Genomic DNA, 55517 nt, shown 5'->3' with positions numbered 1-55517 from the left:
CCCCTCGGGCAGCCCGACGGGCGTGATCCCGCCGTACTCCATGCCGGACTCCGCCGTCGCGCGGTCGGTCGGCAGGAACGACGCCTTGCGCACGTCGAGCAGCTTGCGGATGCGCGTGTTGACGTCGGCGCGCGTGTGCGCGCGCACGACGGCGGCGGCGACGCGCTCGTCGCCCGCGCGCGTGCCGCCCACGACGACGCAGTTCGCCGACGCCTCGACGGGCAGGTCGAACGCGGCGTTGAGCGTCGCGGTGTCGGCGAGGTCGGGGTCGATCTCCGTCACGGCGACGAGCGTCGCGACGTCCGGCTCGGCGTCGGCCCACCGGCGCAGCGCGTCGGCGGTCACAGGGGCGACGAGGTCGAGGTGGTCGAGCGCCGGCTCCCAGGTGAGCGAGCCGAGCGTGGGCAGCGTCGTGCGGGCGTCCATGCCGCCAGCCTGCCACCCCGGCGGCCTCCCGCGCGGAAGAGGCCGGATGCCGAACATGCCCTCCGAGCCCGCCGAGCCCGCCGAGCATGCGGTCGCGGCCCGTGCCGCCCACCGGACGGGCGACAGCCGCATGGTCGGCGGGGGAGAAGGGTCAGGTAGAGGTCGAGGGTTTCGGGCAAGTCTCCAGCGGGGGTCGAGGGTTGGGGCGGGCATCTCGGACGAAGCAGGCGCCTCCGGCCTGCGGAGTTGACACCCCGCGGCGGCAGTCGTTCACTGGAATTGTTCGAACGTCTGTTCGAAAGTCAGCGGGTGCAGCACGCCGCCCGCAGCAGTCGACGCGCGGTGCGCGTCCCGTCCGAGCACCACCCCGGGAGGCGAGATGACCCTTCTCGCCGACCCCGCCGAGCGGGCGGGGGCGTCCGGCCAGACGACGGGAGCGGCCGTCGACAAGGCCGAGCGGGCCCGCGCCGTCCTGCGCCGCGCGGAGGAGCGTACGGGGGTCCGCCGACACCGCCCCGTCGTCGCCCCCGCGCCCCCCGAACCGCTCACCGCCCCGGCGGCACCGGCCGTCGTCCCGCGCGCCGACACCGTCCCGCGTGCCGACACCGTCTCGCGTGCCGATGCTCTCCCGCGTGGCGGCACCGCGCTCCTCGCCGAGGTCGCCCCGCTCGCGGACGCCGCCTCGTCGACGGCCGTCCGGCCCGCCCCTGCCGCGCCGCCCGAACCTCCGGCGCGCGCCCGCACGCGCCACGCCATCGCCTCGGGCGCGAGCCGGGACGTGGGCACGGACGAGCGGTGGTGGCCGGTGCACGACGCGCTCGCGCCGCTCCTCCCGCTCGGCGCCCTGCAGCGCGGCACCGTGCTGGCGGTGCGCGGCTCGACGAGCCTCCTGCTCGCGCTCGTCGCGCGGCCGTCGCGGGCCGGGGCGTGGACCGCCGCCGTCGGGTTCCCCGCCGTCGGGCTGCTCGCGGCCGCCGACGCCGGCGCCGACCTCGACCGCGTCGTGCTCGTCCCGCGGCCCGGCCCCGACGCGGCGCTCGCGATCTCGGCGCTCGTCGACGGCCTGGACGTCGTGGTCGTCGGGCCCGACGCCGCCCTCACCGACCCCGACCGACGGCGCCTGGCCGCACGGGCGCGCGAGCGCGGGGCGCTGCTCGTCGCCGCGGGGACGTGGCCGGGCGCGCACGTCGCGCTCACCGTGACGGGCGGCGGCTGGTCCGGGGCGGACCGCGGTGCGGGCTGGCTGCGCCGTCGCACCCTCGTCGTCGAGCGCGCGGGCCGCGGGGGAGCCGCGCGCCCCACGCGGGTCGAGGTCGAGCTCCCGCTCGCCCACGACGACTGGCCCGCGTTCCTCGCCGAGGACGACCGCGGCACCCGGCCCGCGGCCGGGACCGGCACCACCGCGGCCGAGACCACCGCGGCCGAGACCGCCGCGGCCGAGACCGCCGTGACCGCCCGCACGACCCGCACCGGCCCCGCGCCGGTCGAGGACCCCGACCGGCCCTCCCGGCTCCGGCTCGTCGGATGAGCACGAGCCCGACCCGCACGGCCGCCCTGTGGGTGCCGGACTGGCCGGTGCTCGCGGCGATGGCGGTGCGCGACGTCCCCGCGCACGTCCCCGCCGCGACGCACGACGGCCGCCGCGTCGTCGCCGTCTCCGCGACCGCGCGCGCCCAGGGTGTGCGCCGGGGCATGCGCCGCCGTCGGGCCCGCGAGTGCTGCCCCGAGCTCGAGCTGCTCGACGTCGACGACGCGCGCGACGCCCGCGAGTTCGAGCCCGTCGCGCTCGCGGCCGAGACCGTCGTCGCGGGGCTGGAGATCACCCGGCCCGGCCTGCTGCTCCTGCCCGCCGCCGGGGCGAGCCGGTACCACGGGTCCGACGCCGCGCTCGCGGAGGCGCTCGTCGCGCGCGTCGCCGAGCGCACCGGGCACGAGAGCCAGGTGGGCGTCGCCGACGGCATCCTCGCCGCCGTGCTCGCCGCACGGGACGCCGTCGTCGTCCCGCCCGGCCGCTCCGCCGCGTTCCTCGCGCCCCGGCCGGCGCGCGACCTCGTGCACGTCACCGCCCGGCCGGACGCCGCCGTCGCGGTCGACGAGCTCGTGGACCTCCTGGGCCGGCTCGGCGTGCGGACCCTCGGGGCGCTCGCGGCCCTGCCGCCCGCGACCGTCGAGGGACGCTTCGGCGACCTCGGCGCGTGGGCGCACCGGCTCGCGCGCGGCGAGGACCTGCGCCCGCCCGCGCGGCGCCGCGTCGAGCCCGACGTCGCGGTGAGCGCCGAGCTCGACCCGCCCGCCGAGCGCGTCGACGTCGCGACCTTCGCCGCGCGGCGGCTCTCCGAGGACCTGCACGACCAGCTCGTCGCGCGCTCGCTCGTCGCCGGGCGCCTGCGCATCACCGCGCGGACCGTCGAGGGCGACGACCTCGAGCGCACCTGGCGGCTCGACGGGCCGGGTGCGATGAGCCCGGCGCGCCTCACGGACAAGGTCCGGTGGCAGCTCGAGGGCTGGCTCACCACCACGTCCGTCCGCGCCGGGCGCGCGGCCCGGGCCGCGCGTCGTGGCGGCGAGCAGGGATCACCCGGCGGGGCCGACGTCGTCCCGGGCGTCGCGCCGCTGGCCCGCCTGTCCCTCACGGCCGAGGAGGTCGTCCCGGCGGGGGCGGAGCAGCCGCGCCTGTGGGGCGCGTCGAGCGGCGAGGACGCGCGCGCCCATCGCGCGCTCGGGCGCGTGCAGGGCATCCTCGGCGGCGACGCCGTCCTGCGCGTCCAGGTCCAGGGCGGCCGCGACGCGACGGACCGCGTGCACCTCGTGCCGTTCGGGGAGGACGTCGCGCGCCCGCGCGACCCGGCCCTGCCGTGGCCCGGCGCGCTGCCGAGCCCGGCCCCCGCGCTCGTGCCCGTCGAGCCGCAGGACGTCGTCGTGCTCGACGACGCCGGGCGGCCCGTCGTCGTCGACGCGCGCCTCGCGATGAGCGGCGAGCCCGCGACCGTGCGGTGGCCCGACCCCGCGCCGGAGGAGGGCCCGCGCCGCGCGGCGGCACGCCGGGACGAGACGGCGCTGCCCGGGCCCGGGTCGTCGCGCGCCGTCGTCGACTGGGCCGGGCCGTGGCCGCTCGCCGAGCGCTGGTGGACGCCCGCGCCGCGGCGTCGTGTGCACGTCCAGGTCCTGCTCGACGACGGCCGCGGCCTGCTCCTCGCGAGCGCGCGCGGGCGCTGGACCGTGGAGGGCCTGTATGACTGACCGCACCGCCGGCCCGCGCTACGCCGAGCTCCACGCGCACTCCGCGTTCAGCTTCCTCGACGGCGCGTCCCACCCCGAGGAGCTCGCCGCCGAGGGCGCGCGGCTCGGGCTGTCGGCGCTCGCCGTCACCGACCACGACGGCCTGTACGGCGTCGTGCGCTTCGCCGAGGCCGCGCGCAAGGTCGGGCTCCCCACGGTCTTCGGGTCCGAGCTGCACCTGCCCGCGCCGACCGGGACCGGCGCGCCCGTGCTCGACCCGCCCACCGGCGTCCCCGACCCGCGCTCGACCCACCTGCTCGTGCTCGCGCGCGGCACGCAGGGCTACCGCAACCTGTCGCGCGCGATCGCGACCGCGCACCTCGCGACGGGAACCAAGGGCGCCGCCGACTACCGCCTCGAACAGCTCGCGGCGGAGGCCGCCGGGCAGTGGCTCGTGCTCACCGGGTGCCGCAAGGGCGCGGTGCGGCGCGCGCTCGTCACGTCCGGGCGCGCCGCGGCCCGCCGCGAGCTCGACCGCCTCGTCGCCCTCTTCGGCGCCGACAACGTCGCCGTCGAGATCACCACGACCGACGACCCGCGCGACGCCGACCTGCACGCGGCGCTCGCCGACCTCGCCGCCGAGGCCCGGTTGCCGCTCGTGGCGACGACCGCCGCGCACTACGCGCACCCGCGCGACGCCGACCTCGCGGGGGCGCTCGCGGCCGTGCGTGCGCGCTCGTCGCTCGACGACCTCGACGGCTGGCTGCCCGGTGCCCCGACGACGCACCTGCGCTCCGCGGCGGAGATGCTCGCGCGCCACCCCCGGCACCCGCAGGCCGTCGCGACCGCGGCCGCCCTGGGGGACGAGTGCGCGTTCGACCTGCACCTCGTCGCGCCCGACCTGCCGCCGTACCCGGTGCCGGACGGGCACACGGAGGCCACGTGGCTGCGCGAGCTCGTGCGGCGCGGCGGCGAGGACCGGTACGGGCCGCGCGGCCAGGAGAAGATCAGGGGCGCGTGGGCGCAGATCGACCACGAGCTGCGCGTCATCGAGGACCTGCACTTCCCGGGGTACTTCCTCGTCGTCTACGACCTCGTCGAGTTCTGCCGCAGGAACGGGATCCTCGCCCAGGGCCGGGGGTCGGCCGCGAACTCCGCGGTCTGCTACGCGCTCGGCATCACGGCCGTCGACGCGGTGAAGCACGGCCTGCTGTTCGAGCGCTTCCTCGCGCCCGAGCGCGACGGCCCGCCGGACATCGACATCGACATCGAGTCGGCGCGACGCGAGGAGGTCATCCAGCACGTCTACGCGACGTTCGGGCGCACGCACGCCGCGCAGGTCGCGAACGTCATCTCCTACCGGCCGAAGTCGGCGGTGCGCGACGCGGCCCGGGCGCTCGGGTACGACGTCGGGCAGGCCGACGCGTGGAGCAAGTCGATCGAGCGGTGGGGGTCGCTGCGCGGTCCCGACCCGTCGTCGCCCGCGGCGGACCGGGCGGCGAAGGAGCGGGCGATCGCGGCGAAGACCCCGGGGTCAACCGGCCCGGCCGCCCCGCGGGTCACGACGCGCACCGCTCGGAAGGACGCCGCGACGTCGCGCCTGTGGGGGAGCCGGGACTGGTCGCCCGACCTCACGGGCCGGGGCGCGCGCGTCGTCGACCCGCTCGCCGTGGACGACGGCGAGGTCCTGCGCGCGGACGACACGCACGACGTCGTGCCCGCGCACCGGCCGCCGTCGGCCGCGCAGGAGGGCGAGATCCCGGACGCGGTGCTCGACCTCGCCGACCGGATGCTGCGCCTCCCGCGGCACCTGGGCATCCACTCGGGCGGCATGGTCATGTGCGACCGCCCGGTCATCGAGGTGTGCCCCGTGGAGTGGGCGCGCATGGAGGGCCGCACCGTCCTGCAGTGGGACAAGGAGGACTGCGCGGACGCGGGGCTCGTGAAGTTCGACCTCCTGGGCCTCGGGATGCTCACGGCGCTGCGCATCGGGTTCGACCTCGTGGAACGGCACGAGGGCGGCCCGCGCCTCGCGCTGCACACGCTGCCCGAGGACGACCCGGCGGTGTACGACCTGCTGTGCGCGGCCGACACCGTCGGCGTGTTCCAGGTCGAGTCGCGCGCGCAGATGGCGACGCTCCCGCGCCTGCGACCCCGAAGGTTCTACGACATCGTCATCGAGGTCGCGCTCATCCGCCCCGGGCCCATCCAGGGCGGGTCCGTGCACCCGTACATCAACCGGGCGCGGGGTCGGGAGGAGGTGACGTTCCTGCACCCGCTGCTGGAGAAGTCGCTCGGCAAGACGAAGGGCGTGCCGCTGTTCCAGGAGCAGCTCATGCAGATGGCGATCGACGTCGCGGGCTTCTCCCCGAAGGAGTCCGACCAGCTCCGGCGCGCGATGGGGTCCAAGCGGTCGGTCGAGCGCATGGAGGAGCTGCGGGGGCGGCTCATGGACGGGATGCGGGAGAAGGGCGTCACCGACCCGGCCGTGCGCGAGGAGATCTACGACAAGCTCAAGGCGTTCGCCGACTTCGGGTTCCCCGAGTCGCACGCGTACTCGTTCGCGTTCCTCGTCTACGCGAGCTCGTGGCTCAAGGTGCACCACCCCGCCGCGTTCTACGCGGGGCTGCTCGCGGCGCAGCCCATGGGGTTCTACTCGCCGCAGTCGCTCGTGGCGGACGCACGCCGCCACGGCGTCACCGTGCTGCGTCCCGAAGTCAACGCGTCCGACGTCGAGGCGACGGTCGAGCGGCTGCCCGCCGACCATGCGGGTGCCGACCCTCAGGACGTCCGGACGGGCAGCGACCGCATGCTCGGCGGGGAGGTGCGGGTCGACACCCGCTACGGGCCGGAGCCCGACCTCGGGCTCGCGGTGCGGCTCGGGCTCGCGAGCGTGCGCGGGCTGGGGAAGGACGCGGCCGAGCGCGTCGTCGCGGCGCGCGGGGCACCGGGGGAGGGACGGCCCTTCAGCGACCTGCGCGACCTCGTGCGGCGCGTCGACCTCACGACCGCCCAGCTCGAGGGGCTCGCGACCGCCGGCGCGACCGACGGCCTCGGCGTGACACGACGCGAGGCGCTGTGGGCGGCCGGCGCGCTCGCGCAGGAGGGTCCGGGGACGCTGCCGGGCGTGAGCGTCGGCGTCGAGGCGCCGGCGCTGCCCGGCATGACCGACGTCGAGACCGCCGTCGCCGACGTCTGGGCCACGGGCGTGTCCACCGGCTCCTACCCGACGCAGTACGTGCGTGACGGCCTCACCGCGGCCGGGGTGCTCACCGTCGTCGGCGCCGTCGCGGTGTCGCGCGAGATCGAGCAGGTCGACGAGGCGGAGCGCGCCGCGGGCGAGGTGCCGGGCACGCGCCCGCACCCGCCGTCGCGCGTCGCCGTGGGCGGCGTCGTCACGCACCGGCAACGGCCCGGGACCGCCGGAGGCGTGACGTTCCTGTCGCTCGAGGACGAGACGGGCATCCTCAACGTCGTGTGCTCGCCCGGGCTGTGGCAGCGGTTCCGGAAGGTCGCGCGCGGGTCCGCGGCGCTCGTCGTGCGCGGGCGGCTCGAGCGGGCCGACGGCGCCACGAACCTCGTCGCGGAGCACCTCGCGCCGCTCTCGCTCCAGGTCGGCACGACCTCGCGCGACTTCCGCTGACGCGCGAGGCGGGACCGCGGCGCCGCGGGCGGCGTGGTAGGAACGGACCGGGTACCGCTCGGGCGACGACGCCCCCGGGCCCGGACCGTCTCGCCGACGAGAGGAACCCGTGATGCCGCCCCGTCTCACCGCCCGCACGATGCTCTGGACCGGGGTCGGCCTGGCCGTCGGGAGCGCGCTCGTCCAGAACGTCGGCCTCATGCACCTCACCTACGCGTTCGCGGGCACCTGGTTCGTGGGCGTGCTGCTCACCGTGCTGCAGGTCGCGTTCACCGGGGGCGTCGTGCTCGCCGCGGGGTCGTTCGTCGTGCGGGCGCTCCAGCCCGACGACGGCGCCCCGTCCGGGCGGTCGGCTGCCGCGTCGCCGTGGGAGGACCGGGACAACCGGCTGTCCTGACCCGGGGCGCTCGCGGCCGGTGGACGGGCACCGTCGTGCGGGGGTCGGTCGTGCCGGGCTTGATCGTGCGGGCGTGGTCGGCGCGGCCTACGGGCCGACGGGCACCGCGACGCACACCTCGAACGTGTCCCGCGCGCGGCGCAGCAGGTACCGCACCTCCTGCGCCTCCTGCTCGTTCGCGTACTCGTCGCGGTAGCTCCAGCGCGCGTGCGCCCAGACGAGCGCGTCGCCGACCTCCTCGACCCCGACGAGGTGCGCGACCACGCCGACGAGCCCGCGCTCGCGGAACCCCCGGGCGAGCTCGGCCGTCGACGCGCGCACGTCCTCGGGGTCGCCGAGGAGCACCGCGTCGGTCGTGCCGACGACGAGCGCCGGGAAGGCGTAGCTCTCGCCGATCGTGTCGAGGTCGCCCGTCGAGAGCGCGACGCCGTAGGTCGTGAGGAACGTCCGGACGTCGTCGGCGTCGAAGGACTCGGTGGAGGGCTCCATGGTCCCGTTCTACCCCGTCCGCCGGGACCCGGCGCGGGCGGCGCGCGCCCGCGGCCTGGTGATCAGGGCCGCAGGGCCGCCCCGACCTGCTCGAGGAGTGCGAGGTCCGCAAGGATTGTCGCGTGCTCGGCGGCGACCCGGGCCGTGTCGTCGGGGTCCGCCGTCGTGCGCGCCGCGGCGGGGGTGGTCGTGGGGGTCCCCGGCGCGAGGACCGCGAGCCCGTGCTCGACCACCGGGGCGAGGTAGTCGGCGTCGAGCACGATCTCCGAGCGCTCGACGCCGCGGGACGTGCGCACCGCGACCGCGAACCCCGCGGTCGGGTGGGCGACCGGGTCCAGGAGGAGCAGCCGGACGTCGACGCCGCCCAGCCGCGTCGTGGCGACGATCCCGTCCGCCGAGCGCGTCACGACGGGTGGTGACCACGCCGCTCCGGGCGGCGCGCCGACGACGGCGCGCGCGGCCTCGACGACGTGGATGCCGAGGAAGAACAGCCCGTCGCGCTCGTCGTCCGGGTCCGCGGGGCCGGACACCTCGACGGCAGGCCCGGGCGGCGCCGTCGTGCGGTCGGTCGCAAGGGCGGCGTGCGCCGCCGCGACCTCGGGCGCGAACCGCAGCGCGGACGCCGTCGTCACGGCCGTGCCGTGCGCGCGCGCCACGTCGAGCGTCGCCCGCGCGTCGGCCACCGACGCGGCGAACGGCTTGTCCACGAGCACCGGGACGCCCGCCGCGAGGAGCGCACGCGCCGCGGCGCCGTGCCGCCGCCCCGCGCGGTGGGCGACGATCGCGGCGTCGACCTTCCCGACGACGTCGGGCACGGTGGTGTCACCCGCGCCCAGGGAATGCCCGCCGGCCGCGGCGAGCTCCGCCCGGCGGCCCGGCTCCCCGTCGACGAGCGCCACGAGCCGCACGCCGGGCCAGCGCCGCTCGGCGGCCACGAGCCGCACGTAGTGGTCGGCGTGGGACGAGTCGAGACCGACGAGGGCGAGGCGCAGCACGCGGTCGATCGTCGCACGCTGCGCGCGGATGGCCGGACGGCCGGACGGCGTCGGCGTGCCCCGGAGTCACCACGCCCGGGCGAGCAGCACCGCGAAGAGCTCGTCGGCGTCCGTCTCGAGCCCGCGCGAGGCGAACCACGCGGCCATGGTGCGGCAGTCGCGCAGGAGGAGCTCGGTGCCGAACGGGTTCGCCACGAGGTCCACGACCTGCGGCAGGTCGATGACGACGATCCGGTCGCCGTCCGCCAGGACGTTGTACGGCGACAGGTCGCCGTGCGCGTAGCCGAGCCGGGCGAGTACGGCCATGGCGTCACGGACCTGGTCCCACCACGACGCGAGGAGGTCGCGGTCGGGCCGCGTGCGCGCGAGCCGCGGCGCGGCCTCGTGCGACACGCCGTCGGACGTGCCGACGAACTCCATGAGGATCTCGTCGCCGTCGATCTGGACGGGGTACGGGACGGGCGCACCGGCCGACCACAGCTCGCACAGCGCGGCGAACTCCGCCGCGGCCCACTGCCCGGCCGCGACCTGGCGCCCGTAGCGCGACTTGCGGTCGAGGGCGCGACGGTCGCGCGTCCGGCGCACGCGGCGGTCCTCGGTGTAGACCGTGTCGCGCCGGAACGAGCGGTGGTCGAGGTCGCGGTAGCGCTTCGCGGCGAGCAGGCTGCGGCGCGCGGGGTCGCCGGGGACGGCCCGCTCCAGGAGGAAGACGTCCGCCTCCTTGCCGGTCTTGAGCAGGCCGAGCTCGGTGTCGAGGGCGGCGTCAGCCGTCACCACCCAGTCGGGGTGCGGCTCCGGCCCGCGCTGTCCCTTCTCGACGGCGGACCACGTGGACCAGCGCTGGTCGTCGCCGAGCGCCGCGTCGAGGACACCGGCCTCGGCCTCGGCGTCGGCCAGGTCGGCGAGGCGCCGCAGGCGGCGCGGCGGGGGAGTGCGGGGGTCGCGCGCCAGGGCGGGCGGGAGGGAGAGGTCGGGGTACGGCAGGTCGTGCTCGGGCACGGGGGCTCCTCGGGGGAGGGGAGCGCGCGTCGCCGCGGCCGCCGGGCCGGGCGGTCGGGGACGGTCGTCGCGAGCGGTCGTGGACCGGTCAGCGGCGGCGGGGGCTCCCGGGGGTGGTGGACACGCGAGCGGGGGTCGTCCAGCTCATGGCGTTCCTCCTCTCCTCCGGTGCCCGACGGCGCGGGCGACGTCCTGCGACCGTCCCATCACCGCGCGCCCCGGCGCAACGGAATTACGGCGGATACGCTCGCCCCCATGACGGCGCCGTCGACGAGGGCTGCGGGACTGACGTCGCAGGACGTCGCGGAACGCGTCGCCGACGGCCGGGTCAACCGGCTGCCGCCCCGTTCGGGGCGCACGACGTGGGACATCGTGCGCGCGAACACCATGACCCGGATCAACGCCGTGCTGGGGGTCCTCCTCGTCCTGGCGCTGAGCACGGGCTCGCTGGTCAACAGCCTCTTCGGACTCGCGATCCTCGCGAACGCCGGCATCGGGATCGTCCAGGAGCTGCGTGCCAAGCGCACGCTGGACGCGCTGGCGATCGTGGGGCGGGCACCCGTGCGCGTGCGCCGCGACGGGGCGGGGACGGAGGTCGACCAGGCGGACGTCGTCGTCGACGACGTGGTCGAGCTCGGCGCCGGCGACCAGGTCGTCGTCGACGGCCGGGTGGTCGAGTCCACCTCGCTCGAGGTCGACGAGTCCCTCCTCACCGGCGAGTCGGACCCGGTCGTCAAGCAGCCCGGGGACCGGCTGCTGTCCGGGAGCTTCGTGGCGGCCGGCTCGGGCGCCTACCGGGCGACGGAGGTCGGCGCGGACGCGTACGCCGCGCGGCTCGCGCACGAGGCGAGCGCGTTCACGCTCGTGCGCTCGGAGCTGCGTGCCGGCATCGACAGGATCCTGCGGGTCATCACCTGGCTGCTGGTCCCCGCGGGCGTCCTCACGGTGGTGAACCAGCTCGTCATCTCGCAGCAGGGGTTCCGGCAGTCCGTCCTCGGCATGGTCGCGGCGCTCGTGCCGATGGTCCCCGAGGGCCTGGTGCTCCTGACGTCCGTGGCCTTCGCGATCGGGGTGGTCCGGCTCGGCCGACGCCGGTGCCTCGTCCAGGAGCTGCCGGCCATCGAGGGGCTGGCGCGCGTCGACGTGGTGTGCGCGGACAAGACGGGCACGCTCACGGAGAACGGGATGCGCCTCGCGCGGGTGGACGTGCTCGACGGCGCCCGGAGCGACGTGGAGCGCGCCCTGGCGGCGCTCGCCGCCCTCGACCCGCGGCCCAACGCGTCCGTCGCCGCGGTCGCGGAGGCGTTCCCCGAGCCGCCGGCCTGGCAGGCGACCGCCGTCGTCCCGTTCTCGTCGGCCGCGAAGTGGTCCGGGATGTCGTTCGCGGACGTCGAGGGTCCCCGCGGGAACTGGGTCCTCGGTGCGGCGGACGTGCTGCTCGACCCCCGGTCCGACGTGGCGCAGCAGGCGACGGACCTCGGCGCCCATGGCCTGCGCGTGCTGCTCGTCGCGTCGACCGACACGCCGGTCGACGCCGCCGCCCCGGACGGAGGCGCCCCGGGGCGCCTCGTCCCGCGGGCGCTCGTCGCGCTCGAGCAACGGGTCCGCGCCGACGCCCGGCAGACCCTGGACTACTTCCACGCCCAGGGCGTCACGGTGAAGGTGATCTCGGGTGACAACCCGGTGTCCGTCGCCGCGGTCGCGCGGTCCCTCGGCCTGGGCGGTCCCGCGACGTCGGTCGACGCCCGGAGCCTGCCCTCCGACCGCGAGGAGCTCGCGACCGTCGTCGAGGGCGCCACGACGTTCGGCCGGGTGCGGCCGGACCAGAAGCGGGCCGTCGTCGGGGCGCTGCAGGCGCGCGGGCACACCGTCGCCATGACGGGGGACGGCGTGAACGACGTGCTGGCGCTCAAGGACGCGGACATCGGCGTGGCCATGGGGTCGGGGAGCCCCGCCGCGCGGTCCGTGGCGCAGCTCGTGCTGCTGGACGACCGCTTCGCGACGCTGCCGTCCGTGGTCGGCGAGGGCCGTCGGGTGATCGGGAACATCGAACGGGTCGCGCACCTCTTCCTCACCAAGACCGTGTACGCGGTGGTGCTGGCCGTCCTGGTGGGCCTCGCGGGGGTCGGTGCGTGGCTCGTCGGCGCCGACCCCGTCTCCTACCCGTTCCTGCCGATCCACGTGACCGTCGCGGCGTGGTTCACGATCGGGGTCCCCGCGTTCGTGATGTCCCTGGCGCCCAACGACGAACGGGCCCGGCCCGGCTTCGTGGCGAGGGTGCTCCGGCTCGCGGTGCCCGCGGGGGTGTCGATCGGTGTCCTGACCTTCGTGTGCTACCTCGTGGTGGACCCGGGCGCGGGCGGGGCGTCGTTGGGCGGCCCGACGGACACGCTCGCCCCGGAGGAGATGCGGGCGTCGACCGCGGCCCTGGCCACCCTGCTCGTGGGCGCGCTGTGGGTGCTCGCGGTCGTGGCGCGCCCGTACACGTGGTGGAAGGCGCTCCTGGTCGGCTTCTCGGTGGCCTTCTACGTCGGGCTCTTCAGCGTCCCCGCGCTCCGCGCGCTGCTCTCGCTCGACGTCTCCGACCCCGGGTCGCTCGGTGTCGGCCTGGCGTGCGGCGTGCTTGCGATCCTCCTGACGGAGGTCCTGCGGTGGTCGACGGCGCGTCTGTCCCGCGTCCGCGCCGCGGGCTGAGGTCGTCCTCAGGACCTCGCGGGACGGCTCAGGCGGCCCCGGACGCGAGGACCTGGATCGCGGCCACCACGCGCTCGTACGTCCCCAGGGTGTCGAAGCCCATCTGGTCGAGCGCAGCCCACACGAACCCGACCGTCGCGTACAGCCCGACGGCCGTCGCGAGGATCCACTCGCGCACCGACCCCGTGGAGCCGAGCAGGGGGAGGGCGAAGCTCCCGCTCGGGCGCCACACGTCGTCGACGACGAGCGAGCGCCGCACCCAGCGCGGCGAGCGGATCTTCACCGGCCAGAGCAGGGGAGCGCCGTTGGTCGTGAGCACGTCGCCGAGGATGTGGACCGTGACGCCGAGCCCCACCGCGACGGGCAGCCAGTTCCACTCCTCCGGGGAGAACAGGGCGACGAGCGCGGCGACGGTGAGCGACGTGACCCACGGCACGAGCCTGCCGCGCCGCGTGAGCTTGAGCGCTTTGAGTGCGAGCGCGACGAGGAGCACGGCGAGCAGCCCGCCGCCGACGTAGACCGTGCCGAAGCTCGCGGTCTCGACCGTGACGAGGCCCGCGAGCCAGGCGAGCGCGGTGAACACCGCGATGCCGAGGAACGAGTGCGTGCCCTGGCGGTGCCCGCCCGCGACCGTCTCGACGGCGTCGGACACCCACTCGCTCACGGGCGGCAGCGAGTGCGCGAACGTGCCGTTGTGGTGGTCGGCGTCGGGCAGGAGCGCGGCCCCGGCGCACACGACCGCACCCGTCATGACCCCGACCGACGACACGGGGTGCCAGCCGAGGGCGAACGGGGCCGTCGACGTCACGGCGATCCACGCCGCCGCCCCGGTCGCGGCGTGGTTGGCACCCATCATGGCGGCGCATCTCCTGTCGTCGGGCCCGCGCGCGGTTCGTCGGCGTCGGGAGGTCTGTCCGGAACGTCCGGAACCCTACCCGGTGCCGCCGACAGTCCCGGTCGGTCGCCCGCAAGGCCGAGAGTTTTCGCGTCGGCGAGGAGAAAAGTGTGCCAAGCGGCCTGACTTCAGCCTGGGTCGGTCGCCGGAGTCCGACCCGCCGAGCCCTGACGGGGGAGGCGAAGGCTGCGTCCTGCGCGGAGGGCGCACGGGGGGCGCACGGGGGGCGGGTTTGCGCGGAGAGCGGGCGAGCTCGTCTGCGGTGAGGAAAGGTCTGCAGGCGGGATATCCGGGTGGTGCGCGGGTCTCGGCCGGAGATTCTTGGACGAATTCGAGAAATGAGGTTGTGCGGTTCGGGAAAGGCGCGTACGGTCTACCTCGGTCGACGACATTCCGGTGCGTGGGCCACCCGACATGACCGAGAGGAGCAGTGCCGTGCGCGAACCCGTCCAGCAGGACCGGCGACGTCCCGTCCTGCCCTGCGAGCAGCCGCGCGTCGTGCTGCCCGTGGCGTATCTCAGCGTGTCCTCGTTCCTCGCCGGCGACTCCGGCGGTCCTGTCGTCTGACCACAGCGTCGTCACGACAGGCCGTCCCGGGACATCGCCGGGGCGGCCTTTTTCTTGTGCGGGAATGCGCCCTGGCCGGGTGCGTCTTTCGTGCTGCCATTCCAATTCTCCGCCGTCGGCGCGCATTTGTCGTGCGCCTCGCGGTGAAACGCACTGCCTTCGTGGTCCAACGGACACGACGCCGCTCTACGGAAGCGGAGACGGGGGTTCGACTCCCTCCGAGGGCACCTGGACGCCTCGCGTCCCGTCTGCTCGACGTTAAGGAGCACCAGCGCGCGTAGCTCAGCGGACAGAGCACCGGCTTCCGGAGCCGGGCGTCGGGGGTTCGAGTCCTCCCGTGCGCACCGAATACCCAGGCTCACCCGGCGGCTCCTGCGGAGCGCTGCGTGGAGAGCCGCCAACGCCGCACGGAGACGCTTCGGACGCTTCGTCCGAGGGCTGCGGCGGCTTCCTCGAGCGGGAGCTCGATCGCGATCGCGTCCTGATCGGGGGTCCAGGCCTTGCGCACGATCCCGTACCTGCTCTCGCGGCCCGGCTCTGGACGCCACGCGGCGACCGCTTCGGCCAGTCGGCGCTTGCGGCCGATGCACAGAGCGTCTGGCGAGTACCACGCCCAACGGGCGAGAGTGGCGGCGGCGACGTTCGCGACCATGATGTTCATGACGCCGTCACGGGTGTTGGGCTTGGCGCTCCTCCGAACGCCGCACACGTCCGCGATGACGGAGCAGAAGTACGCGGCAAGGGGCGGGCTCGCGGTGACCAGACTGATGAAGGGGGTCCCCGTCATCGTGAACCCCACTGACCCGTCACCGTCAAGGATTCCGCGCGTGTAGTCGGCTTCGGCGAACGGTGCAGGCGGCGGACCGATGGTCGAACTCTTGCGCCCCGGCGTCACACCGAGCGCAGCGAGCTCTCGCCGCGCGGTCTGGTCGAAGAACCCGAGCGTTGCGGACACGTGGTCCGAACTGAAGTTCGTCGTCCGGTGCCTGAGACGGACAGACGAGTAGCAAGGGAGCAGCGAGGAGATCCCCTCGAGCACGTCGCGGTCGCGCACAGCGAGTTCGAGAGTGATGCGGCCTTTGCGATCCGGGCTGCCGTCGTGACATCCGTCCGTCTGGAGCAGGCCGACGAGGTAGGCGATCTCCGGCCGTCGAGCATCCCAGAACATGCACAGAGCATTCCGGGAACCACCGACAGTGACAGCCGCGTGGAGCGTCCTTCGAGCGGGCTGCGCCGTGCCAAGCCGAGTGCGATCCAAGCCTGTGGTCTCTGTCGTGGGGCGGGCACGGCCTCCGGCGCGTCGTGGTAGCGCGGTGACATCAAGGGCGGTCGCGGGGGAGGCGGACCGCGACGGTGGTGCCGGTGGAGCCGGGTTCGTCCGCCGTCGCGGACGTCACGGTGATCGTGCCGCCGTGGGCGGTGACGATCGCGTCGACGATCGCGAGCCCGAGGCCGGTCGAGCCGCCGGTGCGGTTGCGGGCGTCGTCGCCGCGCGTGAAGCGGCGGAAGAGCGCCGGCCGCAGGGCTGCGGGGATGCCGGGGCCGTCGTCGGAGACGGCGAGCACGACGGCGTCGGCGTCCGTCGTGACCCGGACGTCCACGTGCGTGCCCGGCGGGGTGTGCCTGCGGGCGTTGGCGAGGAGGTTCGCCAGGACCTGGCGCAGGCTCGCCTCGTCGCCCGTCACCTCCAGGTCGACGGCGTCGTCCGGCAGGTCGTCCGGGTCCGGGGTGCCGGACGCCGGGTCGACGTCGAGGTCGCCCGCGCCGGGCAGGTCGAGCGCCCAGTCGTGGTCGGGGCCCGCGGCGTGCGCGTCGGTGACGGCGTCGACGGCGAGCGCCGCGAGGTCGACGGGCGCGCGGTCGAGGGGGCGGCCGGCGTCGAGCCGGGCGAGGAGCAGCAGGTCCTCGACGAGCCCGGTCATGCGGACCGCCTCGGCCTCGATGCGGTCGAGCGAGCGCGCGGTCGCGGGCGGCACGTCGTCGGGGGAGCGGCGCACGAGCTCCGCGTACCCGCGGATCGAGGCGAGCGGGGTGCGCAGCTCGTGGCTCGCGTCGGCGACGAACCGCCGCACCTGGGTCTCCGAGTCGTGGCGCGCCTGGAGCGAGGTCTCGACGTTCTCGAGCATGCGGTTGAGCGCGGCGCCCACCTGGCCGACCTCGGTGCGCTCGTCGGTGAGGTCGTCCGGGACACGGGGGATGGCCCCGATCTCGCCCTGCGCGAGCTCGAGCTCGGAGACGCGGCCCGCGGCGGCGGCGACGTCGTCGAGCGGGCGCAGCGAGCGCCGCACGAGCCAGGTGCCGAGGAGCACGGCCGCGAGGACCCCGGCGGCGCCGAGCGCGGCCTCGACGAGCAGGTACCTCTCGACGGTCGCGTCGACCTGGGCCGTGCTCGACGCGACGACGACGGGCTGCCCGTCCGCGGTGGTGCGGTGCACGGCGCGGAACGACCCGAGGTCGGGGAGGTCGACGTCGTGCGCGGCGCCGTCGGTCGGGACGTCCTCGAGCGCCGCGACCTGGGTGTCGTCGAGCGTCACGCGCTGGAGGCCGGGCGTGACGTACTCCGCGAGCACGAGCTCGCCGCCGTCGTACCGGAGCACGGCGCTGCCGGGGCCCGTGCCCGGGGGGAAGCGCGACGGGTCGTCGGGCCCGCCGGGTTCCGGCGCGGACGCGTCGCCGGTACCGTCCGGGGGCTGCGCGGGGCCGTCTCCGCGGGCGAGCCGGTCGCTCGCCTGGCGCAGCTCGTGGTCGACCTGGGCGACGAGCTGGGTGCGCAGCGCGATGGCGGACGCGACGGCGAGCCCGACGGTGACGAGCAGGACGACGGCCGCGAGCACGAGCACGAGGCGTCGGCGCAGGGCGGTGGGTCGACGCTCCGGCCCTGTGGCCGCCGGCCCGGTGGGGCCCAGGTCAGGCACGGGCGCTCTCCGCGTCGGGGGCGGGCTTGAGCACGTACCCGACGCCGCGCAGCGTGTGGATCATCGGGGCGCGCCCCTTGTCGATCTTGCGGCGCAGGTAGGAGATGTAGAGCTCGACGATGTTGGCCTGGCCCCCGAAGTCGTAGTTCCAGACGCGGTCGAGGATCTGCGCCTTGGACAGCACGCGGCGCGGGTTGCGCATGAGGTACCGCAGGAGCTCGAACTCGGTCGCGGTGAGCCGGACCTCCTCGCCCCCGCGCCGCACCTCGTGCGCGTCCTCGTCGAGCTCGAGGTCGCCGACGACGAGCACGGAGTCCTCGCGTCGGGCGTTCGCACCGCCGCGGCGCAGCAGCCCGCGCAGCCGGGCGACGACCTCCTCGAGGCTGAACGGCTTGGTCACGTAGTCGTCGCCGCCCGCGGTGAGCCCGGCGACGCGGTCCTCGACGGCGTCGCGTGCGGTGAGGAACAGCACGGGCACGTCGGGGTCGCGCTCGCGCAGGCGGCGCAGGACGGTGAGGCCGTCCATGTCGGGGAGCATGACGTCGAGCACGACGACGTCCGGCCCGGTCTCCCGCGCGGTGCGGATCGCGCCGTGCCCGTCGAGCGCGGTGGAGACGTCCCAGCCCTCGTACCGCAGCGCCGAGGTGAGCAGCTCGGCGAGGTTCGGCTCGTCGTCGACCACGAGCACGCGGACGGGGGAGCCGTCCGGGCGCGTGAGGCGCGGCTGGTCCGGGCGGCCGACGGGGGCGGTGGCTGCGGTCATGGCTCCAGGGTCGCGCGCGACGCGGAGGCGTGCCTGTGGTGACCCTGTGCGCTCGCTGTGCCCCGAGGCCGGCCCGGTCGACGCGCGGTCACCCGACGAGGGGTGGGTGAGAAACCGTGTCCGCGAGTCGTTGAAACCTTGACTTTTGTGCACCTGCCGTCAAAACTCGCTGCATCGGCAGCAGCCGACGTCCACGCACGCAGGAGTGCGCGCGTCGCCCCGTGGGGTCGCCGTCGGCGACCCTCCGGCTCGCGCTCTCGACGACGAGGGAGAAGCACGCATGGATTTGTTCAGCGGCATGACGTTCCGGCGGGCGGTGGCTGCGGCTGCCGCGCTGCCGCTCGTGGGCGGTGCCACGCTCATGACCGCGGGCCCGGCGGCCGCCGACGACGAGGACTACAAGATCCTCGTCGTCGGTGAGACGCTCGGCTTCCGCCACTCGCACATCGACGACACCACGCGTGCGCTCATCGAGCTCGGCGCCGACAACGGCTTCACGGTCGACGTGTGGGACCCGCCGAACAGCTCGGCGGGGTGGTGGGGCAGCGGCTCGCCCGGCCAGCCCGACCTGACGATGGACTCCTCGCCGTTCACGAGCGCCGAGGACCTCGCGCAGTACGCGACCATCGTCTTCGCGTCGCCCGTCGACAACACGAACTCCCTCAACCCGGCCACGCCGCGCCTCCTGGACGACGCCGAGCTCGCCGCGTTCCAGGGCTACATCCGGGGCGGCGGCGGGTTCGTGGGCCTGCACGCGGCGACGGACACGATGCACACCGTGCCCTGGTACAGCCAGCTCACGGGCGGCGGCGCGCGGTTCGTCAGCCACCCGCAGCAGCAGACGGCGACGATGCGCGTCGAGAGCCCGGGGCACCCCTCGACGGCGCACCTGCCCGCCGTGTGGGAGCGGTTCGACGAGTGGTACAACTACACGACCAACCCGCGCGAGGACGTCCACGTCCTCATCACGCTCGACGAGTCGACGTACAACCCGGGCAACAACGCGATGGGCGAGGACCACCCGATCGCGTGGTGCCAGAACTTCGAGGGCGGTCGCTCCTGGTACGAGGGTGCCGGGCACACCGACGCCTCGTGGACCGACCCGCTGTTCCTCGAGCACGTCCTCAAGGGCGTCGAGTGGACCGCGGGCGTCGTCGAGGGCGGCGGCAACTGCGTCACGTTCGGCGAGGTGGACGAGCTCGTGGCGGGCCTGAACACCTCTGCGGTGGGCGACGGCGTCATCGCCGGCGCGATCTCGTCGCTGCTCGGCAGCGCGCGCACCGCGGCCGACGCGGACGACCCCGCGACGGCCGTGCAGGTGCTCGGCGGCGCGCGCTCGCTCGTCGACCACCTGTCGGCGGCGGCGGGCGACCGCGCGCTGCTCGGCACGAAGATCGACGACCTCGTCGACTGGCAGTCCGCGCTGGTCGACGACGGCCCCGCGCTCGACCTCTCGGCCGAGGCCGAGCTGCGCACCATGGGCGGCAAGCAGTACCTCGCCGTCCGGGTGGTCAACCAGGACGACACGGCCGTGGACCTCGCGGTCACCACGCCGTACGGGACCAAGGAGTTCGCGGCCGTCGCGCCGACCAAGAACGCCTACCAGGCCTTCGCGACGCGCCTCGTCGAGGTGCCCGCGGGGCAGGTGACGGTCACCGCCACCGCCGAGCGCGACGGCGAGACGGTCACCGAGGAGCTCGTGGTCGACTTCGCCGGCACGGCCTGACACCTCCCCGGCACAGCACGCACGACGCCCGTCGCACCTCAGTGCGGCGGGCGTCGTGCGTGCTCCGGCGGATACACCGCCGGGCGTCCGCGGCTCGTCAGGCGAGCTGGAGCGTCGTGAGGCAGGTCGGGTCGTCGTCGCGCGTCGAGACGGTCGTGGTGCCGACCCGGCCGTCGTGCTCGACGCGCAGCTCCGCGTCGACGTCGCGCGGGAGCCAGTAGCCGACGAAGCCGTTGGCGCCGAGCGTCGTGTCCTCCTCGACGAGCACGTCGCCGGTGGCCGCATCGACCACGGTCACGGAGACCGGCTCGCCCGCGAGCTCGCCCTGGCACGTGGTGAGCGAGTGGTAGAAGCACTCGTGCGTCTCGTCCACGAAGGGCGCCACGGAGAGGTAGAACGTGTCCTCGGGCAGCGGGACCGTGGTCTCGTACGACTCGTCGGCGAGCACGAGCTCCGCCGCGCGGACGGAGGCCACGAGGTCGGTCGGCCGGTCGGCCGTCTCGAGCCCTTCGAGCCGGTCGACGACCTCCTGGCCGCTGAGCCCCGCGAGGTCGTGCCGGTCGAGCAGCGCGTCCAGCGCGGACGGCTCGGGAGACCCGCCGGAGCAGCCGGCGAGCACGAGGGCGGTCGCGGCCACGGCGGCCACGAGGGTCGGGAGGGCACGTCGTCTCATGCGCCGATCCTCTCAGAGCGCGACGCCGCGACCAGGGCCGGAGGTCCCGGGTGCGCCGACGGCCGGGACCCTGGCGGGCCCCGGCCGTGCGGGTGGCGGACGGCGTCGCGTCACGCGGTGAGCATCGCCACCGGGTTGTCGTGCGTGAGGCGCGCGAGCACGTCGCGCGGCACGCCGCGCGCCGCGAGCATCTCGGTGAACACCGTCGGGACGTAGGCGAACCCGTTGCCGCCGTGCTGCACCCACATCTGCTTGAGGAACACGTCGTGGCTGAGCAGCACCTGGCCCGCGTGACCGGCCTCGACGAGGCGCTGCACCGCGGTCGCGGTCGTGTGCGGGTCGGGGGACACCCCCTCCTTCGGGAAGGTGATGTCCATGCCGACCATGTCGAACTCGAGCCAGACGCCGCGCTCGGCCACGGACCGCTGGTAGTCCGGGTCGTCGGCGGACGGGTCCATGTGGCACAGCACGACCTTCTCGGGGCCCACGCCCACCTCGTCGAGCACGAGGTCGAGCACCTCGTGCGCGCGGCGCTGCCACCCGGGGAGGTGCACCTGGAGCGCGACGTGCGGGTGCTCGCGCTGGGCGAGGGCCGCCGCGCGCAGCGACGCGGCCTCGCCCGCGGTGAACGACGGCGAGACGCCGATCTCGCCGATGATGCCGGGACGCACGCCCGTCCCGCCGATCCCGTCGGCGAGCTCCGCGACGATCGCGGACGCCTGGGCGTCCACGGCCGCGGCGGCGATGCGGTCGCCCTCGAACTTCTCGAGGTACGCGCCGCAGCCCGCGACCACGTGCAGCCCGGTGCGGCGCGCGACCTCCGCGAGGCGCTCGGGGTTGCGCCCGATCGCGGCGCTCGACGTCGCGTCGACGATCGTGCGCCCGCCCAGGGCGGCGAAGCTCTCGAGCTCCGCCGCGACCGCGGCGACCGGCTTGTCGGCGATGTTGTCCGCGCAGCAGTACGGGTCCTGGCGCAGCGCCCAGGCGACCGACGCGGAGACCGGCGCCTCGACGACCGCCTCGGAGAAGCGGTAGCTCGGCGGGTCGAGCACCCCGGACAGGTCGTTGAAGAGGTGCTCGTGGGGGAGCGTGAGGCCGAGGTCCGCGGCCGCGGCACGGCCGGTGACCGTCTGGACGTGACCGGCGGGGGTGACGCTCATCGCGCGCTCGTCTCGCCGGCCTCGCCGCCCGCGACCGCCGCCGCGACGCCCGCGTCGGGTCCGTCGGGGCCGGTGGCGTCCGGGCCGTCGGCGTGCGCCGCCTTGCCGGACGGGATCATCCCGATCCCGGCGGCGACGAGCGCGATGACCGTGCCGATGACGGTCGCGACGTGCACGGTGTGGCCGAGCGCCGGGATCGCGGCGTCGAGGACGAGCGAGCCGACGAGCTGGCCCGCGACCGAGGCGAGGCCGAGAAGGAGCAGCCCGAGGCCGCGCACGAGGAGCGCCATGAGCGCGATCGACAGCAGGCCGAGCGGGCCGCCCAGGTACATCCACCACTCGCTCGGGAGCTGGAAGTCGACGCCGCCCACCGCCGCGCGCACCAGGTAGGCGATCAGCAGGGCGGTGAAGCCGACGAGGAAGTTCCAGCCGATCGAGACGAGCATCGACCCGGTGACGTCGGCGACGGCCGCGTTCCCGGCGGGCTGCCAGCCCGCGAGCAGACCGCCCACGAACGGCATGATCGCGAGCACGATCGTGTGCGGCACGGAGAAGCTCGGGGAGATGACGACGACGGTCGCCGCGATGGCGAGCGCCGCGCCGAGGAGGCGCGTCGTGGTGAGCGGCTGCTTGACCGACGCCGTGACGCCGAGGCGGTCGCAGATGACGCCCGAGATGACGAGGCCCGAGATGAGCGAGATCTGGAACGTCGCGACGCCGAGGACGCCGACCGTGACGCCCTCGGACAGGACGATGACGGCGCCGCACAGGCCCGCGAGGTAGTTCCACCACGGGATGGTGCGCGAGCGGATCAGGCCGGGGATCGCGAGCGCCTCGCGTCGGGTCGCAGGACGCGCGAACACGACGACGAACATGAGGACCAGGCCGGTCCCGAACGAGATGAGGGCGGCGGCGTGCCCGTCGCCGATCGTCTTGCCCAGCTGGCCGTTGACGGCCGCCTGCATGGGACCGAGGGCCCCCGCGAGGACGGTCGCGACGACGAGCAGGGCGGTCGCGGTGTCCTTGACCCTGCTGCGGCGGGCTGACGAGCTCACAGCACCTCCCTGAGTGCCGGACGGGGAACCGGTGGTCGCCGGCGTGGCGTGCTTCATTGCGTGACCGTGCCTTCCTCCGACGGTACGTCGGACTTAGCTGTGGAGCGGAATCCTGGTGCCCTCGGGGGCCAGGTCGGTGGCGCGCGGCAGGGAGTCGACGGCGCCGTGGCGGGTGGTGGTGGAGGCGGCGACGCGCGCCGCCCAGCGGGCGGACTCGACGAGGTCGCCGCCGTGGAGGAGGCCGTCCGCGAGCGCCGCGCAGAACGAGTCGCCGGCGGCGGTCGTGTCGACGGCGTCGACGCGCTCCGCCGGGACGGTGACGGGTGCGCCTCCTGCGGGGACGACGAGCGCGCCGTCGGCCCCGAGGGTGACGACGACGTCCCCGGGGTGGTCGAGCGCGCGCACCATGGCGAGCACGGCGTCGGTGCCGACGGGCTCGTCGCGCGCGCCGACGAGGGTCGCGAGCTCGAACCGGTTGGGCACGAGCACGCGGAACGCGGCGCGCACGTGGGCGGGCAGCGGCACGGCGGGCGCCGGGTTGAGCACGGTGGTCCCCGTCGCGGTGGCGGCGACGGCGCGCAGGGCGCCGAGCGGCGTCTCGCACTGGCACAGGACGGCTGCCGCGTCGCGCACGAGGTCGGCGCGCTCGGTGACGAACGCCTCGTCGACGACGGCGTTCGCGCCGGGCTCGATGACGATCGTCGACTCGGGCTGCTCCCACAGCACGACGGCGACCCCGGTGGGGCGGTCCGCCGTCGCGAGGCCGTCGAGGACGAGGCCCTCGACGGCGAGGCGGCGGCGGATCGCGCGGCCGTCGTCGTCGTCCCCGACGGCGCCGACCATGGCGACGCGGCGGCCGAGTCGGGCGGCGGCGACCGCCTGGTTGGCGCCCTTGCCGCCGGGGGAGCGGACGAGGCCCGTCGCGGAGACGGTCTCGCCCGAGCGGGGCAGGCGGTCGACGGTCAGCCTGAGGTCCATGTTCAGGCTGCCGACGACCACTACCTCGGGCGTCATCAGCCCGCGAGCCAGGTGACGGCCTGGCCGAACAGCGGGCCGTAGCCGGCCCAGTCCATGAACTCGCGCGGGGCCCAGTGCGGGGAGATGTCGGAGGCGAACGCGAGCGTGCGCCCCTCGCCCTCGGTCCGGACGGCGACGAGCGGACGGTCCTCGATGGTGGCGAGGACGGTCGCGTCGGTCTTGGCGGTGAGGCGCTGGTAGCCGAGGAGGATCGGCCACTCGCGGTCGAGGCCGGCGGTGACGGGGTGCTCGACGTCGGTCAGGGTGCCGCCGATGCCCTCCGGGGTCTCCTCGCGGTCGTCGTACGGGAGGATGTCGACGGGCAGGACGGCCTCGACGGCGGTGCCGTGGTAGTTCGCCTTGGCCTGGAAGCCCTGGAAGCTGAGGTACCCGCCGGCCATCATGAGGCCGCCGCCGCGGCGGACCCACTCGGCGAGGAGCTTGAGCCGGTTCGGGAACGGGCGTCCCTGGGAGAACACGACCGGGGGCAGCAGGAGCGAGTTGGCGCCGATGTCGGACAGGATCACGACGTCGTAGGCGTCGAGCTCGTCGAGCGTGGAGGGGAAGTCCTCGGCGACGAGGTGCGAGGGCAGGTGCGTGACCTCGTGGCCCTCGGCGGCCAGCGCCTCGAGCAGGCGCGCGCACCCGATCTCGAGCTGGGCGTGGGGGAACGCGTCGTACCCCTTGTAGTCGGTGGTCGCGTTGATCCACGACTCCCCGGCGAGCAGAACCCGGCTCATCCCGGCCTCCTTGCGATCAGGTCGCGCGGCGACGTCCTCGACGACTTTGCGCAACGTTGTGTAGCGTTGCGCAAGACCGTAGGGGGCGAGCGGCGCGGCTGTCAACACCGTGCGCGGCCCGACGCTCCCGGTAGAGTGCAAGGGATCTGGGGGACCGCCCCGAGGAAGGGGAGCCATGACGCTCACGCGTGTTGCGCAACGTGCCGGCGTGTCGGCCTCGACGGCGTCGCGCTACCTGCGCGGGCAGCTCAACGTCCAGCCGGAGACGGCGGCGCGGATCGACGCCGCGGTCCGCGAGGTCGGGTACGTCGTGCCCGCACCCGGTCCCGCCCCGCGCGAGGACGAGCGCCGCACCGGGGTGGTCGCGCTCGTCGTGCCCGACTTCGTCAACCCCTTCTTCACCGCCCTCGCCGAGGAGGTCGCGCGCCTCGCGGGCGACCGCCGCGTCCCGCTCGTCGTCGCGCTGTCGACGCGGCACGGCGACGCCGAGTCCGGCCTCGGCCAGCTCCTCGCGAGCGACGGCTCGCTCGACGGCATCGTCTACGTGGGGATGTCCCGGACCGACGACCGGCTCGCGCGCGCCGTCGCGGACGGCCTGCCCGTCGTCGTCATCGACGAGGAGGTCGACCTCGACCTGCCCGTCGAGACGATCACCGTCGACAACTACGGTGGCGCCTACCAGGCCACGAGCTACCTCGTGCAGCAGGGGCACCGGCGCATCGCCCACGTCGCCGGGCCCGCGGAGCTGTCCACGACCCAGGACCGCCTGCGCGGGTACGTCGACGCGATGCACGACGCCGGCCTCGACGTCGACCCGGACCTCGTGCGCCACGGCCCGTACACCGAGCAGTTCGGCGCCTCGACGTTCCCCTACCTCACGCGGCCCGGGAGCGCGCCGACGGCCGTCTTCGTCGGCAGCGACATCGTCGCCGTCGGGATGCTGGGTGCGGCCGAGCTGCACGGCATCTCCATCCCCGAGGACCTCTCGGTCGTCGGGTGCGACGGCATCCGCGTCGGCCAGTGGCTGCGGCCCAAGCTCACGACGCTCGAGCAGCCCGTCGCGGCGCTGGCGCTCGCCGCGATGGACGCGATCGAGCGCTCGATGACCGGCACCCGCCCTGCGGACCCGCCCGCGCGCACCGTGCTGCCGCTGCACCTCGTCGTGCGCGGCTCGGTCGCCCGGCCCGCGGACGCGTAGCGCGGCGGCTCGCGCGCCGACGGTCGCGAGCGGGAGCTACGCCGGGCGCGCGTCCGCGGCCCGGCGTGTCCAGCGCATCACGACGTACAGCGCCGCGCCGACGGCGAGCAGGATCCCCGCGCGCAGCCACGTCACGGCGTCCTGCTGCGTGAGGAGCAGGACGCACGACGCCACGCCCAGCACCGGCACGACCGTCGCGACACGGAAGTGCGGGGCGTCGACGGGGTCGCGCCGCAGCACGAGGACCGCGACGTTCGTCGAGGCGAACACGAGCAGCAGGAGCAGCACGACGGTCTCGGCGAGGCCCGCGACGTCGCCCGTGAACACGAGCCCCATCGCGACCACGGTCGTCACGACGATCGCGACCCACGGCGTGCGGCGGCGGGGGAGCACGCGCCCGAGCGTGGCCGGGAGCAGGCCCTGCTCGGCCATGCCGTACGCGAGCCGGCTCGCCATGATCATCGTGAGCAGCGCCCCGTTCGCGACGGCGATCAGCGCGACGAGCGAGAACACCCACGCAGGCACCGAGCCCTCGGCGTCGACGACCTCGAGCAGCGGACCGGTCGAGCCGGCGAGCGTCTCGGGGTCCACGACCGCGACCGCGGCGACGCCCACCGCGACGTACACGACGCCCGCCGTGACGAGCGCGCCGAACAGGGCGCGCGGGTAGGTGCGGCGCACGTCGCGCACCTCCTCGGCGAGGTTGGCCGACGTCTCGAACCCGACGAACGAGTAGTACGCGAGGATGGCGGCCGCGAGGACGGCGAGCGCCGGCGTCGTGCCCTCCGCGAACTGCGTGACGCGGCCCGGCGACCCCTCGCCGCGCCCCAGCACGACGGCGGCGAGCACGACGACGAGCACGAGCCCGGACAGCTCGATCGCGGTCATCGCGACGTTGGCGCGCAGCGACTCCTTGATGCCGCGCGCGTTGAGCGCCGCGACGACGGCGAGGAAGAGCACGGCCACGAGCCGGTCGGGCGCGTCGACGAACGTCGCGAAGTAGTCGCCGGCGAAGGCCAGGGAGAGGCCCGCGGCGCTCGTCACGCCCGCGGCGAGCATGGAGAACCCGACGAGGAACGACACGAGCGGGCTGCGGAACGCGCGGTCCGCGAACACGGCCGCGCCGCCCGCCTGCGGGTACTTCGTCACGAGCTCGGCGTACGACCCGGCGGTCAGCAGGGCGAGGCCGAGGGCGACGAGGAGCGGCAGCCAGACGGCGCCGCCCACCTCGCCGGCCATCTCGCCGACGAGCGCGTAGACGCCCGCGCCGAGCACGTCGCCGAGGATGAAGAGGTACAGGAGCCGTCCCCCGACCGAGCGGGACAGCTTCGTGTCCGGGTCGGTGGCCTGCTGCTGGGGTGCGGTCGGTGCGCTCATCGCGTCACCGTGCCACGACCCCGGGTCGCTCGCGCCGCGGGCCACCGTGCGAGCCCGCAGGAGGCGTGTGAGCGTGAGGTCTCCGGGTCCAGCCACGAGCCCGTCCGCACGAGCGCGACCGGCGGGACGGATCTGACGGATCGTCCCCGCGTGCCTGCGTCGCGCTCCGTCGCGAGGAGACGAGCATGAGCGACACCCCGGAGACTCCGAGCGCGGCCCGCACCGTGCGGCGCGCGGTCGTGCTGGGCGGTGCCGGCTTCGTGGGCAGTCACGTGTGCGAGGCGCTGGTGGGCCAGGGCGTCGAGGTCGTGTGCGTCGACGACCTGTCGACCGGTCAGTTGCGCAACCTCGACGCGCTGCGCGACGACGCGCGGTTCCGGTTCGTCGAGGGCGACGTCAGCGCCGGGATCGAGGTGCCCGACCCCGAACGGGTCGACCTCGTGCTGCACCTCGCGTCGCCCGCCTCGCCCGTGGACTACCTCCGGCTCCCGCTCGAGACCCTGCTCGTGGGGTCGGCGGGGACGCGTCACGGCCTCGAGCTGGCCGACCGGGCCGGGGCGCGGTTCGTGCTCGCCTCCACGTCCGAGGTCTACGGCGACCCGGAGGTCCACCCCCAGCGCGAGGACTACTGGGGCCACGTGAACCCCGTCGGCCCGCGCAGCGTCTACGACGAGTCCAAGCGGTTCGCGGAGGCGACCGCCGCCGCGTACCGGCGCAGCCGGGGCGTGGACACGGGGATCGTGCGGATCTTCAACACGTACGGGCCGCGGATGCGCGGGCACGACGGCCGCATGGTCCCGACGTTCGTCCGGCAGGCGCTCGCGGGGGAGCCGCTGACCGTCGCGGGCGACGGGTCGCAGACCCGGTCGGTGTGCTTCGTGGACGACCTCGTCGAGGGCATCCTCGCGTTCGCGCGCACCGACCACCCCGGCCCCGTGAACCTCGGCGACCCGACGGAGCTCACGGTCGAGCGCGTCGCGCGCGACGTGCTCGCGGCGACGGGGAGCGACGCCCGGATCGTGCACGTCGACCTGCCCGAGGACGACCCGCGCCGTCGTCGGCCGAACACGAGCCTCGCGGAGCGCACCCTCGGCTGGCGGGCCCGCACGCCGTGGACCGAGGGCCTCGCCCGGACGGTCGAGTGGTTCCGCACCGACGGTGGCGGCGAGACGCCCGTCGCCGTCGGGGTGGCGCGCGGCGCCGCCGCGGACGAGGGAGCAGACCCGGCATGAAGGTCTCCGTGCACGGCTGCGGCTACCTCGGCGCGGTCCACGCGGCGGCCCTCGCGCGCCTGGGGCACGAGGTGGTCGGCATCGACGTCGACCCGGCCCGCGTCGCGGCGCTCGCGGAGGGTCGGGCCCCGTTCTTCGAGCCGGGTCTCGCCGCGCTCCTCGCCGACCCGGGCGGGGCGGGGTCGCTCACGTTCTCGACCGACGTCGCGCACGCGGGCGTCGCCGACGTCCACTTCCTGTGCGTCGGGACGCCGCAGTCGGCGGGCAGCGGCGTCGCGGACCTGCAGCAGCTCGAGGCCGCGCTCGCGGCGCTGCGCCCGCACCTGCGCCCGGGGTCGGTGGTGGTCGGCAAGTCGACCGTCCCCGTCGGCACGGCCGCCCGGCTCGCGACAGACCTGCCCGACGGCGTCCGGCTGGCCTGGAACCCCGAGTTCCTGCGCGAGGGGCACGCGGTCGCGGACACGCTGCACCCGGACCGGCTCGTCTACGGCGTGCCCGACGACGGCGACGCGCTCGCCGAGCGTCTCGACGCCGTCTACGCGCGGCTGCTCGACGACGGCGTGCCCCGCCTCGTGACCGACCTCGCGACCGCGGAGCTCGCGAAGGTGGCCGCCAACGCGTTCCTCGCGACGAAGATCTCGTTCGCCAACGCGGTCGCGGAGGTGTGCGAGGCCGCGGGCGGCGACGCGGTCGCGCTCGTCGGCACCATGGCGCTCGACCGCCGGATCGGCGGCGAGTACCTCGGCGTGGGCCTGGGGTTCGGGGGCGGGTGCCTGCCCAAGGACATCCGCGCGTTCGCGGCCCGGGCGCGCGAGCTCGGCGTCGGCCCGGCGGTGTCGTTCCTCGCCGAGGTCGACGCCATCAACGACCGCTGCCGGGAGCGCGCCGTCGCGCTCGCGCGCACCGCGTGCGGCGGCTCCCTCGCGGCGCGACGCGTGGCGGTGCTCGGCGCCGCGTTCAAGCCGGACAGCGACGACGTGCGCAGCTCGCCCGCCCTCGCGCTGGCCCGGGCGGTCGCCGCGGAGGGGGCCGACGTCGTCGTCACGGACCCGCAGGCGCTCGCGCTCGCGCAGGCGGCCGCCCCCGAGCTCGGGTACGCGGCGGACGCCCGCGAGGCGGCGACCGGCGCCGACGTCGTGGTCCTCGCGACCGAGTGGGACGAGTACCGCGACCTCGACCCCGGCGCCCTGGCCGCCGTGGTGCGGGCGCCGCGCCTCGTGGACGCGCGCAACGCCGTCGACGGCGCGCGGTGGCGCGCGGCCGGGTGGGACGTGCGCTCGCTCGGGGTCTCCGCGCCGCGCGCGGCACGGCCTCAGTCGAGCAGCCCCACGGCGTAGCCCACGAAGAACAGGGCCGTCACGACGGCGACCACGCCGACGACCCCGATCCAGACCCACGGCACGGCCCGGTGCGGGCCGTGCTCCTCGTGGCCCTGCGGCGCGCTCACCTGGTCCTCCGCGGGCGGGGTCTCGCCGGGCTGCACGTCACCGCTCGCCGAGAAGTCGGCCGCGGACGAGCGGTGCGAGGCGTCCAGCGGGTCGGGGTCGGGGGAGGCAGGTCCGGTCATGGTGCGGTCCTTCCGTCGGTGCGGGGGTCGAGATCGAGATCGGGGGAGGTCATGCCTCGACGCTCAGGGCCTCGTCGCCCGCACGCATCTCGGCGGGTCCTGGGGCCCGGCGAGCAGCGACCGCGCGGCCGCGGCGACCTCCTCGACGGTGATGCGGTCGAGCGCCGGGTCGAGGTCGGCGGCGTGCGGGTCGCCGCGGTACCCGCCCGGCGCCCGGTCGCGCGCGTGCGCCGGCCCCTGCTCCGTGTCGCCGTGCCAGAGCACCGCGTGCCGCTCCGGGTCCACCGCCGGTCCCCACGTGGCGGGCGGCGTCGGGCCGAACAGCACCACGGACGGGGTGCCGTACGCGGTCGCCAGGTGAGCCACGCCCGTGTCCCCGCAGGCGACGAGCCGGGCCGTCGCGACGACGTCGGCGAGCGTCGGCAGGTCCATCGTGCCGGCGGTGTCGGTCACGCTGCCGGTCCCGTCCGGCGCCCCTGCGAGGCCGCCGAGGGCGGCGACGGCGTCGGCCACCACCCGCGCGCACAGGTCGCGCTCGTCGGGGCCGCCCGTGACGACGACGTCGTGACCGGCGGCCGCGAGGCCGCGCGCGACCGCGGCGAAGCGGTCCGCGGGCCAGCGGCGCGCGCCGGACGCCGCGCCGGGGTGCACGACGACGTGGCGCCCCCGCGACCCCGGCGGGTCGAGCCGCAGGTCCTCGCGCGAGCACGCGCCGCCCGCCGCGGTGACGAGCCGGCACCAGCGGTCGACCTCGTGCTCGTCCGGGTCCCAGCCCGGCCCGTCGACCCCCGCGTCGCCCGACGCGAACGCGACCACCCGCTCCGGGGCGGTGTCGAGCAGCACCCGGTGGCTCTCGGGGCCGCTGCCGTGCAGGTTCACCGCCACGTGCCCGACGGGGTCCGCACCGGTGAGCGTCCGCGCCTCCTGCGCCCAGACGAGCGGCTCGAGGCCGCGGGTCGGCACGACGCCGTCGACGAGGCCGAGGTCGTGCAGCCAGCCGCCGACCTGCGCGGGCGCGGCGAGGAGGACGCGTCGGCCGGGCCACGCGCGCCGCACGCCCCGCAGCGCGGGCACGGCGGTCAGCGCGTCCCCGAGCCCGAGCGCGCGCAGCACGAGGACGGTCCCCTCGTCCTGCCCCGCGAGCCCCGGCAGGTCGGGCGCCGGCTCCGTCGCGCCCGCCGTCACGGCCACGACGTCTCGCCGGACGCCATGACGAGCATCTCGCGGATCTCGCAGCCCACCGGCTGGCGCAGCGCCGTCACGACGGCGGCCGCGGTGGCGCGCGGGTCGTTGAGGTCGGCGTCCGGTCCCGGCTTGTACTGCTCGGTGCGGCCGTCGAAGAACGCGGTGCGCATCCCGCCGGGCACGAGGCACGTGACGCCGACGCGGCCCGCGAGCTCCGCCGCGAGGGCCTGGGAGAACCCGCGCACGGCGAACTTCGACGCGCAGTAGGCGGTCGCGTCCGAGACGCCCTTGAGGCCGAGCGTCGACGCGACCGTGACGACCGTGCCGCGGCGCTCCTCGAGGAACGGCAGCGCGGCGCGCACGACGGCGACCGTCCCGAACAGGTTGACCCGCACGACGCGCTCCCACGTCTCGACGTCGATCTCGTCGAGGCGCCCGCACGCGTCGGTGCCGGCGGCCGTCACGACGGCGTCGGGCGGCCCGACCTCGAGCGCGAGCCGCTCGACCGCGGCGGCCGCGGCGGTGGAGTCGGACAGGTCGACGACCGCGTGCGGCACGCCGTCGGCGGGCGCGACCCGGTCCAGGACGACCGGCTTGCCGCCCGCCGCCGTCACCGCCTCGACGAGCGCTGCCCCCAGGCCGCTCGCGCCCCCGGTGACGTAGACGGTGCCGAGCTCGCGGGGTGCCAGGGCGTCGGTCCGCTGGGCGGACGTGGTGGTGGTCATGCGGTGGTCTCCTCCGTGCGGGTGGGGACCCCGGGCGCGAACCGCCCGGAGCGTTCGAGGATCGAGGTCGTGGAACGGCCGTCGACGTAGGGCAGGACGACGACCCGGCCGCCGTGGCGCCGGACCGTCTCCGCCTCGGGGAGCGTCTCCTCCGTGTAGTCGCCGCCCTTCGCCCAGACGTCGGGGCGCAGGCGGTCGAGCGCGGCCCGCGGGTCGTCCTCGTCGAACACGACGACCGCGGCCACGCAGTCGAGCGCGGCGAGGACCCGGGCCCGGTCGGCCTGCCCGACGACGGGGCGCTGCGGACCCTTGAGCCGCCGCACGGACGCGTCGCCGTTGAGCAGCACGACGAGGTGGTCGCCCAGGCGCGCGGCCGCCTCGAGCGTCGCGACGTGCCCGGCGTGCAGGATGTCGAAGCAGCCGCCCGTGGCGACGACGGTGCCGCTCGCCGCGCGCAGCCGGGCGGCCACCGCCTCGGGTCCCTCGGAGCCCGGCGCGGGGTCGCGACCTGGCGCGCCGGAGGTCCCGGCGACGTCGGCCGCTCTGTCCGGCACCGGGTCCGGACCCCGGCCCGGCCCGCGCTCCCGGGTCGCACCCGGCGCGCGGCCGACGGGGGAGCCGGCCCGGCGCCGGTAGCCCTCCGCGCCGCCCGCCGCGACCCAGGCCGAGGCCGAGGCGACGGCGGCGACGACCGCCGGGACGAGCCCGTCGCCCCGCGCGAGCGCGACCGCGACCGTCGAGGCGAAACGGTCGCCCGCGCCGCACGGGTCGCCGTGCGCGACGGTCGCGGGCACGTACGCCGGCTCCCCGTCGGCGCGCGCGACGAACGCCCCGCGGTCGCCCGCCGTGACGCACACGGCGCCCACGTCCCACGCGGCCGCGAGCGACCGCGCGAGACCCCCGGGGTCGTCGGGCGTCGCGTCCAGGCCGAGCGCCTCCGCCGCGTCGAGCGCCTCCGCGAGGTTGGGCGTCACGAGCGCCGTCCCGGGGACCGGGGCGCCGCCGCGCGGGTGCGGGTCCCACACGACCGTCCCGGTGCGGGCCGCGTGCGCGAGCGCGTCGCGGACCGGTCCGGCGTGGGTCGTCCCCGCGCCGTAGTCGGACACGAGCACGACGTCCGCGCCCGCGAGCGCCGCCCGCGCCGCGCGCTCCGGCAGGTCGCCGGGCCGGGCGGGGCCGCCGTCGTCGACGCGCACGACGGTCTGGCCGCCGGAGCGCACGCGGGTCTTGCGCCGCGTCGTGCCGACCTGCGGCAGGGCGACGACGTCGAGGTGCGGGCGCAGCAGGCCCCGCAGCTCGGAGCCCGCGTCGTCGTCGCCGAACGGCGCGACGAGGCGCACGCTCGCGCCGTCGGCGGCGAGGAGCGCGGTCAGCCCCGCGCCGCCCGGGCTGCGCCGGACGCCGAGCGTGTCGACGACGGGCACCGGGCCGTCGGGGGAGAAGCGGGTGACCTGGCCGTCGACGTCACGGTCGAGGAGCACGTCCCCGACGACGACCACCTGCGGTCCGGTCGCCGCCGCGGAGGCCGGTGCGGGTGCCGGGGCCGGCCGGTCCTCGGCCGACCCGGCGCCCGGGAGGTCCGCCGCGGCGCGCGCCTCGCGGTGACGCACGTGCGCGTCGAGCGCGGCGCACAGCGCGTGCACGACGACGAGGTGCAGCTCCTGCACGGACGACGTCGACGCGCCGCGCAGGGCGAGCGCGTCGTCGCACGCGGTGGCGAGCGCGCAGTCCCGCGGGCCGGTGAGCGCCCACGTCGTGAGGCCGAGCGCACGCGCCCGGCGAGCTGCCGCGACGACGTTCTCGCTCTCGCCGGAGGTCGACAGGAGCACGAGCACGTCGCCCGGGCGCCCGTGCGCGGCGACCTGGCGCGCGTACATCTCCGCGATGCCGTAGTCGTTGACGATCGCCGTGAGGCTCGACGTCTCCGCGTGCAGGCTGATCGCGGACAGCGGGGTCCGCTCGCCGTCGAAGCGGCCCACGAGCTCGGCGGTGAGGTGCTGTGCCTCGGCGGCGCTGCCCCCGTTGCCTGCGACGAGGAGTCGCCCGCCCGCGAGCACGGTGTCGGCGAGCCGCGCGCCCCACGCGTCGATCCGGCCCGCCTCGGCGGTGAGCAGGTCGAGACCGTCGTGGAGGTCGTCGGCGTGCGCGCGCAGCCAGCGGCGCGCGGCGTCGTGCGGTCCGGCACCGTGCGCGTCCGCGGGCCCGTCCCTGTGCTCGGCAGCGGGCCCGGTCCACGGCGCGGTCACGGTGCGCTCACCGCCCGCAGTGCGGTGCGCCCGGCCGCGACGGGCCGGGCCCGGCCGCGCTCGGTGCGCCGGGCCGAGGCGACGCGCTCGTAGGACTCGACGGTGCGCTCGGCGACCGTGACCCAGCCGTACAGGTGCTCGGCGCGCAGCCGCGCGGCCGAGCCGAGGCGCTCCGCGAGCGCCGGGTCGTCGGCGAGGCGGCGCAGCGCGGCGGCGAGCGCCCCGGCGTCGCGCGGCGGGACGAGCAGGCCCGTGCGCCCGTCCACGACCGAGTCGAGCAGACCGCCGACGGCGGCGCCCACGACCGGGCGCCCGCACGCGGCGGCCTCCAGCGGGACGATCCCGAAGGGCTCGTACCAGGGGTCGCACACGACGGCGTCCGCGGCGTGCATGAGGTCGCGCACGTCGTCCTGCGTCACGCTGCCCACGAACCGGACGCGGTCCGCGACGCCGACCGCGACCGCGACGGCGCGCAGCCGCAGGACCTCGGGGTCCTCGTCGAGCGCGCCCGGCGCGGGGCCGCCCGCGACGACGAGCTCCGCGCCGGGCAGCTCCGCGAGCGCCTCGATGACCGTGTCGACGCCCTTGCGCTCGACGAGGCGGCCCACCGAGAGCAGGCGCAGCGTGCCGGGCTCGCGGTGCGGGTGCTCGGTGCGGTCCGGGTCGGGCAGGAAGCGGCCGAGGTCCACGCCGCACGGCACGACGTCGATGCGGTCCGGGTCGGCGCCGAGCGCGACGAGCTCGGCGACCTCGTCGGCGCACGTCGCGACGATCCGGTCGACCGCGCGGCACAGCAGGCGCTCGCGGGCCACGCGCTCGGCGGGGCTCGTGTCGTGCGCGCCCTGGTGGCGGCGCTTGACGGACCCGAGCGCGTGGAAGGTCTGCACGAGCGGGACCCCGAGCGCGGGAGCGGACAGCAGGCCCGCGATCCCGGACATCCAGAAGTGGGCGTGCACGACGTCGGGCCGGGGCCCGGGCTCGATCCACCGCCGCAGGAGGTCGGCGCCGAACGCGTCCATGTGGGGCAGGAGGTCGTCCTTGGGCACGGGCACGGGCGGACCGGCGTCCACGTGCACGACCTCGACGCCGCGCGCGAGCGGGACCCGCTCCGGGAGGGACGCGTCGTCGCGGCGCGTGAACACCTCCACACGGTGGCCCTGCGCGCCGAGCCGCGTGGCGAGCGACGCGACGTGCACGTTCTGCCCGCCCGCGTCGACGCCGCCCAGGGCGGCGAGGGGGCTGGCGTGCTCCGAGATCATCGCGATCTTCATGAGGTCACCTCCGTCAGGACCGTGTCCCAGCGCCGCAGGAACGCGGCGTGGGAGTAGTGCTCGAGCACGTGGGCGCGGGCCGCCCGGCCGTGCTCGCGGGCGTCGTCGCGGTCGGCGAGCCAGCGCCGCGCGGTCGCGGCGAGCTCGTCGGGACGGGCGCTGAGGAGTCCCGCGGCCGGGGGCACCGCGACGGGCGCCTCGGTGGTCGGCAGCGCGAGCACGGGCATCCCGAGCGCCATCGCCTCCAGCAGGGAGAGCCCGAGGCTCGTCCAGCGGTAGGGGTGCAGGTAGGCGCGCGACGTCGCGAGCCGCGCGTGCATCGCGGCCTGGGGGACGTCGTCGTGCAGGCCGTGCGGGAGGTCGTGCGGCAGGTCGTGCGGCGCGGCGCCGGGCGCCGCGAGGTGCTCGGCCAGCTTGCCGACGCCCATGCCGTAGACGTCGAGCGGCACGTGCCGCCCCAGCGCGACGAGCACGTCGGTCCCGGCGACGCGCCAGCGCCGCACCGGCTCGTTGACGACGGCCCCGACGCTCGCCCGCTCCCCGGTGTACAGGGAGCCGGGGTCGGGGATGCCGTGGTCGACGACGAGCGTGCGCGCGTCGCCCGTGTCCCACATGAGCGCGTTGAACGCCGTGACGTGCACGATCGGCACCAGGCCCTCCTCGACGACGTCGAGGTCGGCGAGCGGGTGCCGGGTCGCGGCCGCGTGGCCCGTCGGGGCGTTGTGCTCGACGTAGACGGCGGGCACGTCGCGGCCGGGCACGAGCCCGGTCCAGCGCCGCAGGAGCTCGACCTCCTCGGGGCGCTGGAGCACCACGACGTCGATCGCGCGGTCCGCCGCGAGATCGGCGAGCTCGTCCGGCGCGACCTCGCGCGCCCCGGGCGGCCAGTCCCAGGTGCGTGCGCGACCGCGGCCGTCCGGCCCGCGGTCGGGGACGACCGGGACGAGGTACTCGTGGCCGCCGGCGACGAACGACGTCGCCCACGACCCGTGCACGTGCCACACGAGGATCCTCATCGGGTCACCCCCACGGTCCGCGGCAGGGCGGCGCCCGGCTCGGGCATCCCCACGGCGTGCGGGGAGGCGAGCCGGTCGACGGCCGTGACGACGTCGGCCGGGTCGACGTCGAGGCACGGGTGGTCGGGCACCGGGCACAGCCGGGCCCGCGTGCCGCGGCACGCGGCCTCCTGGTCGCCGAGCAGGACGGTCGGCACGCCCCACGGCGCCCACCGCCCCGCGGGGACCACGGGGGCGAAGAGGGACACGACGGGCGTGCCCACGGCGGCGGCCAGGTGCGCGGGCCCCGTGTTGCCGACGACGACGCACCGAGCGGCGGCGAGCACCGCCGCGAGACCCGCGAGGTCCGTGCGCCCCGACAGGTCCCGCGCGCACCCGGCGGCGCCGTGCGCCGCGAGGTCGGCCTCGCCCGGTCCGCCCGTGACGACCACCTCGTGGCCCGCGCGCACCAGCGCCGCGACGACGTCGCGCGCACGGTCGGGCGCGGGTGCCCGCGCCGGGACGGACGCGCCGGGGTGCACGACGACGTAGGGCCCCGCGGGCACGAGCGGCGACACGTCGGGCAGCGGCTCGCGCACGCGCAGCCGGTCGCCGTCGGGCGGGGCGCCGAACCCCGCGGCGCGGACGAGGTCGAGCGCGGCCTCGACCTCGTGCAGGCCGTCGGGGCGGGTGTGCCGCACGTCGAGGAGCGAGCCCGGGTAGTCCTCGCTCACCGCGGCGACGCGCCCGACGCCCGCGACCTTGAGCAGCATCGCCGCGGGCAGCGGGCTCTGGTGGAACGAGGTGAAGACGACCGCCGCGGCGTAGCGCCGCGCGGCGAGCGTCGCGACGAGGTCGAGCACGCTCCCGCGGTCGACGGGCGGGGGCCGGTAGCCGGACCAGGGGGCGTCGAAGACGAGCACGTCGCGCACGTCGGGGAGCAGCAGGGCCGCCGCCCGCCCGGCCGGGGCCGCCAGGACGTCCACCTGTCCGCCGTCGCGCGCGGCCGCGTGCGCCATCGCCCGGATCGCGGGGCCCGTGAGCAGGACGTCGCCGTCGCTGTCGAGGCGCACGGCGAGCACGTCGGCGCTCATGCCGCACGCCCCTCGTCCGGCGTCGCCGCGGGCGCGCCGGGTCGGGACGCCCCAGCTGCATCCGCGCCGGGGGAGGACCCGGCGGCGTGCGCCGGGGACGCGCCGGGCAGGCGGTCGTCGAGCGCGCGGACCGCGGCGGCGAGGTCCGGCGCGACGCACGGGGCGGCGGCGACCTCCTCGGCGCGCGTCACGGGCGTCGGCACGAGGACCGGGGTCGCGCCCGCGGCGAGCGCGGCGCCCACGTCGGCGCCGATGTCGCCCACGACGGCGCACCGCCACGGCTCGACGCCGAGGTCGGCCGCCGCGGCGAGCACGAGGCCGGGACCGGGCTTGCGGCACGCGCACGCGTCGTCCGGCGCGTGCGGGCACACCTGCCACGTGTCGAACGGGCCGAGCAGCTCCTCGACGCGCGCGTTCACGGCGTCGACCTGCGCGCGCGTGAGCAGCCCGCGCCCGACGCCGGACTGGTTGGACACCACGCCGAGCCGGACCCCGCGGGCGCGCAGGTCGTCGAGCACGGCGGGGGCGCCCGCCAGGGGGCGCACCGCCGCCGGGTCGCCGTTGTACGGGACGTCGTGCACGAGCGTGCCGTCGCGGTCGAGCAGGACCGCAGCGAGCGGCGGGGGCCACGGCTCGAGCCCGCGCCGGGCGGCGACCGCGCCCGCGACGCGGTGCCGCACCGCCGCGAACGGGATGGCGGCGCTCGTCCAGGCCATGCGCCGCAGCTCGGGCCCGAACACGTCGTCTCCCGGTCGCGGCCCCGGTGCGAGGCGGCGCCCGAGGAACTGCGCGGTGAGGGCCGCCCACCCGAGCGCGCCGAGCACCGCGACGCGCGGGCGCCGCGCGACGAGCCCGCCGACGCCGACCGCGGCGGCGGCGACGGTCGCGACGTGCCACGCGAGGCGACCGCGGCCGGTCTCGGCGCGCTCGCGCCACCCCGGTCCGTGCAGGGCGCGGAACGTCGCGTCGTCGCGGGTCCCGGCCTGCACGCGCAGGCTCACCGCGTCGTCCGTGGGGCGCACGGGGTGGGTCGTCGTGCGCGTGCCGCGCACGAGCTCCCAGCCCGCCTCGCGCACGCGCAGCGCGAGGTCCGCGTCCTCGCGGTAGGCGCGGGGGAAGCGCTCGTCGAACCCGCCGACCTGCTCGAGCGCGGCGCGCCGGTACGCCATGTCGGCGGTGGCCCACGCCGCGCGCTCGAGCCCGGCGGTCCCGCGCTCCCAGTCCGTCGGACGGCGGTGCGCGGGCAGCGGGACGTGCAGGCGGCCCTGCACGCCGCCGGTGCGGGGCGTCGCCGCCGCGAGGTCCTGCGCGAGCAGGCGCGCCCACCCGGCGGGGAGCTCGACGTCGTCGTCGAGGAGCACGACCCACGGCGCGGTCGTCGAGCGCCACCCGGCGTTGCGCGCGGCGGCAGGCCCCCGGCCCCCGGTGCGCACGACGCGCGCGCCGAGCGCACGGCCGGCGTCCCCGAGGTCGAGCGGGTCGGGCACCGGGTCGGTCGTGCCGGGCCGCGGCAGCCGCCGGTCGTCCGCGACGACGACCTCGGCCGGCCCGGGGGAGTCCGGGCCGTCGGCCTGGGCGACGAGGGTCTCCAGGAGCCGGTCGAGCGACGGGCGGCCGATCGAGGGCACGACGACGGCGTACGGCACCGGGGGTGCGGGGCGGCCCGCGGGCGCGCTCACGCCGTCGCCCCGGACGGAGCCGCGAACACGTCGGGGCGGCGCACGAGGTGCGGGCCGAGCACGAGCGCGTCCACGGGGGCGGACCCGAAGAGCTCGAGCGCGTCGCGCGGGTCGTCGACCATCGGTCGGCCCGCCGTGTTGAGGCTCGTGTTGACGACGACCGGCAGCCCGGTCAGCTCCTTGAACGCCCGGATCGTCGCCTGCAGGCGCGGCGTCGACCCGTCGACGGTCTGGATGCGTGCCGTCCCGTCGACGTGCACGACGGCCGCGATCCGCTCGCGCCACGCGGGCGCCACGTCGTGCACGAACAGCATGTACGGGCTCGGGACGGGGCCGCCGGAGAAGATCTCCGCGGCGTCCTCGAGCAGGACCATCGGCGCCACGGGCCGGAACTGCTCGCGGCCCTTCACGTCGTTGAGCCGCTCCAGGTTCTCCACCGGTCCGGGGTGCGCGAGCAGGGAGCGTTGCCCCAGCGCGCGCGGGCCGAGCTCGGCGCGGCCGTCGAACCACGCCACGACGCCGTCGTCCGCGAGGATCCGCCCGACCTCGGCGGGCAGGTCGTCGGGCGTCGTGAAGGGGACCTGCGCGGTGCGCAGCCACCGGGCGAGCGCCTCGTCGCCCCACGCGCGGCCGAGCGCCGCCGAGCCCATCGGCTCGACGGTGTCGCCCGCCTCCGCGGCGAGCTGGAGCGCCGCGCCCAGCGCCGTGCCGGCGTCGCCCGCCGCGGGCTGGACCCAGACCTCCGCGAACGGCGACTCGCGCCAGACCCGCGAGTTCGCGACGCAGTTCAGCGCCGTGCCGCCCGCCATGGTCAGCACGCGGTCGCCCGTCTGCCCGTGGAGCCACGTGGCGAGGTCGACGAGCACCTCCTCGAGCCGCGCCTGCACCGACGCCGCGAGGTCGGCGTGCTCGGCCCGGCCGCCGTGCGCGGTGCCCCACGTGCCGTCGTCCGTGCGGCGCGGCGCCCAGCGCTCCCAGTCGGGCACCTCGGCGACGAAGCCGCCGTCGCCCGTCGCGTGGAGCACCTCGCGCAGGTCGTCGAGGAAGCGCGGCTCGCCGTACGACGCGAGCGCCATGACCTTGTACTCGTCGCTCGACCGCAGGAAGCCCAGGTGCTCGGTGAGGGACTCGTAGACCAGCCCGAGCGAGTGCGGCAGCTCCTGGCTCGCGAGGACCTCGAGGCGGCCGTGGTCGTAGCGGCCCGCGAGGTGGGACGAGCGCTCCCCGCGGCCGTCGAGCGACAGGACGCTCGCGACCGGGAACGGCGACGCCAGCGCGGCCGACGCCGCGTGCGCGACCTCGTGCGGCACGAACCGCACCGTCGAGGGGGACAGGCCCGGCAGCGCGGTGGCGAGGAACTGCGGCGCGCGCTCGGCGTACTGCACGCGCAGCCAGTCCCACGGGTCCGGCAGGCCCATCTCCTCGGCGGGCTTGGCGAGCGCCGGGTCGAACGAGTACGCGACGGCGTCCAGGTCCTGGGGGCGCAGCCCGCCCTCCTCGAGGCACCAGGCCATCGCCTTCTCCGGGAGCTCCCACGCCGCGAACGGCAGCGGGCGCTTGCCGTGCTTGCGCCGGGAGAAGCGTTCCTCCTCCGCGGCGGCGACCACCCGGCCGTCGACGACGAGGGCGGCGGACGGGTCGTGGAACAGGGCGTTGACTCCGAGGACGCGCATGGGCTGCGAGCCTTCCTCGTTCGGGTCAGGCTCGTGGTGCGCCTCGAGAAAGGGGGCACTCGACCTGGCACGTGCGGGTCGGCTCTGCTGCAACCCGACTTCACCCTGACCCGGAGAAGCGGCTCTCGCACGCCGACGTCGCACCGACGGGTGTTTCTCTTCGTGCGACCCCGGGAGGCCCGCATGACCACGACCACCGCACCCACCACCCAGCCCGACCCGTCCGCGCCGGCCGCGGGCGAGCGCCGCCTCGAGCGGGCCGACCCGGCCACGGGCAGGCCCGCCGCCCCGGTCCGCTGCGCGGACGCCGACGAGGTCGACGCCGCGGTGCGCGCCGCCGAGGCCGCCTGGCCCGCGTGGCGCGCGACGCCGCCGGGGGAGCGGGCCGGTGCCCTGCGCGCCGCCGCCCGCGCGGTGCGCGCCGCCGTCGACGAGCTCGGCGACCTGCTGTGCACGACGACCGGACGCCTGCGGGCCGAGGCGCGCGCGTCGGCCGAGGTCGCCGCCGACCTGCTCGACGAGGCCGCCGTCGCGGGTCTGGGCCGGGCCGGTCGGGTGCTCGCGGGCGATCCCGCCGCGCTCGACGTCGTGCGCCGGGAGCCGCGCGGCGTCGTCGCGGTGATCACGCCGTGGAACGACCCCTACCCGGCGGCCGCCGGGCTGCTCGCCGCGGCGCTCGTCACCGGGAACACGGTGGTGCACAAGCCGTCGGAGCGCAGCGACGCTCCCGGCGTGCGCCTCGCCGAGATCGTGGCGGGCGCGCTCCCGCCGGACGTCCTGCGCGTCGTCAGCGGCGACGGCGCGACGGGCGCGGCCGTCGTCGCGCACGACGGCGTCGCCCTGGTCGCGCACGTCGGCTCCACCGCCGCGGGACGGCGCATCGCCGCCGCCGCGGGCGCGCGCGGGGCGAAGGTGCTGCTCGAGAACGGCGGCAAGGACCCGCTCGTCGTGGACGCGGGCGTCGACCCGGTCCTCGCCGCGCGGCAGATCGCCACGGGCGCGTTCACCAACGGCGGCCAGCTGTGCACCGCCGTCGAGCGGGCGTACGTCGTCGAGGAGGTCGCGGACGCGGTCGTCGCCGAGCTCGCGCGCCTCGCGGACGAGGTCGTGGTGGGTGACCCGGCCGACGACGCGACGACCATGGGCCCGCTCGTCGACGACGCGCAGCTCGCCGTCGTCGAGGAGCACGTGCAGGGGGCGCTCGCGGCGGGGGCCGAGGTCGTGACGGGCGGCCGGCGGCTCGACCGGACCGGGTCGTTCTACGCGCCCACGGTGCTCGACCGGTGCCCGGACGACGTCGACCTGCTCACGGTGGAGACGTTCGGCCCCGTCGCGCCGGTCGTGCGCGTCGCCGACTTCGACGAGGGCCTGCGTCGTGCGTCCGCGTCGGCGTACGGGCTGGCGGCGACCGTGCTCACGCCGTCGCTCGCGCACGCGCTGCGCGCGGCGGACGTGCTCGACGTCGGCACGGTCAAGGTCAACGCCGTGTTCGGGGGCGCGCCGGGCGGGTCGGCCGACCCGCGGCGCGGCAGCGGCGGCGGCGCCGGGTACGGGCCGGACCTGCTCGACGAGATGACCGTGCGCAAGGCCGTCCACCTCGAGGCGCTGGGGGAGCCGTGAGGCGCCGCGCGGGCGCGACGCTCACGTTCGGCGGGACGGCGACGGCGCTCCTGCGGTTCGGGCGCTTCACGGTGCTCACCGACCCGAACTTCCTGCACCGCGGCCAGTGGGCCTACCTCGGCAAGGGCCTCGCGTCGCGGCGCCGCACCCAGCCCGCGTTCGGGCCGACGGGCCTCCCGCCGCTCGACGCGATCGTCCTGTCCCACCTGCACGGCGACCACTTCGACCGGGTCGCGCGGCGCGGCCTGACGCGGCAGGTGCCGCTCCTCACCACGCCGTCCGCGGCGCGGCGCCTGGCGCGGCACCACTTCGCGACGGTCGGCATGCCGACCGGCACGATCGAGACGTTCCGCGCGGGCAAGGAGACGCTCGACGTGGAGTCGGTCCCGGCCATCCACGCGCGCGGCGTCATGCGTTCCCTGCTGCCGGAGGTCATGGGCACCGTCTACACCCACCGCGTCGACGGCGACCGCCAGACCCAGGTCTACGTCACGGGCGACACGCTCACGGGCGACCACGTCGACGTCGTCGCGGACGCGTTCCCGCACCTCGACTCGGTGGTGGCGCACCTGGGCGGGACGCGCATCCTCGGCCGCACCGTGACGATGGACGACGTGCAGGGCGCGGACCTCGTGCGGCGCGTCGGCGTGCCGCTCGTCGTCCCGGTCCACCACGACGACTACGGCGTGTTCCGCAGCCCGCTGCGCGACTTCCTCGCACGGTCGCCGGAGCTGCCCGGGGTCGAGATCCGGCCCGTGGCGCGGGGTGCGACGGTCGACCTCCGGGTCGACTGACGGCAGGCGCTCGCCGCGGGTGCCCACCCGCCGACCCACCAGGAACAGCGACCTCCTGGTCGGTTTTCGTGAGCAGCCCGGCCGAACTTTTCGTCTCGATATTTCAACTTCTGACTTGGCAGCAGCGAAAGTCCGACCTAGGGTCGAACGCAGCGCGGGGCCAGGACGGCGCCGCGCAGGCCCCGGTCCCCGGGGCCGTCCACCCATCCGGGTCGACCGATCAGCGGCGATCGTCGAGCAGCGGCATCGAGCACAGGTGCCGCGCTGCTGGTCGGGGACCACGGGCTCCTCGATCTACGTCAAGGAGGACGTTGTGCACAGACCATCCACGAGCCGACGCAGGCTCGCCCGAGGTGCCGCGGCGGCGCTGTCCGCCGCGTTGCTCGTCCCGCTCGCGTTGAGCGGTGCGAGCGCGCACCCCGGCCACGGCGGGGACGAGACCGCCGCCGAGGCCGCGCAGGACGACGCGGCACTCGACTGGAACAACTACGAGAAGGTCCTGCTGAGCAAGGACACCGGCGAGCCGATCGACCTCGCCGTCCTGCCCGACTCGCGGGTCCTGCACACGGCGCGCGACGGCGTCGTCCGCCTCACCGACACCGCGACCGGGCGGACGACGCAGATCGCGAAGCTCGACGTCTACGCCAACTCCGAGGACGGGCTGCAGGGCATCTCCCTGGACCCGGACTTCGAGGAGAACGGGTTCGTCTACCTCGTGTACGCGCCCCGCGTCATGGAGGGCACCTCGCCCACCGGGGTCGAGTACCCCGAGACGACGCCGCAGGGCAGCGCGCCGAACTCGCTCCCCGCGGGCGAGGACGAGAGCTACTGGGACCGCTGGCTGGGCTACAACCAGCTCTCGCGGTTCACGTGGGACGCGGAGAGCAGCACGCTCGACCTGGACAGCGAGCGCGCGATCCTCAAGGTCGACGCGCAGCGCGGCCAGTGCTGCCACGTCGGCGCCGACATGGCGTGGGACGCCGAGGGCAACCTCTTCCTGTCCACGGGTGACAACACCCCGGCCGGCGCCCCCGGCGCCGACGGGTACGCCCCGAACAACAACGCGCCCGGCATGAACCCCGGGTTCGACGACCGCCGCAGCGCGGGCAACACGAACGACCTGCGCGGCGCGATCCTGCGGATCAACCCGATCGAGGACATCGCCCCCGGCACGGAGGTCGGGCCCGGCACCACGTACACGATCCCCGAGGGCAACCTCTTCGACGACCCGCAGTACGAGGGGTCCGAGGACCTGGTGCGCGAGGAGATCTACGTGATGGGGGTGCGCAACCCCTTCCGGATCGACTACGACCTCGAGTCCGGCGCGCTCGTCTGGGGCGACTACGGTCCCGACGCGGCGAACGCGAACCCCGACCGCGGCCCGATGGGCTACGTCGAGTGGCAGCTCACGACCGAGCCGATCAACGGCGGCTGGCCCTACTGCCACGGGCCCAACGCGAACTACAACGAGTGGGACTTCGCGACGGGCACGCCCGGCGAGTGGTTCGACTGCGAGGCCGGCGCGAAGAACAACTCCACGTGGAACACCGGTCTGGACGTCGTCCCGCCGGCCACCGCGCCGCAGGTCTACTACGGCGACCGCCCCGGCGACCAGCCGGAGCTGCTCGACCCGCTGGTCGAGCTGGGCGGCGGCGGCCAGGCGCCCATGGGCGGCCCGATCTTCCGCTCTGCCGACTACCCCGACGCGCCGGGCAAGTTCCCCGCGTACTGGGACGGCAAGCCGTTCATGGCGGAGTTCTCCCAGGACTACGTCGTCGCGTTCACGCTCGACGAGCTCTCGTCGGCCGGTGAGGTCACCGCGGTCGAGGACTTCCTGCCCAACGCGCACCTGGAGACGGTGAACCAGCCGATCTGGGACAACGTCATGGACATGGAGTTCGGTCCGGACGGGTCCATGTACGTCCTGGAGTACGGGGACGGCTTCTTCCGCCAGAACCCGGACGCCGGGCTGTACCGCATCACCTACGGGTCGGAGAACAAGACGCCGCGCGCGGCGATCTCCGCCTCCCCGGTGTCGGGCAGCGACGCGCCGCTCGAGGTGACGTTCGACGCCTCAGCGACCACGGACGCGGAGACCCCGAACGAGGGCCTGACCTTCGACTGGGACTTCGACGCCGACGGCGAGTACGACGCGCAGGGCGAGACGGTGACGCACACGTTCACCGAGCGCGGGCGGTTCGCGGTGCAGCTGCGCGTCACCGACCCGGAGGGCAACTTCGGCCTCGCGATCCAGCAGGTCACCGTCGGCAACACCGCCCCGGAGATCACGCTGAGCCAGCCCGACGGGGCCGTCTTCGACTGGGGCGACGCCGTCCCGTACACCGTCTCGGTGCAGGACGCCGAGGACGGCGACGAGCCGGTGTGCACCAACATCCAGTACACGTTCGGCCTCGGCCACAACGAGCACGCCCACCCCGAGGTGAGCGGGCGCGCCGCGGTCACCGAGGACGGCTGCGGCTTCACGATCCAGACGAGCCCCGACGCCGTCGAGCACGGCGAGGGCGAGAAGATCTTCGGCACGCTGGTCGTCACGTACACGGACAAGGCCCAGGGTGACGTCCCCGCCATCACCGGCGAGGCCACGCACATCCTCAAGCCGCAGGCGCAGCAGGCCGAGTGGTACGACGCGGCCGAGGGCGTCGAGGTCGTCGAGGACCCGGCGGCGAACGCCGGCCGCTACGTCACCTCGTTCGACGAGGGCGACTCGTTCACCTACCGGCCGCTCGCGCTCGTGCACGCCCCGACGGGCGAGGCCGTCGACGAGGTCACCGTCCGCGGCAGCGGCGAGGGCACCGTCACGCTGAGCTGGCAGGGCGCGGGGGCCGAGGCCACCGAGCCGCTCGCCGACTTCGCCTTCACGGGCGAGGGCTGGCAGGACGTCACGCAGACGCTGAGCAGCGTGCCCGAGGGCACCGGCTCGGTCGTCGTGACGACCACCGGTGGCGTGGACGTCGACGCGGTGACGTTCGCCGTGGGCGAGGGCAGCACCGAGCCGGTCGTCGTGCCGGCCGAGCAGGTGTCCATCCAGATGTTCTCGCTCATCCCGTGGGTCAACGAGGCGGGCCTCCCGGCCGTGCTCGAGCGCCTGTCGGAGATCGGCTTCAAGAACATCGAGCCCTTCGGCGGCAACTTCTCCGGCTACACCGCCGAGGAGTTCCGTGCGCTGGCCGACTCCTACGGCCTGAGCGTGAAGTCGTCGCACTACAACGTCGACGAGGCCACGTTCGACGCGACCCTGGACTACGTGGGGACGCTCGGCCAGGAGTACGTCGGCTCGGGCGGCTGGCCCGCGCCGGGGATCGGCACCTACGAGAACACGCTCGCGACGGCCGAGGCCATGAACCGGCTCGGGGAGCGGGCGGTCGACGCCGGCTTCACGAAGTTCTTCGGCCACAACCACGACGGCGAGTTCCGCACGACGTACGAGCACGAGGGGGAGACGCTCTCGGCCTGGGAGATCCTGGTCCGCGAGACGAACCCCGAGTACGTCACGTTCCAGCTCGACGTCGCGTGGGCCGCCCACGCGGGCGTCGACGTCCCGGCGCTCATCGAGCAGTACGGCGACCGGATCGAGCTGCTCCACGTCAAGGACGCCACGGGCCTGAACGCGGGCGGCCGCCCGTCGTTCACCAACCTGGGCGAGGGCGAGGTGCCGCTCCAGGAGATCCTCACGGCGGCGCAGGAGGCCGGCGTCGCGTACTACGTCCTCGAGTGGGACCAGGCGCCCGACGGCGAGGACTTCGCGGCCCACGGCTTCGAGTACCTCACCGGCGTCCCCGCCGGCGAGGCCGGGCCCGACGTCACGGCGACCGCGCAGGCGCGCTGCCTCGCGGGCAAGACCTACGTCGCGGTCCGCGCCCTCAACGAGGACGACGTCCCGCTCACGGTGACGCTCGAGACGCCGTACGGCACGAAGACGGTCGAGAACGTCGCCCCGGGTGCGAACGCCTACCAGTCGTTCGCGGTCCGCTCCGGCGAGGTCGAGGCCGGCTCCGCGACGGTCACCGCCACCGACGCCGAGGGGAGGACGGCCACGGTCACGGCCGAGCACGACGCGCTGTCGTGCGGCTGACACCGGCCTGACGCGCAGGAACGCCGGGTGAGGCGGACGTCCGACGCCGCCTCACCCGGCGCTCGCGCGTCCGGGCACCGACCGCTCCGCACACGCACGGCGGCCCGGGTGACGTACGCGTCACCCGGGCCGCCGTCGTGCGGGCTGTCAGCCCTCCTTGACCTGGTCGCGGACGTCCGCCGCGGCCTCCTTGCCGTGCTGCCCCACGGACTGCGCGGCGTCCTTCGCGGCGTCGCGGACGGCCTCGGCGCCCTCCTTCGCGGGCTCCTTGAGATCCTGCACGACCTCCTGCGCCGTGGACTTCACGTCCTCGACGAGCGGCGCCGCCTTCTCCTTGACCCCGACGGCGGCGCGCTGCTCGGCGCGGCTCGACGGGAGGAGGGAGGCGACGACGAGCCCCACGCCGAAGGCCACGAGGCCGACGGCGAGGGGGTTGCCCTGCGTCTGCTCGCGCACCGCCCGCGGGGCGGAGCCCACGGTGTCGGCGACCGAGGACGCCGTGCTGCGCGCCGAGTCGGCGACCGACGAGGCCGCCTCGCGCCCGCGGTCGGCGACGCCGTGCGACGTGTCCCGGGCCGAGTCGACCGTGTCGTGGGCGCTGCCCATGACGCGGTCCTTGACGCTCGTCACGCCCGACCGCACCCGGTCCACCTGGCGGCGCGCCACGTTGCTGGGCTTGACCTTCTCCCCGAGGGCGTCGACGTCGCGGCTCAGCTCGGTCCGCGTGCGCTCGATGTCCGCCCGGATCTCCTCCGGATCGCTGGTGCTCATGAGTTCTTCTCCTCGTGTCCTCGGACGGCGTTCGGGATCTTCTTGAGGGTGTCCGTGGTCTCGGGCATGCCCTCGACCGTGCGCAGCTCCTTGCGTCCGCGCGCCGCGAGCACCGCGGCGACGATCGCCCACAGCACCGCGACGACGACGGCCGACCAGCCGCGGCCCATGACGGCGCCGAGCGCCCACCACAGCGCCACGGAGAGGAACAGCAGGACCATGTGGCCCGCCACCCCGGCGCCGGCGAGCATCCCGGCGCCCTTCCCGGCGCGCTGCGCCGACTGCTTGGCCTCCGCCTTGGCGAGCTCGACCTCCTGGCGCATGAGCGTCGACAGGTCGCGGCTCACCTCGGCGACGAGCTCGCCGATGCTCTGCTGCTCGGCCTGCTGGTCCGCGGACGTCGGCACGGGCTGCGGCGTGGCCACGCCCGGGTCGGGGCCGCTGCCCGTCGTGTGCCGGCCGGTGCCCGCCGCGGCGAACGGGTCAGGGGTGTACGACATCGGGGCCACCTCCCGGCCGGGCGCCCGAGCCGGGCGTCGTGGGCGGGTACGTCGGGGGAACGCCCTCGGCCGACGTCGGGACGTCGGGGTCGTGCGCCAGGCGGTCGTTCGCGAGGCCCGGGTACGCGCCCGCCGTGCCGATGTCGGGCGCGCCGGTCCCCGCGCCGCCGGTCGTGCCCGGCACGCCGGTGGTCCCGGTCGTGCCGGTGGTCGTCGCCGTGGTCGACCCGCCGGTCGAGCCCGTGGTCGTGCCGAGCGGTGCGGCGTGCGCGCCGCGCGTCGCGGACGTCGTCGACCCGGACGTCGACCCGGTGCCGCCGTCCTGCGCGCGGTCGGAGCCGGTGTCCGGCGCGTCCTTCATGCCGCGCACGAGCCGCCCGACCAGCAGGCCGGCCCCGGCGGCGAGGAGGAGGAACGTGCCCGGACGGCGCCGGGCGAAGCTCTCGACCTCGTGCAGCACCGACGCGGGCTCACGGTCCTCGAACCACTGCGCCACCTGCCCGGTGGCGTCCCCGGCGCGCCGCACCAAGTCGGTCGCGTAGCCCGGGTCCTCGGTGCCGTCCGCCATCTGACGGAGCTCGTCACCGAGGGACCGCAGCCCGCCCGCGAGGCGCTCCTGCTGCGTGCGTGCCTGGTCGCTGAGCTCCGTCCTCGTCTGGTCGACCAGGCCGCGTGCGCGGTCCGTGGCCTCGTGCGCGACGTCGCGCGCCTTCTCCTTCGCGTCCTGCGCGACCTCCCGGCCGGCGTCGCCGGCGTGGGACGCGGCCTCGCTCGCGCGCTGCTTCACCCCGGCCGCGGCGCCGCCGCTGTCCCCGGTGTCCTGCGCCGTCCCGACACCCGGCGAACCGGGCCCCGAGCCGTACGGCACGTTCGTCTCGCTCATGGTCGGACTCCCGTCGTCGTCGCCGCTCGTGCGGCGTGACTGGCGACGGAGCGGTAGCCGTGCCGGGCTCTCGCTCCGCCGGTACGGCCACCTCCTGGACCACCCCCCACGCTAGGCGCGGACCGCGCGCACACAACTGGAGCGGGTGGTCGCGCTCAGGTGGCGAGCGGCCCTCTCGTGCAGCCGAGGCGTCACGCACCGTCGCGACCTCCCCGCAGGGCTCCCAGCAGGGCTGATGTGCCGTCGGCCGCCCGCCCGGGGGCCGGTTCGGCTCGCGAGTCGGGCGGTCCGTGGGGAGCATGGCGGTGGCGTCGAGCAGGGGCGCCGTCCGCGCGAGCGTCAGGAACCCGTGATGACCTCCACCGCCCTCCCCGCCCACGTCCCCACCGCCGGGTCGGCGACCGCGACCGGTCCGTCGGACGGGCCCGTGCCCGGTGCTCCGTCGGCGCCGGCGACGGGCCGCCTGCCGCTGCCCCGCCCACGAGGCCCGCTGAGCGCCGCGCTCCTCGCCGCGCTCGTCGAGCCCCCGGGTGCGGCCGACCGCCTGCGCCCGGTCGAGGACGCCGTCGGGCCGGCGCTGGACGCGGCGGCCGCGGAGATCCTGCGCGACGAGGACGTCCAGCTCGCCCTCACCCTCCTCTACGAGCTGCACTACCGGGGGGTCGAGGGTGTCGACGACGACTGGGAGTGGGACCCGCCGCTGCTCGCGGTGCGCGCGCGGATCGAGGCCCCGTTCGAGGCCGCGGTGCGCGAGCGCGCCGGCCAGCCGACGTGCGATGCGACCGACGCGGCCGGCGTCGCGCGACGGCTGTTCGAGCTCGCGGCGGCCGACGACGGCCCGAGCCTGTCGCGGTACGTCGCGAAACGCGCCGACGCCGGGCAGGCGCGCGAGCTCCTCGCGCTGAAGTCCCTCTACCAGCTCAAGGAAGCCGACCCGCACACGTGGGCCGTCCCGCGGCTCGCGGGCGTGCCCAAGGCGGCGCTCGTGGAGATCCAGGCGGACGAGTACGGCGGCGGTCGACCCGGCCGCATGCACGCCGAGCTGTTCGCGCGGGCGATGCGCGGCGTCGGGCTCGACGACACCTACGGCCGCTACGTCGACGCCGTGCCCGCGGTCGTGCTCGCGGCCCTGAACACGATGTCGCTGTTCGGCCTGCACCGGCGCCTGCGCGGCGCGATCGTCGGCCACCTCGCCGCGTTCGAGATGACGTCGTCGGTGCCGAGCCGCCTGTACGGCAACGGCTTCCGCCGCCTCGGGCACGACGCGGACACCACCTGGTACTTCGACGAGCACGTCGAGGCCGACGCGGTGCACGAGCAGATCGCCGCGCGCGACCTCGCGGGCCGCCTCGTCGAGCAGGAGCCGGCGCTGCGGGACGACGTCCTGCTCGGCGCGGCCGCGTGCCTGGCCGTCGAGGGTGACGTGGCCGCCCACGCGCTCGAGCGCTGGCAGCAGGGCGTCTCGGCCCTGCGCGTGCCGCTCGCGCCGGCCGTCGGGCCACAGCCGGGCCCGGACCCGGTGCAGGAGGGCGACGCGCTGCGTGGCTGACGTGACCTACGTGCTGCCGCTGCGCCGCGAGCAGCCCGACGAGGCGGCGACGGCGGACCTGTCCGCCTACCTGCGCGACCTCGCGCGCCACGTCGAGGTCGTCGTGGCGGACGGGTCGCCCGGTCCCGTCCGTGCGCTCCACGCCGCCGCGTGGGGCGGGTCGGCGCGGACCGTCGAGGTCGGCCCGCCGCCCTCGGGCTGCAACGGGAAGGTCGTCGGCGTGCTCGCCGCCCTGGCCGCGACGACCGCGCCGCGCGTCGTCGTCGCGGACGACGACGTGCGCTGGGACGCCGCGACGCTCGACCGGGCGCTCGCGGCGCTCGACGACGCCGACGCCGTCGTGCCGCAGAACGTGTTCGACCCCCTGCCGTGGCACGCGCGCTGGGACACCGCGCGCTCGCTCGTCAACCGCGCGCTCGGCCACGACTGGGGCGGCACGGTGGTGCTGCGGCGCGACGCGCTCGGCCCCGACGGGTACGACGCCCGCGTGCTGTTCGAGAACCTCGAGCTCGAGCGCACGCTGCGCGCCCACGCCAGGACGGTCGTGTACCGGCCCGACCTGCTCGTCGCCCGTCGCCCACCGACGACGCGGAAGTTCGTCGAGCAGCGCGTGCGCCAGGCCTACGACTCGTTCGCCCAGCCCGCGCGGCTCACGGCAGAGCTCGCGCTCGCCCCGCTCCTCGGTGCGTGCGTCGTGGGGACGGTGCGGGGTCGGGGCACGGCGCGCGCGGCCTGGCTGGGCGCGCTGACCGCGGTGCTGGCGAGCGCGGTCGTGCTGGCCGAGGCGGGACGACGCCGCGCGGGGGGCACCGCGGCGTGGCCCGCGTCGTCGGCGCTGTGGGCTCCCGCGTGGCTGGTCGAGCGGACCGTGTGCGTGTGGGTCGCGGTCGCCTGGCGCGCCCGCGGCGGCGTGCCGTACGCCGGCACGCGGATCCGCCGCGCCGCGCACTCGACGGCCGCGCTGCGTGGCGCGACGGCGCGGGCGGTGGCCGCATGACGGGCACCGGGCGGACGTCGGGCGAGGAGCCCCGGGCGGAGTCGCGGGTGGAGTGGCGGGTCGAGTCGCGGGTGGAGGAGGTCACCGTCACGGCGTGCCCGGACGGGCCGCTCCTCGTCCGCGGGCCCGCGCGCCTCGTCGACCAGCAGGGCCGCGAGATCGAGCGGCGCCGCGCGACGGTCGCCCTGTGCCGCTGCGGGGGCACGGCCATCCCGCCGTGGTGCGACGGGACGCACAAGGTGAACGGCTACCGCAGCGGCGAGCCCGACGACGCGGCCCGCGGCACGGCCAGCGAGGGCGGGACGGGCGCGTAGAACCAGCCGTGGAACGCGGCCCGCGCCGGCTGCGGCAGGACGCGGGCGACCGCCAGCATGGCCTTGCCCTGGACGCCGTGGACGACCTCCGGCCGGCCGTGGACGAGCGCGTCGACGGCCTGCCGCGCCACCGCGGCGACGCTCGGCTTCGGCAGGCGTCCCACGTGCGTGCGCTCCATGCCGGCCTCCCGGAAGAACGGGGTCCGGGTGGGGCCGGGCAGGAGGGCGGTGACCGTCACGCCCGTGCCCGCGAGCTCGCCGCGCAGCGACCACGCGAACGACCGGAGGAACGCCTTCGACGCCGCGTAGGTGGCGAAGTGCGGGGCCGGCATCTCGCCCGCGACGGACGCCGTGACCAGCAGCCGACCGTGCCCCTCGGCGAGGAGGTCGGGCAGGAGCAGGTGCGTCAGGTGGGCGACGGAGCGCACGTTGAGGTCGACGAGCCGCAGCTGCGCCTCGAGCGGGGTGCGCGCGTACGCGCCGTGCACCCCGACGCCTGCGTTGAGGACGACGGTCGAGACGCCGAGCTCGCGCGCCCGTCGGGCGGTGGCCTCGACGCCGCGCGGCGTCGTGAGGTCGACCGTGAGGCCCTCGTGCGTCCCGCCGTGCGCGGCCAGCTCGCCGATGGTCGCGTCGACGTCGCGGTCGGCGACGACCAGGACGTCGTGCCCGCGGCGGGCGAGCTCGTGCGCGACCGCGCGCCCGATGCCGCTCGTCGCACCCGTCACGAGCGCGTTCGCGCGGTCCCGCACGACCGCCGGGGGCCGCGGCGTCACGGGAGGTCCGGGACGTCGTCGTCGCCGAGCGCGACCTCGGCGGGCGGCTCGCGCAGCGCCTGGGCCAGGTGGCCGCCGAGGAACGCGCTCGCGCCGGCGAGACCGTAGGCGGCGAGCGACACGGCGACGCCCGACCGGCGTCGGCCCCCGCGGCGCAGCAGCCACGACGCCCCGTAGAGCAGCGAGACGCCCGAGTTGAGGGCCGCGTGGACCGCGCCGACGCGGCGCGCGCGGCGGTCGACGTCGAGGTAGTCGGCGAGTCCCGTGAGCGCGGTCGGCGCGACCGTGAGGACGCCGAGCCCGATCAGGCGCTGCGCCGCGGGCGCGCTGCGCTCGCCTCCGACGAGGTCGAGCACGGCGGCGCTCGTCCAGAGGCCGACGGGCACGTCGGTGAGCGTCGCGTGCAGGGCGTGGCCGAGCGACCGGCCGTGCAGCTCCTCGCGCAGCCGCCCGTGGGAGGGGACGAGGGCGAGCGCGACACCGCGGACGGTGCCCGAGAGCCCGTCCAGTGCGGGTGAGTCCTCGAGCCGTCGGGCGAGACGCAGGAGGACGGGGGAGTCGTCGTCGTGGACGGCGGGGCCGGGGGCGTCGGGCATGGTGGCTCCTCAGGTCGTCAAGCTCCCGTTCTCGAAGCTGCGTCGACCGTAGGCACGATCGCGTGCGCTCGCGCGCGTGGGCCCGGACGCACGTCGCCCTCGTCCCGGCGGGCTCGGACGAGGGCGGTTCGCCGCGGGGCAGGCGTGCGGCGGTCTTCTTCACCGGCCGCCCCGCGACGGTCACCACGCTAGGGGCTCGGCTCCCGCGGCGGCGTCCCCCGTGGGGGGTGAAGTTCCGGCGTCTCGCGGCCCACGACCCGTCGGGCGCCGCGCCCGGACCGACGAGGTCGGGCGCCCGTCTCGCCCGTCCCCAGATGCGACCGGGTGACGGCGGCCACAGGGTGGAGGGACGCTCGACGCGTCGAGAAGGGGGCGCGTGCCGTGGTCCTCCCGTGCACGCTGGTGCGGGGAGGCGACCTCCCGAGGGAGAGAGCATGTTCTTCCACCGTCAAGAGCTCCAGCACCAGGCCACGCCGGACCGCCCGGACGCCGTCTACGCCCGCAAGCTCCAGGAGGTGCTGGGCGGGCAGTACGGCGAGATCACCGTGGCCATGCAGTACGGCTTCCAGTCCTGGAACGCCCACCTCCCCGGCAAGTACCGCGACCTGCTCTACGGCATCGGTGCCGAGGAGTTCGGGCACGTCGAGATGCTCGCGACGATGATCGCGCAGCTCCTCGAGAAGGCGCCCGTCGGCGCCGTCGAGGGAGCCGTCCAGGACGACCCGACCGTGGCGGCGATCATCGGCGGCACCGACCCGCAGCACGCGATCGTCGCAGGGGCCGGTGCACGGCCCGTCGACTCGAACGGCAACCCCTGGTCGGCCGGGTACGTGACCGCGAGCGGCAACCTGCTCGCCGACTTCACGGCCAACGCGAACGCCGAGATGCAGGGCCGCGTGCAGGTCGCGCGGCTCTACCACATGACCGACGACGCCGGCGTGAAGGACCTCCTGGCGTTCCTGCTCGCGCGCGACACGATGCACCAGAACCAGTGGCTCGCGGCGGCGCAGGAGCTGCGCGACGAGGGCGTCGAGGAGCTCCCGGTGCCCAGCACGTTCCCGCTGTCGAAGGAGGACCGCGACGTGTCCTACCAGTACATCAACTTCTCCGACGGCGAGCATGCGTCCGAGGGGCGCTGGGCGAGCGGCCCGACCCCCGACGGCAAGGGCGAGTTCACCTACGTGGCCGAGCCGCCCGCGGGCGTCCCGATGCCGCCGCCCACGACGCCCGACGAGCGCTTCCACGGCACGACCGGGAAGCCCTCGACGCTCGAGAAGGCGAAGGGCGCCGTCAAGGACGCCCTGCACAAGGACTGAGAGGAGACCGCGTGCTGCTCCTGGCGGCGCACACGCTCGCCCGTGTCGCGCGTCTCGACCTCGCCGTCGCGAGAGGCAGCTACCTCGCCCGGGGCCCGCTCCCGCCGACCATGGACCACCTCGGCCTGCGGTTCGGGCTGCGGGGCGAGACGGCCCCTCGCGGGGGCGGGCTCGTCGCGAGCGCGGCCGCGTAGACCGCACGGCGAGGGCCCGGGTGCACCGCACCCGGGCCCTCGTGCTCCGCGCGTCAGGCGTCGCCCGACGCCTCCCCGCCGGTGCGCGGGTTGACGTTCCCCGGCTCGGCGTCGGGGTCCGTGTCCTCCGACCCCGACCCGCTCGCCTGGCGCCCCTCGCGGGGGTTGAGCGACCGGGGGTCGGCGTCCGGGTCCTCGGCGGGGTCGTAGCCGCGCTCGTCGTTCTCGCTCATGTCGGCCTCCTCGGTCGGGCTCTCGTGCGGGTCTCGCGCCCCGGACGGGCGGCGCGTCCTGCCACCGTCGCACGACCTCCCGGCGCTCGCAGGCCTGGGGATGCCTGGCCGCCGACCCCCCTCGTAGCCTGGGGACGGCGGGCGTGACCGGCAGGTCCCGTCCGTCACGGAGAGTCGAGAAGGGGCCCCGCCTGCACGACGCCAGTCCAGGAGGTCCCGATGCCCGACGCGCCCAGCACGCTCGACACGCTGCCCCGCCTGCGGAG

At 76.1% G+C, this 55517-nt stretch carries 48 protein-coding genes and 2 tRNA genes (2 of these 50 running past the window's edge); 21 read left to right on the top strand and 29 right to left on the bottom strand.

Annotated features, from left to right (window positions below; all coding sequences use genetic code 11):
* Positions 1 to 426 carry the 5' portion of a YbaK/EbsC family protein gene (locus ACZ4MO_RS17260; RefSeq protein WP_074806990.1) on the bottom strand. 156 nt of this gene lie to the left of the window's left edge, so only the first 426 of its 582 coding nucleotides appear in the window; it begins with the start codon at positions 424 to 426; its stop codon lies beyond the left edge, outside the window.
* 379 nt (positions 427 to 805) lie between these two features.
* Between ACZ4MO_RS17260 and imuA' the strand changes: the two genes are divergently transcribed.
* From imuA' to ACZ4MO_RS17240, 4 genes are all read left to right on the top strand, one after another.
* On the top strand, positions 806 to 1954 hold the full coding sequence (imuA', locus tag ACZ4MO_RS17255; protein WP_175009847.1) for a DnaE2-dependent mutagenesis accessory factor ImuA': 1149 nt from the start codon (positions 806 to 808) through the stop codon (positions 1952 to 1954).
* On the top strand, positions 1951 to 3666 hold the full coding sequence (locus ACZ4MO_RS17250; protein WP_175009846.1) for a Y-family DNA polymerase: 1716 nt from the start codon (positions 1951 to 1953) through the stop codon (positions 3664 to 3666). The genes imuA' and ACZ4MO_RS17250 overlap by 4 nt, the downstream gene beginning before the upstream one ends.
* Entirely contained in the window at positions 3659 to 7288 is a 3630-nt protein-coding gene (locus ACZ4MO_RS17245) for an error-prone DNA polymerase (RefSeq protein ID WP_209829776.1), read from the top strand. Before ACZ4MO_RS17250 ends, ACZ4MO_RS17245 begins: the two co-directional genes overlap by 8 nt.
* A 112-nt stretch (positions 7289 to 7400) precedes the next feature.
* Positions 7401 to 7685, top strand: a complete 285-nt coding sequence (locus ACZ4MO_RS17240; RefSeq protein WP_175009844.1) for a hypothetical protein — start codon at positions 7401 to 7403, stop codon at positions 7683 to 7685.
* A gap of 87 nt (positions 7686 to 7772) precedes the next feature.
* Here the strand turns inward: ACZ4MO_RS17240 and ACZ4MO_RS17235 are convergent, their stop codons facing one another.
* From ACZ4MO_RS17235 to ACZ4MO_RS17225, 3 genes are all read right to left on the bottom strand, one after another.
* On the bottom strand, positions 7773 to 8174 hold the full coding sequence (locus ACZ4MO_RS17235; RefSeq protein ID WP_074806972.1) for a DUF6841 family protein: 402 nt from the start codon (positions 8172 to 8174) through the stop codon (positions 7773 to 7775).
* A 62-nt stretch (positions 8175 to 8236) separates the two neighbouring features.
* Positions 8237 to 9169, bottom strand: a complete 933-nt coding sequence (locus ACZ4MO_RS17230; protein ID WP_175009843.1) for a Gfo/Idh/MocA family oxidoreductase — start codon at positions 9167 to 9169, stop codon at positions 8237 to 8239.
* Between the two features lie 66 nt (positions 9170 to 9235).
* Positions 9236 to 10168, bottom strand: a complete 933-nt coding sequence (locus ACZ4MO_RS17225; RefSeq protein ID WP_342779612.1) for a serine protein kinase RIO — start codon at positions 10166 to 10168, stop codon at positions 9236 to 9238.
* Positions 10169 to 10423: 255 nt separating this feature from the next.
* Here ACZ4MO_RS17225 and ACZ4MO_RS17220 point away from each other — a divergent pair, with 255 nt between their 5' ends.
* A complete protein-coding gene (locus ACZ4MO_RS17220) occupies positions 10424 to 12862 on the top strand; it encodes an HAD-IC family P-type ATPase (RefSeq protein ID WP_175009842.1) in 2439 nt (812 codons plus the stop codon).
* A 28-nt stretch (positions 12863 to 12890) separates the two neighbouring features.
* Here ACZ4MO_RS17220 and ACZ4MO_RS17215 read toward each other — a convergent pair whose 3' ends face one another.
* Entirely contained in the window at positions 12891 to 13718 is an 828-nt protein-coding gene (locus tag ACZ4MO_RS17215) for a metal-dependent hydrolase (RefSeq protein WP_175009841.1), read from the bottom strand.
* A 474-nt stretch (positions 13719 to 14192) separates the two neighbouring features.
* Between ACZ4MO_RS17215 and ACZ4MO_RS17210 the strand changes: the two genes are divergently transcribed.
* From ACZ4MO_RS17210 to ACZ4MO_RS17200, 3 genes are all read left to right on the top strand, one after another.
* Positions 14193 to 14324 carry a hypothetical protein gene (locus tag ACZ4MO_RS17210; RefSeq protein WP_255318583.1) on the top strand — a complete coding sequence of 44 codons (132 nt, stop codon included), beginning with the start codon at positions 14193 to 14195 and terminating at the stop codon, positions 14322 to 14324.
* A gap of 155 nt (positions 14325 to 14479) precedes the next feature.
* Positions 14480 to 14551 (top strand) — tRNA-Arg (locus tag ACZ4MO_RS17205).
* 44 nt (positions 14552 to 14595) lie between these two features.
* Positions 14596 to 14668: transfer RNA gene (locus ACZ4MO_RS17200), tRNA-Arg, on the top strand.
* 14 nt (positions 14669 to 14682) lie between these two features.
* On the opposite strand, the gene ACZ4MO_RS17195 is transcribed toward ACZ4MO_RS17200, so the two are convergent.
* From ACZ4MO_RS17195 to ACZ4MO_RS17185, 3 genes are all read right to left on the bottom strand, one after another.
* Positions 14683 to 15492 (bottom strand): hypothetical protein, encoded by an 810-nt coding sequence (locus ACZ4MO_RS17195; RefSeq protein ID WP_175009840.1) that lies wholly within the window; start codon positions 15490 to 15492, stop codon positions 14683 to 14685.
* 151 nt (positions 15493 to 15643) lie between these two features.
* Entirely contained in the window at positions 15644 to 17239 is a 1596-nt protein-coding gene (locus ACZ4MO_RS17190; RefSeq protein ID WP_175009839.1) for an ATP-binding protein, read from the bottom strand.
* Complete coding sequence (locus ACZ4MO_RS17185; protein ID WP_074806958.1) at positions 17232 to 18002, bottom strand: response regulator transcription factor; 771 nt, start codon at positions 18000 to 18002, stop codon at positions 17232 to 17234. Before ACZ4MO_RS17185 ends, ACZ4MO_RS17190 begins: the two co-directional genes overlap by 8 nt.
* A 280-nt stretch (positions 18003 to 18282) precedes the next feature.
* Between ACZ4MO_RS17185 and ACZ4MO_RS17180 the strand changes: the two genes are divergently transcribed.
* Complete coding sequence (locus tag ACZ4MO_RS17180; protein WP_175009838.1) at positions 18283 to 19728, top strand: ThuA domain-containing protein; 1446 nt, start codon at positions 18283 to 18285, stop codon at positions 19726 to 19728.
* Positions 19729 to 19825: 97 nt separating this feature from the next.
* Here ACZ4MO_RS17180 and ACZ4MO_RS17175 read toward each other — a convergent pair whose 3' ends face one another.
* From ACZ4MO_RS17175 to ACZ4MO_RS17155, 5 genes are all read right to left on the bottom strand, one after another.
* Positions 19826 to 20401, bottom strand: a complete 576-nt coding sequence (locus ACZ4MO_RS17175) for a CueP family metal-binding protein (RefSeq protein WP_085387812.1) — start codon at positions 20399 to 20401, stop codon at positions 19826 to 19828.
* 110 nt (positions 20402 to 20511) lie between these two features.
* Positions 20512 to 21561: a phosphotriesterase family protein gene (locus ACZ4MO_RS17170; protein ID WP_175009837.1), complete on the bottom strand. Its 1050-nt coding sequence runs from the start codon at positions 21559 to 21561 to the stop codon at positions 20512 to 20514.
* On the bottom strand, positions 21558 to 22616 hold the full coding sequence (locus tag ACZ4MO_RS17165; protein ID WP_209829779.1) for a DMT family transporter: 1059 nt from the start codon (positions 22614 to 22616) through the stop codon (positions 21558 to 21560). Before ACZ4MO_RS17165 ends, ACZ4MO_RS17170 begins: the two co-directional genes overlap by 4 nt.
* Before the next feature lie 93 nt (positions 22617 to 22709).
* Positions 22710 to 23630: a ribokinase gene (locus ACZ4MO_RS17160; RefSeq protein ID WP_074806947.1), complete on the bottom strand. Its 921-nt coding sequence runs from the start codon at positions 23628 to 23630 to the stop codon at positions 22710 to 22712.
* Complete coding sequence (locus ACZ4MO_RS17155; RefSeq protein WP_175009835.1) at positions 23630 to 24373, bottom strand: glutamine amidotransferase; 744 nt, start codon at positions 24371 to 24373, stop codon at positions 23630 to 23632. The genes ACZ4MO_RS17160 and ACZ4MO_RS17155 overlap by 1 nt, the downstream gene beginning before the upstream one ends.
* A 175-nt stretch (positions 24374 to 24548) precedes the next feature.
* On the opposite strand from ACZ4MO_RS17155, the gene ACZ4MO_RS17150 reads away from it, so the two are divergent.
* Positions 24549 to 25571 carry a substrate-binding domain-containing protein gene (locus ACZ4MO_RS17150; protein ID WP_175009834.1) on the top strand — a complete coding sequence of 341 codons (1023 nt, stop codon included), beginning with the start codon at positions 24549 to 24551 and terminating at the stop codon, positions 25569 to 25571.
* A 36-nt stretch (positions 25572 to 25607) separates the two neighbouring features.
* Here ACZ4MO_RS17150 and ACZ4MO_RS17145 read toward each other — a convergent pair whose 3' ends face one another.
* Positions 25608 to 26948, bottom strand: coding sequence for an amino acid permease (locus ACZ4MO_RS17145; protein ID WP_114553582.1), 1341 nt, complete (start codon positions 26946 to 26948; stop codon positions 25608 to 25610).
* A gap of 185 nt (positions 26949 to 27133) precedes the next feature.
* On the opposite strand from ACZ4MO_RS17145, the gene ACZ4MO_RS17140 reads away from it, so the two are divergent.
* Both ACZ4MO_RS17140 and ACZ4MO_RS17135 read left to right on the top strand, forming a co-directional pair.
* The gene (locus tag ACZ4MO_RS17140; protein WP_175009833.1) at positions 27134 to 28180 is read left to right on the top strand and encodes an NAD-dependent epimerase/dehydratase family protein; all 1047 of its coding nucleotides are present in this window, start codon (positions 27134 to 27136) and stop codon (positions 28178 to 28180) included.
* Positions 28177 to 29517 (top strand): nucleotide sugar dehydrogenase, encoded by a 1341-nt coding sequence (locus ACZ4MO_RS17135; protein ID WP_175009832.1) that lies wholly within the window; start codon positions 28177 to 28179, stop codon positions 29515 to 29517. Before ACZ4MO_RS17140 ends, ACZ4MO_RS17135 begins: the two co-directional genes overlap by 4 nt.
* Here ACZ4MO_RS17135 and ACZ4MO_RS17130 read toward each other — a convergent pair.
* From ACZ4MO_RS17130 to ACZ4MO_RS17090, 9 genes are all read right to left on the bottom strand, one after another.
* Entirely contained in the window at positions 29493 to 29747 is a 255-nt protein-coding gene (locus tag ACZ4MO_RS17130) for a DUF6480 family protein (protein WP_043654002.1), read from the bottom strand. The two genes, ACZ4MO_RS17135 and ACZ4MO_RS17130, sit on opposite strands and share 25 nt — an antisense overlap.
* 63 nt (positions 29748 to 29810) lie before the next feature.
* A complete protein-coding gene (locus ACZ4MO_RS17125; RefSeq protein WP_255437357.1) occupies positions 29811 to 30938 on the bottom strand; it encodes a glycosyltransferase family 9 protein in 1128 nt (375 codons plus the stop codon).
* On the bottom strand, positions 30929 to 31657 hold the full coding sequence (locus tag ACZ4MO_RS17120) for an SDR family NAD(P)-dependent oxidoreductase (protein WP_175009831.1): 729 nt from the start codon (positions 31655 to 31657) through the stop codon (positions 30929 to 30931). The genes ACZ4MO_RS17125 and ACZ4MO_RS17120 overlap by 10 nt, the downstream gene beginning before the upstream one ends.
* The gene (locus ACZ4MO_RS17115) at positions 31654 to 33903 is read right to left on the bottom strand and encodes a PfkB family carbohydrate kinase (RefSeq protein ID WP_175009830.1); all 2250 of its coding nucleotides are present in this window, start codon (positions 33901 to 33903) and stop codon (positions 31654 to 31656) included. The genes ACZ4MO_RS17120 and ACZ4MO_RS17115 overlap by 4 nt, the downstream gene beginning before the upstream one ends.
* Positions 33900 to 35174 carry a glycosyltransferase gene (locus tag ACZ4MO_RS17110; protein ID WP_175009829.1) on the bottom strand — a complete coding sequence of 425 codons (1275 nt, stop codon included), beginning with the start codon at positions 35172 to 35174 and terminating at the stop codon, positions 33900 to 33902. Before ACZ4MO_RS17110 ends, ACZ4MO_RS17115 begins: the two co-directional genes overlap by 4 nt.
* Complete coding sequence (locus ACZ4MO_RS17105; RefSeq protein WP_175009828.1) at positions 35171 to 36190, bottom strand: glycosyltransferase family protein; 1020 nt, start codon at positions 36188 to 36190, stop codon at positions 35171 to 35173. Before ACZ4MO_RS17105 ends, ACZ4MO_RS17110 begins: the two co-directional genes overlap by 4 nt.
* Positions 36187 to 37263: a glycosyltransferase family 9 protein gene (locus tag ACZ4MO_RS17100; RefSeq protein ID WP_175009827.1), complete on the bottom strand. Its 1077-nt coding sequence runs from the start codon at positions 37261 to 37263 to the stop codon at positions 36187 to 36189. Before ACZ4MO_RS17100 ends, ACZ4MO_RS17105 begins: the two co-directional genes overlap by 4 nt.
* The gene (locus ACZ4MO_RS17095; protein ID WP_342779610.1) at positions 37260 to 38942 is read right to left on the bottom strand and encodes an HAD-IIIA family hydrolase; all 1683 of its coding nucleotides are present in this window, start codon (positions 38940 to 38942) and stop codon (positions 37260 to 37262) included. The genes ACZ4MO_RS17100 and ACZ4MO_RS17095 overlap by 4 nt, the downstream gene beginning before the upstream one ends.
* Entirely contained in the window at positions 38939 to 40615 is a 1677-nt protein-coding gene (locus ACZ4MO_RS17090) for a carbamoyltransferase C-terminal domain-containing protein (RefSeq protein ID WP_175009826.1), read from the bottom strand. The genes ACZ4MO_RS17095 and ACZ4MO_RS17090 overlap by 4 nt, the downstream gene beginning before the upstream one ends.
* A gap of 183 nt (positions 40616 to 40798) precedes the next feature.
* Between ACZ4MO_RS17090 and ACZ4MO_RS17085 the strand changes: the two genes are divergently transcribed.
* From ACZ4MO_RS17085 to ACZ4MO_RS17075, 3 genes are all read left to right on the top strand, one after another.
* Positions 40799 to 42235: an aldehyde dehydrogenase family protein gene (locus ACZ4MO_RS17085; RefSeq protein WP_175009825.1), complete on the top strand. Its 1437-nt coding sequence runs from the start codon at positions 40799 to 40801 to the stop codon at positions 42233 to 42235.
* On the top strand, positions 42232 to 43029 hold the full coding sequence (locus tag ACZ4MO_RS17080; protein WP_175009824.1) for an MBL fold metallo-hydrolase: 798 nt from the start codon (positions 42232 to 42234) through the stop codon (positions 43027 to 43029). Before ACZ4MO_RS17085 ends, ACZ4MO_RS17080 begins: the two co-directional genes overlap by 4 nt.
* Before the next feature lie 313 nt (positions 43030 to 43342).
* The gene (locus tag ACZ4MO_RS17075) at positions 43343 to 47122 is read left to right on the top strand and encodes a PQQ-dependent sugar dehydrogenase (RefSeq protein WP_175009823.1); all 3780 of its coding nucleotides are present in this window, start codon (positions 43343 to 43345) and stop codon (positions 47120 to 47122) included.
* A 147-nt stretch (positions 47123 to 47269) separates the two neighbouring features.
* On the opposite strand, the gene ACZ4MO_RS17070 is transcribed toward ACZ4MO_RS17075, so the two are convergent.
* From ACZ4MO_RS17070 to ACZ4MO_RS17060, 3 genes are read right to left on the bottom strand one after another with little or no spacing between them, the layout of a single operon-like run.
* Positions 47270 to 47893, bottom strand: coding sequence for a DUF3618 domain-containing protein (locus ACZ4MO_RS17070; RefSeq protein WP_175009822.1), 624 nt, complete (start codon positions 47891 to 47893; stop codon positions 47270 to 47272).
* On the bottom strand, positions 47890 to 48393 hold the full coding sequence (locus ACZ4MO_RS17065) for a phage holin family protein (RefSeq protein ID WP_083385080.1): 504 nt from the start codon (positions 48391 to 48393) through the stop codon (positions 47890 to 47892). Before ACZ4MO_RS17065 ends, ACZ4MO_RS17070 begins: the two co-directional genes overlap by 4 nt.
* Entirely contained in the window at positions 48377 to 49276 is a 900-nt protein-coding gene (locus ACZ4MO_RS17060; protein ID WP_175009821.1) for a hypothetical protein, read from the bottom strand. The genes ACZ4MO_RS17065 and ACZ4MO_RS17060 overlap by 17 nt, the downstream gene beginning before the upstream one ends.
* A 352-nt stretch (positions 49277 to 49628) precedes the next feature.
* Between ACZ4MO_RS17060 and ACZ4MO_RS17055 the strand changes: the two genes are divergently transcribed.
* Genes ACZ4MO_RS17055 through ACZ4MO_RS17045 form a run of 3 tightly spaced genes read left to right on the top strand, consistent with a single transcriptional unit; the run spans position 49629 to position 52136 of the window.
* Positions 49629 to 50825, top strand: a complete 1197-nt coding sequence (locus tag ACZ4MO_RS17055; RefSeq protein ID WP_175009820.1) for an iron-containing redox enzyme family protein — start codon at positions 49629 to 49631, stop codon at positions 50823 to 50825.
* Positions 50818 to 51822 (top strand): glycosyltransferase family 2 protein, encoded by a 1005-nt coding sequence (locus tag ACZ4MO_RS17050; RefSeq protein ID WP_175009819.1) that lies wholly within the window; start codon positions 50818 to 50820, stop codon positions 51820 to 51822. Before ACZ4MO_RS17055 ends, ACZ4MO_RS17050 begins: the two co-directional genes overlap by 8 nt.
* A complete protein-coding gene (locus ACZ4MO_RS17045; RefSeq protein WP_175009818.1) occupies positions 51819 to 52136 on the top strand; it encodes a CDGSH iron-sulfur domain-containing protein in 318 nt (105 codons plus the stop codon). Before ACZ4MO_RS17050 ends, ACZ4MO_RS17045 begins: the two co-directional genes overlap by 4 nt.
* On the opposite strand, the gene ACZ4MO_RS17040 is transcribed toward ACZ4MO_RS17045, so the two are convergent.
* Together ACZ4MO_RS17040 and ACZ4MO_RS17035 are read right to left on the bottom strand one after the other, a co-directional pair.
* Positions 52070 to 52912 carry an SDR family NAD(P)-dependent oxidoreductase gene (locus ACZ4MO_RS17040; protein WP_186810492.1) on the bottom strand — a complete coding sequence of 281 codons (843 nt, stop codon included), beginning with the start codon at positions 52910 to 52912 and terminating at the stop codon, positions 52070 to 52072. The two genes, ACZ4MO_RS17045 and ACZ4MO_RS17040, sit on opposite strands and share 67 nt — an antisense overlap.
* Positions 52909 to 53508 (bottom strand): DUF2231 domain-containing protein, encoded by a 600-nt coding sequence (locus ACZ4MO_RS17035; protein ID WP_175009816.1) that lies wholly within the window; start codon positions 53506 to 53508, stop codon positions 52909 to 52911. Before ACZ4MO_RS17035 ends, ACZ4MO_RS17040 begins: the two co-directional genes overlap by 4 nt.
* Positions 53509 to 53942: 434 nt before the next feature.
* Here ACZ4MO_RS17035 and ACZ4MO_RS17030 point away from each other — a divergent pair, with 434 nt between their 5' ends.
* Positions 53943 to 54824 (top strand): manganese catalase, encoded by an 882-nt coding sequence (locus tag ACZ4MO_RS17030; RefSeq protein ID WP_108050582.1) that lies wholly within the window; start codon positions 53943 to 53945, stop codon positions 54822 to 54824.
* 11 nt (positions 54825 to 54835) lie between these two features.
* Entirely contained in the window at positions 54836 to 55018 is a 183-nt protein-coding gene (locus ACZ4MO_RS17025; protein ID WP_175009815.1) for a hypothetical protein, read from the top strand.
* Positions 55019 to 55071: 53 nt separating this feature from the next.
* Here the strand turns inward: ACZ4MO_RS17025 and ACZ4MO_RS17020 are convergent, their stop codons facing one another.
* The gene (locus ACZ4MO_RS17020) at positions 55072 to 55251 is read right to left on the bottom strand and encodes a hypothetical protein (protein ID WP_021482207.1); all 180 of its coding nucleotides are present in this window, start codon (positions 55249 to 55251) and stop codon (positions 55072 to 55074) included.
* Positions 55252 to 55470: 219 nt separating this feature from the next.
* Here ACZ4MO_RS17020 and ACZ4MO_RS17015 point away from each other — a divergent pair, with 219 nt between their 5' ends.
* A protein-coding gene (locus tag ACZ4MO_RS17015; RefSeq protein WP_175009814.1) for a DUF6098 family protein crosses the window boundary here: on the top strand, positions 55471 to 55517 show its start. 388 nt of this gene lie beyond the right edge of the window; 47 of the gene's 435 nt are visible here — the first part of the coding sequence; the start codon lies at positions 55471 to 55473; the stop codon falls past the right edge of the window.

The sequence above is a fragment of the Sphaerisporangium cinnabarinum genome (assembly GCF_055567015.1).
Note: the sequence above shows the minus strand (reverse complement) of the source record. Positions and strands in the feature narration are given on the sequence as shown.

Excerpts from the sequence above, each read along its gene's own strand:
- imuA' (WP_175009847.1), top strand. The coding sequence starts at position 806 with ATGACCCTTCTCGCCGACCCCGCCGAGCGGGCGGGGGCGTCCGGCCAG.
- ACZ4MO_RS17250 (WP_175009846.1), top strand. The coding sequence starts at position 1,951 with ATGAGCACGAGCCCGACCCGCACGGCCGCCCTGTGGGTGCCGGACTGG.
- ACZ4MO_RS17090 (WP_175009826.1), bottom strand. The coding sequence starts at position 40,615 with ATGCGCGTCCTCGGAGTCAACGCCCTGTTCCACGACCCGTCCGCCGCC.
- ACZ4MO_RS17235 (WP_074806972.1), bottom strand. The coding sequence starts at position 8,174 with ATGGAGCCCTCCACCGAGTCCTTCGACGCCGACGACGTCCGGACGTTC.
- ACZ4MO_RS17070 (WP_175009822.1), bottom strand. The coding sequence starts at position 47,893 with ATGAGCACCAGCGATCCGGAGGAGATCCGGGCGGACATCGAGCGCACG.
- ACZ4MO_RS17150 (WP_175009834.1), top strand. The coding sequence starts at position 24,549 with ATGACGCTCACGCGTGTTGCGCAACGTGCCGGCGTGTCGGCCTCGACG.
- ACZ4MO_RS17240 (WP_175009844.1), top strand. The coding sequence starts at position 7,401 with ATGCCGCCCCGTCTCACCGCCCGCACGATGCTCTGGACCGGGGTCGGC.
- ACZ4MO_RS17110 (WP_175009829.1), bottom strand. The coding sequence starts at position 35,174 with ATGAAGATCGCGATGATCTCGGAGCACGCCAGCCCCCTCGCCGCCCTG.
- ACZ4MO_RS17220 (WP_175009842.1), top strand. The coding sequence starts at position 10,424 with ATGACGGCGCCGTCGACGAGGGCTGCGGGACTGACGTCGCAGGACGTC.
- ACZ4MO_RS17120 (WP_175009831.1), bottom strand. The coding sequence starts at position 31,657 with ATGACCACCACCACGTCCGCCCAGCGGACCGACGCCCTGGCACCCCGC.
- ACZ4MO_RS17100 (WP_175009827.1), bottom strand. The coding sequence starts at position 37,263 with ATGAGCGCCGACGTGCTCGCCGTGCGCCTCGACAGCGACGGCGACGTC.
- ACZ4MO_RS17085 (WP_175009825.1), top strand. The coding sequence starts at position 40,799 with ATGACCACGACCACCGCACCCACCACCCAGCCCGACCCGTCCGCGCCG.
- ACZ4MO_RS17195 (WP_175009840.1), bottom strand. The coding sequence starts at position 15,492 with ATGTTCTGGGATGCTCGACGGCCGGAGATCGCCTACCTCGTCGGCCTG.
- ACZ4MO_RS17170 (WP_175009837.1), bottom strand. The coding sequence starts at position 21,561 with ATGAGCGTCACCCCCGCCGGTCACGTCCAGACGGTCACCGGCCGTGCC.
- ACZ4MO_RS17145 (WP_114553582.1), bottom strand. The coding sequence starts at position 26,948 with ATGAGCGCACCGACCGCACCCCAGCAGCAGGCCACCGACCCGGACACG.
- ACZ4MO_RS17140 (WP_175009833.1), top strand. The coding sequence starts at position 27,134 with ATGAGCGACACCCCGGAGACTCCGAGCGCGGCCCGCACCGTGCGGCGC.
- ACZ4MO_RS17035 (WP_175009816.1), bottom strand. The coding sequence starts at position 53,508 with ATGCCCGACGCCCCCGGCCCCGCCGTCCACGACGACGACTCCCCCGTC.
- ACZ4MO_RS17130 (WP_043654002.1), bottom strand. The coding sequence starts at position 29,747 with ATGACCGGACCTGCCTCCCCCGACCCCGACCCGCTGGACGCCTCGCAC.
- ACZ4MO_RS17160 (WP_074806947.1), bottom strand. The coding sequence starts at position 23,630 with ATGACGCCCGAGGTAGTGGTCGTCGGCAGCCTGAACATGGACCTCAGG.
- ACZ4MO_RS17185 (WP_074806958.1), bottom strand. The coding sequence starts at position 18,002 with ATGACCGCAGCCACCGCCCCCGTCGGCCGCCCGGACCAGCCGCGCCTC.
- ACZ4MO_RS17030 (WP_108050582.1), top strand. The coding sequence starts at position 53,943 with ATGTTCTTCCACCGTCAAGAGCTCCAGCACCAGGCCACGCCGGACCGC.
- ACZ4MO_RS17175 (WP_085387812.1), bottom strand. The coding sequence starts at position 20,401 with ATGAGACGACGTGCCCTCCCGACCCTCGTGGCCGCCGTGGCCGCGACC.
- ACZ4MO_RS17055 (WP_175009820.1), top strand. The coding sequence starts at position 49,629 with ATGACCTCCACCGCCCTCCCCGCCCACGTCCCCACCGCCGGGTCGGCG.
- ACZ4MO_RS17045 (WP_175009818.1), top strand. The coding sequence starts at position 51,819 with ATGACGGGCACCGGGCGGACGTCGGGCGAGGAGCCCCGGGCGGAGTCG.
- ACZ4MO_RS17105 (WP_175009828.1), bottom strand. The coding sequence starts at position 36,190 with ATGAGGATCCTCGTGTGGCACGTGCACGGGTCGTGGGCGACGTCGTTC.
- ACZ4MO_RS17065 (WP_083385080.1), bottom strand. The coding sequence starts at position 48,393 with ATGTCGTACACCCCTGACCCGTTCGCCGCGGCGGGCACCGGCCGGCAC.
- ACZ4MO_RS17215 (WP_175009841.1), bottom strand. The coding sequence starts at position 13,718 with ATGATGGGTGCCAACCACGCCGCGACCGGGGCGGCGGCGTGGATCGCC.
- ACZ4MO_RS17180 (WP_175009838.1), top strand. The coding sequence starts at position 18,283 with ATGGATTTGTTCAGCGGCATGACGTTCCGGCGGGCGGTGGCTGCGGCT.
- ACZ4MO_RS17245 (WP_209829776.1), top strand. The coding sequence starts at position 3,659 with ATGACTGACCGCACCGCCGGCCCGCGCTACGCCGAGCTCCACGCGCAC.
- ACZ4MO_RS17060 (WP_175009821.1), bottom strand. The coding sequence starts at position 49,276 with ATGAGCGAGACGAACGTGCCGTACGGCTCGGGGCCCGGTTCGCCGGGT.
- ACZ4MO_RS17135 (WP_175009832.1), top strand. The coding sequence starts at position 28,177 with ATGAAGGTCTCCGTGCACGGCTGCGGCTACCTCGGCGCGGTCCACGCG.
- ACZ4MO_RS17020 (WP_021482207.1), bottom strand. The coding sequence starts at position 55,251 with ATGAGCGAGAACGACGAGCGCGGCTACGACCCCGCCGAGGACCCGGAC.
- ACZ4MO_RS17155 (WP_175009835.1), bottom strand. The coding sequence starts at position 24,373 with ATGAGCCGGGTTCTGCTCGCCGGGGAGTCGTGGATCAACGCGACCACC.